Source organism: Pseudomonas sp. PDM24, from assembly GCF_019218905.1.
In the GTDB taxonomy this organism is placed as follows: Bacteria; Pseudomonadota; Gammaproteobacteria; order Pseudomonadales; family Pseudomonadaceae; genus Aquipseudomonas.
Map to the genome: position 1 here is coordinate 1 of NZ_JAHUWR010000012.1, position 57,671 is coordinate 57,671.

Sequence of the window (57,671 nt, forward strand, 5' to 3'; positions counted from 1 at the left end):
CATTGTCGGCAACAACGATAGTGGCGGTCGGCAGCACCGTATCGAGGGTGTAGTTGCCGGAGTTGGTGGTGCCGCTGCCCGTGTTGCCGGCCAGATCGGCCACACCGGTATTGTTCAGGGTGATGACATTGCTCGGGTCATTCACGCCGACGGTTGGCGTGAAGGTGGCGGTCCAGGTGATGCCGCCGTCGCTGCTGCTCACCGCAGTCAAGGTGCCATTGGCAATGGTCAGGTCGGCGTTGGTAAATCCGCTGACCGCCTCGGAGAAGGTGATGGTCACCAGCGAGGTTTCGCCCGCGGTCAGTGTTGAATCGGCCAGCACAATCGTGGCGGTCGGACGCACGGTGTCGATGGCGTAATTGTTGGAGTCGGTGGTGCCGCTGCCGGCGTTGCCCGCCAGATCCGCGATGCCCGTATTGTCCAGGGTGATCAGGTTGGTGGTGTCGTTGATGCTCGCGCTCGGCGTGAAGGTCGCGGTCCAGGTGATGCCGCCATCGCTGCTGCTCACCGCGGTCAAGGTACCGTTGGTAATGGTCAGGTCCGCGTTGGTGAAGCCGCTGACCGCTTCGCTGAAAGTGATGGTCACCAGCGACGTTTCGCCGATTCTCAGCGCGGTGTCCGCAACCACAATGGTGGCCGTCGGGCGTACGGTGTCGACCGCAAAGTTGTTGGAATCGGTAGTGCCGCTGCCGGCGTTGTCCACCAGATCCGCCACGCCAGTGTTGTCCAGGGTGATCAGGTTGGTCGCGTCGTTGGTGCTCGCGGAGGGTGTGAAGGTCGCGGTCCAGGTGATGCCGCCGTCGCTGCTGCTCACCGCGCTCAAGGTGCCGTTGGCGATGGTCAGGTCGGCGTTGGTGAAACCGCTGACTGCTTCATTGAAGGTGATGGTCACCAGTGAGGTTTCGCCGATTCTCAGCGCATTGTCCGTCACCACAATGGTTGCGGTTGGACGAAGCGTATCGATCGCATAATTGTTCGAGTCGGTGGTGCCGCTGCCGGTGTTGCCCGCCAGATCCGCCACGCCGGTATTGTTCAGGGTGATCAGGTTGGTCGTGTCATTGACGCTCGCGTTCGGGGTGAACGTGGCGGTCCAGGTGATGCCACCGTCGCTGCTGCTGACCGCCGTCAAGGTGCCGTTGGCGATGCTCAGGTCGGCGTTGGTGAAACCGCTGACTGCTTCGCTGAAGGTGATGGTCACCAGCGAGGTTTCACCGATTCTCAGCGCATTGTCTGTCACCACGATCGTTGCCGTTGGCCGCACGGTATCGATGGCGTAATTGTTCGAATCGGTGGTACCGCTGCCGGCGTTGCCCACCAGATCGCTGACCCCGGTATTGTCCAGGGTGATCAGATTGCTCGTGTCAGTGATGCTCGCGCTCGGCGTGAAAGTCCCCGTCCAGGTGAGGCCGCCATCGCCGCTGCTCACCGAGGTCAAGGTGCCGTTGGCAATTGTCAGATCGGCATTGGTGAGATCGGTGACCGCCTCGTTGAAGGTGATGGTCACCAGCGAGGTTTCGCCGATTCTCAGCGCCGTGTCGGTAAACACGATGCTGGCGGTCGGGCGTACGGTGTCGACCGTGTAGTTGTTGGAGTTGGTGGTGCCTACGCCGGCGGTGCCCAGAATGTTGATCACCCCGGTGTTGTCCAGGGTGATGACGTTGGTCGTATCGGAAATACTGGCGGATGGGGTAAAGGTTGCCGTCCAGGTAATGCCGCCATCGCCGCTGCTTACCGCGGTCAAGGTGCCGTTGGCGATGGTCAGATCCGCATTGGTGAGACCGGTCACCACCTCGGAGAAGGTAATGGTCACCAGGGACGTTTCGCCGATGCTCAGTGTAGTGTCAGCGACCACAATGGTCGCGGTCGGTGGCGGCGAATACGCGGTGTTGAGTACGCCGCCGTCGTTATAGATTGTCGCGACAGAGGTCGGCGAGGTGCCGGTTGTACCTCCGCCCTGCGCGGTACCGCCGGCACCACTGGCCGCGGCATTACCGGCCAGGGCCGCGAAGTTGGCGGCTGTGATCAGCAGCGTGCCTTTGTTCCAGATCGCACCGACGCCACGGCCACCAATGCCGCCATTGCTGGCATTGCTGCCTTGGCCACCACCACCGCCCCCACCGCCGCCGGCACCAATGTTGTTGCTGATGGTCGAGGTGCCGACGATGGTGATGGTGCCGCTGCTGGCGTTGTAGATCCCGCCCACCGCGTTGCCGCCGGCGCCACCCACCTTGTCCCAACCGGCCCCGCCGCCACCGCCGCCAATGGAAATCGTGCCATTGGTGGCCGTCGCACCGTTACCGCCGTTGCTGTAATAGGAAACGCCTACGCCGCCAGCCCCGCCAGTGGTGGTACCGCCGCGACCGCCCATGTGGGTGGCGTCATAACCGCCGCCGTAACCACCGACACCGCCGCCGCCCGCCTGACCGCCCAACGTGCCGGTGCCCGGCCCTGCCGAACCGCCATGCCCGCCGCCCTGGCCGCCCAAACCACCGCCACCGCCCCCCCCACCGCCGTAAAAAGCGCCGGTGACACCGCCGCCGCCACCGCCACCGGAAGCGCCGTTGGACGTCACGCTGACGTTGTTCAGGGTCAGAATCCCTGCGTTGAAAATCCCCCCGGCCATCGAGCCCGTGGCACCGTAGCCACCGTTGCCACCGTTGCCCGACACCAAGCCACGGGTGATCACCAGGCCATCGAGCGTCACGATGCTGCCAGACGACACTTCAATCACTCGGGTCCTGTACTGACCGTCGAGAATCACGTCAGCCGCACCGTCGTTGTTCAAGTCGCCATCAACGGTGATGTTCTTGTTGATTAGCAGCTCGGACGTCAGCTGCACCGTCATGCTGCCGTTGAAGGTGACAATATCGCCGTTCTGCGCCGAGGCGATGGCGGCACGCAACGAACCGACGCCCGTGTTGGCGTTGTTGGTGGCGGTCCAGGTGGCCAGACCCCACTGATAGTCGGTCATGGCCGTGGTCGAGAGGACATTGGCGCTTTCAATGTTGCCGGTGGCAATTTCCAGATCCCAGTCGCCACCGAGCCCGGTGCGATCGCTGGAGGCGGCTACATCGCGGCCGGTCAATTGAGCCAGCGAGTCGATAAAATTCAAGCCTCGCTCGCCTTCGGCGGTGTAGCAGCCGTAGATCAGGATGTCGCCGCCAACGTTCATGTCCTTGCCGATTTCCGCCAGTACCGCGCTGCGGGCCGCGACGTTGTCGGCCGACAGATAACTGTTGCCCAGCCACAAATCGCCCGCGTTGCCGTGGGCGATAATCTGCACCGAGCTGATGCCCTGATGGCCGTCCAGATAGTCAGCGATTTGTTGCAGGCCATCTTTGCTGGCATCGAGCTGAACCACCTGGGTACCGGGAGCAATACCCTGAAGCAGACTGCCAGCGTCCTTGACCCGCGAATCGACGAACACCACGCTCTGCCCCGGCACCGCGGCGGGTGCTGGCGCCGGTGTGGCATCGGCCTGGCCGTGGGTGTCCTTGCTGGCGACCGGTTGATCGGCCGTCGGTGCCTTGACCACCTCGGCGGTGGCATGGCTGTCGGCCTGGGCAGTGTCGGCGACCGTGTCGGCGACCGTGGCGGCGACCGTGGCGGCCACCGCGCCGTCGAACAGCATGCGCGGCTCCAGGGACATGATCATTGGCGAGGCCAGCGCTCGTGCGCCTTCGGTAACCCGCGACTTGCCTTTGCTCCACCACATGCTGCTCACCCGGACTCGAACTTTTAGACGCATCAATGAAAACGCCGCGATCAACTGATCGCGGCGTCGGCTTTCATACGAATGACATTGGCGGCGCTGGCTGAGCCATCGAGCCAAAAGGACAACTCGGCGTACTGCTTGAACAGGTCCGGCGGCAGGATCGTTCGCCTGGATTGCAATTGGACCTTGGCCTTCACCTTGTGCAGCCCTGAGAGGCCAAGAGCCTGGTCGAATTCCGGGGCGTCGTAGGCCAAATGATCGAAATCATGTTCGAACCAGGGTTCGCCAATGAAATCGTAGACCAGGCGCATCACCCGCTCAGGCGCCTGGCTCAGCAGGTCGTAATCGATGATCAGCAACGAGTCGGCGTGTTCGCCGTAATAGGCTTCCTTGAGGGCGGCCCAGGAAAACCCCACTAGCCGATTGCGCTGGGCCAGGGTTTCGCAGCGGCTATAGACCGTGTTGCGTTCGACCGCATCACCGAACAGCTTGGTGTTTTCGAAGGGGTTGGCGCGGTACAGGCGCTCGATGCTGTCCATGACCCAAGCGACATTGCGCACGCAGGCAATGATTTTGGCTTGAGGGAACAGATCGCTGATCGCCGGCAGGCGCGAACTCCACAGGCGGTTCGTGTCGAACACCACCGGTTTGTCGGCCTTGTCGGCGTAGAAAGAATCGAACAGGCCGCGCAACAGACGGCGACGCAGGTCGGTGTCGATCACCGCGCCGAATTCGCTGCCAGCGCTGCATTGTTCCAGAACGCCGGAAAAGAGCGCACCCACGGGGCTGGTCATACCGGCATGAAAGCGCGGGTTCTGCAAAAGAATGGCAGAAAGCAGGGTCGAGCCTGAGCGCGGCAAGCCGGAAATAAAGTGAAAGTGCTGCATCCATTCACCCGTCATAAGTCCTTTTGTATGACGAGCGTAGACCATGAATGGTGTTGCGACTAGTGGTGCTTTGATATCAAATCGGAGCTAAATCGACTGGAAAACACGCCAGATATAACGACCTGAAAGATGAATCGTTTTAGCTCTGAATGACGGGCTACTTCAGCACATACAAGCGTGCCTTCGCGCCTCCAGCCTGGGTCTCGCTGACGCGTTGCCAACCCTCGGGCAAGGGAGCGAATTCGTCCGGCACATCGACAGTACCGATCAACCACACTCGACCATTGCCTTTGGGCAAGCCGCCGAGGTTATCCAGGTAAATGTCATTGGTCACCAGCGTGCCGAAACCGTAAGCGTTCGGCCGGCCCGACCTGCCATCAGCCAGCGGTGGCGTATAGAGCATCGGTTTGGCGTCAGTCCGGTTGTAATAGACATAACTCAGGTACCAGAGCATGTCGCTGGTGACAATCCGGTCGCCGGGCGTGAAGTGTTGGTTCACGTAGTTGACCATGACGCTGATCTGATCGTCGGTGTCCACCGTGGCATTGTTCTTCAGGCCCACCAGTTCGACGCCGACAAACAACATCAGCACGGCCAGCGCCAATACCTTGAAGCCTGCGTACAAGCGATCGATGGCCAGCGCGACAAACATCGGCAGGCCCAGGGCATAAGCGGTCAGGTAACGCTCGATGAACACCGGCGATATGAACGACGCCACAAACACCAGCAACAACGGGAGAGCGATGTAGATCACCGCCAACGCACTGCCACGGAAAACACTGCGGTCCCGCGCCAGCGCCGCACCCGCCAGGGCCAGCAATGCCAGTGGCAGCGCGATAAAAACCAGCGTAGGCAGGTTCTCGCCGTCATCCTGGATCAGGAACGACCAGATCATCGAAGGTAATGAGCCCAACGTGACAGGAGTCTCCCATCCCACATCACCATTGGCCTTGAGCTGATCCATGTGCTGGAGCAAATCGATCAGGTTGGGCACCCACGGCAAATACAACAGCACAATGGCCACATTGGCCAGCCACCAGCCAGAGCGCTGAATGTGCCGCAATCGGTAGCCTGGCTGCACACGGATCAATCCCAGATACAGCCAGTGACACAGCACGCACAGCGCCGTGAAGTAATGGGTGTAGAACGCAGCACTCATCAGCAGGGTGTACATCACCAGATAGCGCGTGCGTTGCGGCCGCCTGATCCAGTACATCAAGGCGATCGTGGCGCCGATCAGCCACAGGCCCAGCAGCGAATACATCCGCACTTCCTGGCTGTAACGCACCGCCGTGGGCAGCAGCGCCAGCAGGACCCCGGCCAGCAACGCGGCGCGGCGGGTCGCGAGCAGGTCCACCAGCCAGACGCCGAGTCCCACCGTGGTAATCCCCGGCAGCGCACTTAGGCAGCGAATCGAAAAAATGCCGTCGCCGAACAGGCCAATCCAGCCGTGCAGAAGCATGAAATACAGGGGTGGATGCACATCATGAGCCGCATGTTCCCAGATCCCGGCCAGGGAATACTGGCTCAGCAACAGGCTAGACCCTTCGTCGCCCCAGATCGCCGCCGCTGTCAGGTCGTAAAAACGCGCCAGCGCGGCCAATACCAGGATCGGCAACAGCCAGTGCTCCCGCGCCCATTGCAGCAAGCGACGGACAGCCGCCCACAACCCCGGCATCGCATGCGGGTCCTGGGTATCGCCCAGCGGTGTTTCTCTGCGCGCCTCCATTACCTCCCCTTGCAACGGCCATGTGAAAACCGAAGCTTCCCCAGCACTGTAGGACAGGCGCGAGCCCGACGTCGATGCTGGCCCTGCGACGGACGACGTCCGGCAATCATTCCGATCAGCGTCTACGCTTTGGCGTGGCGTGACCCAGCCACGGAGATGAAAGGAGTCGGCTGATCAGCGCGAACTGCCCGGTTAACCGGGCCTGCAACGTGACGTATCAGACACTAACCTGAGGGATGAGGAACCATGGAAGTATTCATCGGCACTATTCAGTCTTTCGCCTTTAACTTCGCGCCCAACGGCTGGGCCCTGTGCAACGGCCAGACGCTGAGCATCGCGCAATACAACACAGTTTTCGCACTGCTGGGAACCTACTACGGAGGCAATGGCACCACCAATTTCATGCTGCCCAACCTGCAAGGTCGCATGCCAGTCGCCATGGGCAACGGCTTGGGCCTGACCCCGCGCGTCATCGGCGAAGCCTCCGGGACCGAAAACGTCACCGCGACCATCACTAACCTGCCCAACCACACCCACGCCTTGTCCGGGCTCACGGCCACCACCACCCTGCAACTGGCCAGCCCGGCGAGCAACCCGGTCACCAACCCGACCGCCACCAACGCCTACATCGGCGCCTCCGGCGGCGGGCCGGGCTCGGCGAGTATTTACTCCGATCAGCAAGGTGCCGCGGCCGTACCGCTCAAGGGCGTGGCCACTACGGTAACGGGGGAAATCTCGTCCGCCGGCAACGGCTTGCCCATGGAGGTGATGAACCCGTTCCTGGTGCTCAACTTCAGCATCGCCCTGAACGGTCTTTTCCCTTCGCGCAACTGAGGGTCTGGCCGGGGGATGCAAATCCCCCGGCCACTTTTGCTGATGGAGTGATGCCATGCTGCAACAGGTTCAAAGCCAACACTTTCAGGCACTGCTGGGCAAGACGGGGACGCTGCGGCTGCCCGATGGCAGTGAACTGCCGATCCATATCGACACCCTTGCAGAAACGCCCCGCTCACAGCTGCCAAACAGCGAGCGCATGCCATTCAGCGTCGGGTTCAATAGCCTGCAACCCACTGACTTTGTCGATGGCTTGTGTGTGATGGAATTGCCGGAACTGGGCCGGGTGAAAGACATTTTCGTGTCGAGGGTCCCCCCGATGGGGCGGGATCCACAGCTGGGCTACTTCTACATCGCGTTCAATTAAAGAGCGACGCAGATCCTACGCGAGATTGTGGTGGGCTCAACCCCAGGGCTTGCCCCTCGCCATAGACCCGCTCTACTCAGTGAGCCTGACCATGCCACGGCACCAGTTTGCGTTGCAGAGCACGCAGGCCCATTTCCATGGCGAAAGCGATCAGCGCGATCACCAGAATCCCCAATACCACCACATCGGTGACTAGGAATTGCGCGGCCGATTGCACCATGAAGCCCAAACCGCTGGTGGCGGCGATCAATTCAGCGGCCACCAAAGTCGACCAACCCACACCCAGACCAATCCGCACGCCGGTCAAAATGTCCGGCAAGGCACTGGGCAGAATCACATGCCGAATCAACTGCGCCGGAGTCGCGCCCAACGACTGGGCGGCGCGCAATTTCGCCGGGGCGACGGTGCGTACGCCAGTGGCGGTGGCTATCGCGATCGGCGCGAAGATCGCCAGGTAGATCAACAAGACTTTCGACAACTCACCGATGCCGCACCAGATCACGATCAGCGGTAGATAAGCCAGCGGCGGAATCGGGCGATAGAACTCGATCAGCGGGTCAAGAATGCCGCGAGCAATGCGGTTATGGCCGATGGCAATGCCGACCGGCACGGCGGTCAGCACGGCGAAGCCCAGGCCCAGGCCAATACGGCGGAGGCTTGCGCCCAAATGCTGCCACAAGGTCGAATCCATGTAGCCAATGGTTACCAGCAGCCAGCCTTTTTGCAGCACGGCGGACGGCGGCGGCAGGAACAGCGGTTCGATCAAACCTGTGGCCGTGACGGCCCACCAAATGGCAACGAGAGCGACCAGTGTCAGCATGCTGATCCAGCGTGTGTTCAAACTGCGACGCAGCGCAATGACCGTCGAGCTCGACTTCACCGTCGCGGCGGGAATTTCATAGGTGCTCATGCGCGCTCCTGCCGCTGGACGGCACTGCGTTGGGAGAACACTTTGGCGAGCACGTGTTCGCGGGTTTCGATAAAGCACGGATCGGACTTGATCGAGCGTGCCGACTCACCGGCGGCATAACGCTGACCGAAGTCCAGGCTCAGACGCTCGACGATTTGCCCGGGGTTGGGCGCCAGCAGAATCAGATCCGTGGCGAGGAACACCGCTTCTTCAATGTCGTGGGTAATCAGGAACACCGGTTTGGCGGTGCGCTGCCAGACTTGCAGCAACAGCTCCTGCATCTGTTCACGGGTGAAGGCGTCGAGGGCACCGAAGGGTTCGTCCATCAGCAAGACCCGAGGGTCTGCTGCGAGGGCGCGAGCGAGGCCGACACGTTGCTTCTGCCCGCCCGAGAGCTGCCAGATTCGGCGATTTTCGAAACCGGAGAGGTCCACCAGCGCGAGCATTTCCCGGGCACGGATTTCGCGTTTATCCCGGGCGACACCAGCCAGTTCCAGACCGAAGCCGACGTTGGCCAGCACGTCCTGCCAAGGCAGCAGGGCGTCGTCCTGGAACACCACGCCGCGCTCGGCGCTCGGGCCTTTGACCGGCACACCGTCAAGGGTGATGCGCCCGGAACTGGGTTCGAAAAAACCGGCAATCAGGTTCAACAGCGAGGTCTTGCCACTGCCGGACGGGCCGAGGGCAACCAGCAACTGCCGGGGCCCCAGGCTCAGGGAAATATCCGCCAGCACAGGTTCCGCTGCGCCGGGATACTGTGCGCAGATGCGCTCCAGCTGTAGCAAAGCCATCGCGGTTAACTCCCGATCAATTGGTGATGTATTTGGCGCTGACGTACGGCGCGTAATCCGGCAGCACGGCCTCGACCTTGCCCTGTTCCTTGAGGAACACGGCGGTGTCGGTGATGGCCTTGGTGGTCGGCGCGCCGAGGGTGAGCACCTGATCAGCCGCGAGCGGGAAGACGTTGCCTTGCAGCAGCAATGGAATGTCGCTGGCCTTGGCACCGGAGAGCTTCACCAGTTTGTCGACATTGCTTTGGTTGGCGAGCCAGGCTTTTGGATCTTTGCGGTAGTCGGCGTAGGCATCGAGGGTCACTTTGGCGAACGCAGTGACGATTTCCGGGTGCTTCTCGGCGAAATCCTTACGCACGATCCAGGCATCGAAAGTCGGTGCGCCGAACTTGGCCAGTTCGCCCGAGGTGATCAGCACTTTGCCGTTTTCCTTGGCCACGCCGAGGGCCGGGTCCCAGACGTAGGTGGCGTCGATATCACCGCGTTTCCATGCAGCGATGATTGCTGGCGGCGCGAGGTTGAGCACGGTGACTTTCGATGGATCGATGTTCCAGTGTTTCAGCGCGGCCAGCAGGCTGTAGTGGCCGGTGGAAACGAACGGTACGGCGATTTTCTTGCCGATCAGGTCTTGCGGGGTCTTGATCCCGGAACCGTCTCGCGCAACCAGCGCTTCGGCGGCGCCGATCTGGGTGGCGATGAGGAAGGTTTCTACCGGAACTTTGCGGGTGATTGCCGCCGTCAGGGGGCTGGAACCGAGGTAACCGATTTGCACATCGCCGGAAGCGATGGCGGCGATGATGTCGGCCCCACTGTCGAATTTTCGCCAATTGATGTCGGCCTTGATGGCCTTTTCGTAAGTGCCGTCGGCCTGGGCAACCTTAGCCGGGTCAACGGTGGTCTGGTAGGCGACAGTCACGTCTGCCGCCTGAGCCAGGAAACTCGCCGCAGCCAGAGACGCGGCTGCCAGGAGGCGAAGAGGGGAAGTCAGTTTCATTGGGAAGCTCCTTGTCAGACGGCCGAGTGTCGGCGTGAAAAGGAGACTAAATGATATAAGAACCGGAAAATAAATAACTTTTTAGAATTAACTTATGAGCGGAAAATTCTAAGGGAGACCGTGGTGTCGCCTTCGCGGGCAAGCCTCGCTCCTACAGGTTTTATATGTGTCGCATGATTTGGCACGACACTGTAGGAGCGAGGCTTGCCCGCGAAAAGGTCCGAAGGACCTTCAGAGATTAGTTGCTGATCGCCAGAATACTCGCCTGATACGACCCGACAAACACATCGAAATCGCCGACTTCGTTCTGTTCCAGCTCTACCTGCTGAGCCAGCGACGAACGTGCCAACTCTTCAAATTTAGCCTGTTCTTCGCCTGAAAGTGGCTCGCTGCGGAAAAACTCTGCATGCACCTGACTCTGACGCAAGGAGAACTGAGCAAAGCTTTCCTTGTGCTCGGCCATCGCCGCCAACACCTGAGCCGATGGCGTCAGGGACGAGTCCTTGACCTTGGCCAGCTGTGCGTCCAGTGCTTTGCTGTGAGCTTCGCCGCCATGGCTTTGGTCCAGCAACGCCGCCAATGGCGCAATCTTTTCCAGCAATTCGCTTGCCCATTCCTTCAGGTCTACCGGGTGCCCGTCGCGTTGCAACTGCAGGCCCGGACGACGACCTTCCTTGACCACGCTGAGGAAGTTCGACGTCGCGTTGCCGCAGCTGGTGCTGGTCAGCAGCGGACTGTCGTTCAGCGCGCAATACAGCAGGAACGCATCGAGGAACCGTGACTCGGTGAGGTCGATGCCCATCGGCAGGAACGGGTTGATGTCCAGGCAACGCACTTCGACGTACTGAATGCCACGGGCCACCAGCGCCTGGATCGGCCGTTCGCCGGTGTAGGTCACGCGTTTCGGACGGATGTTGGAGTAGTACTCGTTTTCGATCTGCAGGATGTTGGTGTTGAGCTGAACCCACTCACCATCCTGGTGTGTTCCGATCTCGACATACGGCGGATACGGCGTGGCCACGGCTTTGCGCAGGCTGTCGGTGTAGCTGGTCAGATCGTTGTAGCACGGCGTCAAACCGGCTTGGGCGTTGCTCTGGTAACCCAGATCGCTCATGCGCAGGCTGGTGGCGTACGGCAGGTACAACGTGTCCGGATCCAGCTGTTCCAGCTGATGCGAGCGACCGCGCAGGAAACCGGCGTCCAGCGCAGGCGAGGCGCCGAACAGGTACATCAGCAGCCAGCTATAGCGACGGAAGTTGCGGATCAGCGCGATGTAGGCCGACGACTGATAGTCGCGATCGGTGCCGACAAAGCCTTCGGCCTCTTTGAGCAGCGGCCAGAGCTTTTCCGGCAGGGAAAAGTTGTAGTGGATCCCGGCGATGCACTGCATGGTCTTGCCGTAACGCAGCGCCAGGCCCTTGCGATAGACGTACTTGAGCTGCCCGATGTTGGAGGTGCCGTAATAAGCGATCGGGATGTCTTCCTCGGCCGGCAACGGGCACGGCATCGATGGACTCCACAGGTATTCGTTGCCGAGCTTGCTGTAGGCAAACCGATGGATCTTATCGAGGCTCGCCAGGGTGTCCGCCGGGTCTGGCAGGGCTGGCGTGATGAATTCCAGCAGCGACTCGGAATAGTCGGTGGTGATTTGTTCATTGGTCAGCGCGGAACCCAGTTCTTCGGGGTGCGGCGTTTGCGCCAGGCGCCCTTCGTCTGTCACGCGCAGGCATTCACGTTCGATGCCGTGAAGGCACTGTTCGAGCAGAGAGAGGTTAGCGCGCTCGCCGAGCAGAGCCAGGCGGCGGTTGAGAAGTTCGCTCAAGTTGGATTCCTTCACGCGTCAGTCGCCCCAATATGGGGGTGGGCAAGACGGTCTACAAGGGTGAAGTTAAAACTGGCGTTTTCGCCTGGTTTTCGGGCCGCACTGGCCTGCTGTCAGCCAGCCAGGGATTGATCGCCGCAATCCCCTGTGGGAGCGGGCTTGCTCGCGAAGAGGGCGTGTCCGTCAACACTGAAGTTGCCTGATACACCGCCTTCGCGAGCAAGCCCGCTCCCACAGAAAACTCCGACGCTGCAGTCACAGCGCCGAAATTAACTCAAATTGATGATTGGGGGCTACAGGACAGCGAACGTGCCTTGTGCTTTTGCGACCAGTTTGTCGCCTTGCATCACATCGGCCTCGACCACCAGCGTGCGGCGGCCCGGATGGATTACCCGTGCCGTGCACATCACTTCACCGTCGGCGACAGCGCGGATGTAGTTGATCTTGCACTCGATGGTTGCGCTCTGCTGGTCAAAGCCGTGGGTGCTGGAGCAGGCCAGCCCCATGGCAATGTCCACCAGACTGAACAAAGCGCCGCCGTGCAGTTTGCCGCCGCGATTGCGCAGTTCTGGCGCAAGCACCAGGGCGACTTGCGCCACCCCGGTTTCCAGGCTGTGCAAGCGACATCCCAGCAGCTTGAAAAACGCGCTTTCGGTCAAGCCGGCCGGGATCTCCATCAGCGTTTTTTCAACTGTTTGGCGTTAGCGAACAGCGAGGCCATGGCGTTGTTGGCCGGGGCTGCTGCCGTGGTTTCCTTGCGCGGTGCAGTGTTCTGGGATGGGCGTGGTGCCGAACCCGGACGCGCGCCACGGGCACCGTCGATTTTCTCGCCCGGTGTGTCGCTCATGCGCATCGACAGGCCAACGCGTTTGCGCGGGATATCGACTTCCATGACCTTCACCTTGACCACATCACCGGCCTTCACCGCTTCGCGCGGATCCTTGATGAACTTCTCCGACAGCGCGGAAATATGCACCAGCCCGTCCTGATGCACGCCGATGTCGACGAAGGCGCCGAAGTTGGTCACGTTGGTGACCACGCCTTCGAGGATCATCCCCAGTTGCAAGTCCTTGAGGTCCTCGACGCCTTCCTGGAACTCGGCGGTCTTGAACTCGGGACGCGGGTCGCGACCGGGTTTTTCCAGCTCTTGCAGGATGTCGGTGACCGTTGGCAGACCGAACGTTTCGTCGGTGTACTTCTTCGGATCGAGACGCTTGAGGAAGCTCGCGTCGCCGATCAGCGAGCGAATGTCGCGGTCGGTTTCAGCGGCAATGCGCTGCACCAGCGGATAGGCTTCCGGGTGAACCGCGGACGAATCCAGCGGGTTGTCGCCATTCATTACACGCAAGAAACCCGCAGCCTGTTCGAAGGTTTTTTCACCCAGGCGCGCAACTTTCTTCAACGCCGCACGGGTTTTGAACGCGCCGTGCTCGTCGCGGTGGCTGACGATGTTCTGCGCCAGGGTCGCGTTGAGGCCGGAGATGCGCGCCAGCAGCGCCACGGAAGCGGTGTTGACGTCGACGCCGACGGCGTTCACACAGTCCTCGACCACCGCGTCCAGGCCGCGCGCCAGTTTCAGCTGCGACACGTCGTGCTGGTACTGGCCGACGCCGATGGATTTCGGATCGATCTTCACCAGCTCGGCCAGCGGATCCTGCAGGCGACGGGCAATCGACACCGCCCCACGGATCGACACGTCGAGGTCCGGGAATTCCTTGGAAGCCAGTTCCGACGCCGAGTAAACCGATGCGCCGGCCTCGGAGACCATGACTTTGGTCATCTTCATGGCTGGGTATTTTTTGATCAGCTCAGCGGCGAGTTTGTCGGTTTCACGGCTGGCGGTGCCGTTGCCAATGGCAATCAGGTCCACCGAATGCTTGGCGCACAGGGCCGCCAGAATTGCGAGGGTCTGGTCCCATTTGTTGTGCGGTACGTGCGGGTAAACCGTGGCGTGATCCAGCAGCTTGCCGGTGGCATCGACCACGGCGACCTTGCAGCCGGTGCGCAGGCCCGGGTCGAGGCCCAGGGTGGCGCGCGGGCCGGCCGGGGCCGACAGCAGCAAGTCGTGCAGGTTGTGTGCGAACACGTTGATTGCTTCGGTTTCTGCGCCATCGCGCAGCTCGCCCAGCAGGTCGGTTTCCAGATGGGTGTACAGCTTGACCTTCCAGGTCCAGCGCACCACTTCGCCCAGCCATTTGTCGGCAGCACGGTTCTGGTTCTGGATGCCGAATTGCTGGCCGATCATGCCTTCGCACGGGTGCATGGTGCCCGGCAGTTCATCGCCGACTTTCAGCGCGGAACTGAGAATGCCTTCGTTGCGGCCACGGAAAATCGCCAGCGCGCGGTGCGATGGCATGCTTTTCAGCGGTTCGTCGTGTTCGAAATAGTCGCGGAACTTGGCACCTTCCTCTTCCTTGCCAGCAATCACGCGGGCACTGAGGGTGGCTTCCTGCTTGAGGTAGTTGCGCAATTTGTCCAGCAGGCCAGCGTCTTCGGCGAAGCGCTCCATGAGGATGTACTTGGCGCCTTCAAGGGCGGCTTTCACATCGGCCACGCCTTTTTCGGTGTCGATGAAACGCGCGGCTTCGGCTTCAGGGTTCAGGGTCGGGTCGTTGAACAGACCGTCGGCCAGCTCGCCGAGGCCGGCTTCCAGGGCGATCTGGCCCTTGGTGCGGCGCTTCTGCTTGTACGGCAGGTACAAGTCTTCGAGACGGGTCTTGGTGTCGGCGAGTTTGATGTCGCGTTCGAGTTGCGGGGTCAGTTTGCCCTGCTCTTGAATGCTGGCAAGGATGCTGATCCGCCGTTCGTCGAGTTCTCGCAGGTAGCGCAGACGCTCTTCCAGATGACGCAACTGGATGTCATCGAGGCTGCCGGTCACTTCTTTCCGGTAGCGGGCGATGAAGGGCACCGTGGAGCCTTCATCGAGTAGCGCGACGGCCGCTTCGACCTGTTGTGGGCGTACACCGAGTTCCTCGGCGATGCGGCTGTTGATGCTGTCCATAAAACCACCTGACAAATTGTGAAAGCAGGCTCGCAGGCGCAGAGATAAAGGCTCGGCGAGTCTGGTTGAGCGGCCTGGCGAGCGCCGCTACCTGAGCCAACAGGCTTCCCGTTGACCCGTGAAATCGAACAATTACTGCCAGTGCCATGAAAAAAAAAGCGGCTGCTTACAGTAACGATCAGACGTTGCCTGACACAAAAGGCCGCGCATTATAACCAGCGTTCTATCCATTCGGGGGCATCGCGGGTTGTAGGCACAATGCCCGGTTTTCTGGCGGTGAAGGAAAAATCTGCTAACAATGCACACGGTGCGTATAACGGCAGCTACGCCATAATGCGCGCCGAGATCAAAGGAGCATCCAATGAGCAGCACTGCAAACATTGCTGAAGGCGAAAAAATTCTTATTGTTGACGACGATCCCGGGCTGAGCAGCCTGCTGGAACGCTTTTTCGTCAGCAAGGGCTACCGTGCCCGCGCCGTCCCGAACACGGAACAAATGGACCGCCTGCTGGCGCGTGAAGTGTTCAACCTGGTGGTCCTCGACCTGATGCTGCCCGGCGAAGACGGCCTGACCGCTTGCCGCCGCTTGCGCACGGCGAACAATCAGATTCCGATCATCATGCTCACCGCCAAGGGCGATGAGCTCAGCCGCATCAAGGGCCTGGAACTGGGCGCCGACGATTACCTGGCCAAGCCGTTCAACCCGGACGAGCTGATGGCTCGGGTCAAAGCGGTTCTGCGTCGTCAGGCGGCACCGGTGCCGGGCGCCCCGGGCAGCGAAGACGAAAGCGTGACCTTCGGTGACTACGAATTGTCCCTGGCCACCCGCGAACTCAAGCGCGGCGACGAAGTGCATATGCTCACCACCGGTGAGTTTGCGGTGCTCAAGGCGCTGGTCATGAACGCGCGTCAACCACTGACCCGCGACAAACTGATGAACCTGGCCCGTGGCCGCGAATGGGATGCCCTTGAGCGTTCCATCGACGTGCAGATTTCCCGTCTGCGCCGGATGATCGAGCCCGATCCATCCAAACCACGCTACATCCAGACTGTCTGGGGCGTGGGTTACGTGTTCGTTCCGGATGGCGCCGCCACGAAGTGATCGGTGATTTGTAGGAGCGGGTCTTGCGGGCAAGGGATCAGATGACCTTTCCCGCAGACCCGTGATCCGCAATATGCGAGCATGCTCGCTCCTGCAAGTGTGTAGCGGTTACTCATGAAAACCCCTGTTTGGTTCCCCCAGAGCTTCTTCTCCCGCACCCTGTGGCTGGTGCTGATCGTCGTCCTGTTCTCCAAGGCGCTGACCCTGGTTTATCTGTTGATGAACGAAGATGTGCTGGTGGATCGCCAATACAGCCATGGCGTCGCCCTGACGCTGCGTGCCTATTGGGCCGCCGATGAAGAAAACCGCACCAAAATCGCCGATGCCGCGACCCTGATCCGGGTGGTGGGTGCCGGTGTGCCAGAAGGCGAACAGCACTGGCCCTACAGCGAGATCTATCAGCGACAAATGCAGGCCGAACTGGGCGCCGACACCGAAGTACGATTACGCATGCACTCACCGCCGGCGCTGTGGGTGCGCGCACCCAGCCTGGGCGATGGCTGGCTGAAAGTGCCGTTGTATCCGCACCCATTGCGCGGCCAGAAAATCTGGAATGTGCTCGGCTGGTTCCTCGCCATTGGCCTGCTGTCCACCGCCTCGGCGTGGATTTTCGTCAGCCAGCTCAATCAACCGCTAAAACGCCTGGTCTATGCCGCGAGGCAACTGGGTCAGGGCCGCAGCGTGCGCCTGCCGATCAGCGATACACCGAGCGAAATGACCGAGGTTTATCGCGCCTTCAACCAAATGGCTGAAGACGTCGAACAGGCCGGCCGCGAGCGAGAACTGATGCTGGCCGGGGTCTCCCATGACCTGCGCACGCCCCTGACCCGTTTGCGGCTGTCCCTGGAACTGATGGGGGCCCACAGTGACCTGACAGACGACATGATCCGCGACATCGAAGACATGGACGCGATTCTGGATCAGTTCCTGGCCTTCATTCGTGACGGACGTGATGAGTCGGTGGAAGAAGTGGACCTGAGCGATCTGGTTCGCGAAGTTGCCGCGCCGTATAACCAGAACGAAGAGAGAGTGCGCTTGCGCCTGGAACCGATCCAGCCGTTCCCGCTACGGCGGGTGTCGATGAAACGGTTGCTGAACAACCTCATCGGCAATGCCTTGCATCACGCCGGCAGCGGCGTTGAAGTGGCGGCTTATGTGTCCGGGGATACCAGTGCGCCGTATGTGGTATTGAGCGTCATGGACCGTGGCGCGGGAATCGACCCGTCGGAGCTGGAGGCGATCTTCAACCCGTTCACCCGTGGCGATCGGGCCCGGGGTGGTAAGGGGACCGGGTTGGGGTTGGCGATCGTGAAACGGATCGCTTCGATGCATGGCGGGAATGTCGAGCTGCGCAACCGCTCCGGTGGTGGGCTGGAAGCGCGGGTGCGGTTGCCGCTTGGGTTGATGTTGCCGAGGGATGCGGTTTAACGGCTTTAAAGATCGCAGCCTCGCTTCGCTCGACAGCTCCTACGGGGGATCGTATTTTCCTGTAGGAGCTGTCGAGCGAAGCGAGGCTGCGATCTTTTCAGACTCAACCCTTCCCTTTGGTCCGAGTCATATTCGGCCCGCCATTCTTCTCCAGATGCTCAATAATGATCCCCGCCACATTCTTCCCGGTGGTGGTTTCAATCCCTTCAAGCCCCGGCGACGAGTTCACTTCCATCACCAGCGGGCCATGGTTGGAGCGCAGGATATCCACCCCCGCCACCGCCAATCCCATGACCTTCGCTGCACGCAACGCGGTCATGCGTTCTTCCGGTGTGATCTTGATCAGGCTCGCACTGCCACCGCGATGCAGGTTGGAGCGAAACTCACCCGGCTTGGCCTGGCGCTTCATCGCCGCGATCACCTTGTCGCCGACCACAAAGCAACGAATGTCCGCGCCGCCCGCTTCCTTGATGTATTCCTGAACCATGATGTTTTGCTTCAGGCCCATGAAGGCCTCGATCACCGATTCCGCCGCCGTGGCCGTTTCACACAGCACCACACCGATGCCCTGAGTGCCTTCCAGCACCTTGATCACCAGCGGCGCCCCGTTGACCATCTCGATCAAGTCGGGAATGTCATCCGGAGAGTGGGCAAAGCCGGTGACCGGCAAACCGATCCCCCGGCGCGACAGCAATTGCAGCGACCGCAGTTTGTCTCGCGAACGGGCAATGGCTACCGATTCGTTGAGCGGAAACACCCCCATCATTTCGAACTGGCGCAGCACCGCGCAGCCGTAAAACGTCACCGATGCACCGATCCGCGGAATCACTGCATCGAAACCCTCCAGCGGTTTGCCACGGTAGTGGATCTGCGGCTTGTGGCTGGCAATGTTCATGTAGGCGCGCAAGGTGTCGATCACCACCATTTCATGGCCACGCTCTATACCGGCTTCGACCAGACGACGGGTGGAATACAGACGCGGGTTCCGCGACAGCACAGCGATCTTCATGCAACACCTGTGGAGAAGGTAGATACCGGGAACACCGGCTTGTCTTGTACATATTTAATGCCCGGATTGACCACCAACTGGCCGTCGATCAGGGCTTTTGAACCGAGTAACAGGCGATAACGCATGGACTTGCGGCAGGCGAGGGTGAACTCGACCCGCCAGACCCGATCACCGAGGGCCAGGGTGGTGCTGACCACATAGCGCATCTGCGCATGGCCATTGGAGCTTTTAATGGTTTTCCTCGTTACCAGCGGGGCTTCGCAGCGCCGGTGCCGCAGTTGCACCACCGTGCCCAGGTGCGCAGTGAAGCGCACCCACTGTTCCCCGTCGCGCTCGAACGGCTCGATGTCGGTGGCATGCAGGCTGGAGGTGCTGGCGCCGGTGTCGATTTTTGCCCGAAGGCCAGCGACTCCCAAATCCGGGAGCGCCACCCACTCGCGCAGACCGATAACGGTCAAATGGTCAAATGTCTTCAAAAGTGCTCAACCGGCAAAAACCGCTCAGACCGCGTGCGGCCGAATTCGCGGTATTCACGCAGAATAATGGGTAAAAGGCGACAGATATCTACTGCCCGAATTTCCATCCCTCAATGTGCGGGGGAATGCCTGCATTCTAATCCACAGCGTGGCGATTCATGGCACGACAGAAACGGTAGTACAGTTCATCGATATTTCAGAATGAGGTCATCCAATGGCACAAAAAAGCGAAGAGGACGACAAGGTCCGTCTCGATAAATGGTTGTGGGCCGCGCGTTTTTATAAAACACGTGCCTTGGCCAAGGCTGCGATTGAGAGTGGCAAGGTGCATTGCCGGGGCGAGCGCTGCAAGCCAGGCAAGGAGCCGAGGGTCGGCGATGAGTTTCAGATTCGCACCGGCTTCGAGGAGCGCACGGTGGTGGTCCAGGCGCTGTCGATTGTGCGCCGTGGCGCGCCAGAGGCTCAGGCGCTCTATGCTGAAACCGAGGCCAGCATTGCCAAACGCGAGGCGGCTGCGGCCATGCGCAAGGCCGGGGCATTGGGCGTGAGCACCGATGGCAAACCGAGCAAGAAGCAGCGCCGGGATCTGTTCAAGTTTCGCGGTAACAGCAACGACGAGTAGTGACCGTCGTTTGGCGCAGACTTGCAATCGCGCACCTGTGCAGCCATATGGGTGTACTCGACAGCGGCAAAACGAAAATACCGTTCGTCGAAAACCGAGGTTTGACCTTGCTTGGAACAACCCCGGATTGTTCATAAAATGCCCTTACGGCTGAACGTTGCCCGCCCAAAAATGCGGAAATGACGCGATTTTTCTTTTCTGTCACCCTTTCAGATACCCAGACCTATGACCCATCTATCGGATAACGACTACACCCAACGCTTCATCTTCGATGACAGCGACACCCGCGGCGAGCTGGTTGGGTTGGAGCGTAGCTATGCCGAAGTCCTCGCCAAACACGCCTATCCGGAGCCGGTCGCACAACTGCTGGGCGAGTTGATGGCCGCGGCAGCGTTGCTGGTTGGCACCTTGAAGTTCGATGGCTTGCTGATTCTGCAGGCCCGTTCCGAAGGCCCGGTGCCGTTGCTGATGATCGAGTGCTCCAGCGAGCGCGAAATTCGTGGCCTGGCTCGTTACGAAGCCGACCAGATTGCCCCGGATGCGACCCTCGCCGACCTGATGCCCAATGGTGTCTTGGCGCTGACAGTCGACCCGACTCAGGGCCAGCGCTATCAGGGCATCGTCGATCTCGACGGTGAAACCCTGGCCGATTGCTTCACCAACTACTTCGTCATGTCCCAACAAACCAATACCCGCTTCTGGCTCTACGCCGATGGCCGTCGTGCCCGTGGTCTGTTGCTGCAGCAATTGCCTGCCGACCGTCTGAAAGACGAAGAAGAACGCGCCGCCAGCTGGCAGCACATCACCGCCCTGGCCAGTACCCTGACGGCCGATGAATTGCTGAGCCTGGACAACGAAACCGTGCTCCATCGTCTCTACCATGAAGAGCAAGTACGCCTGTTCGATGTGCAGAAACTACGTTTCCGTTGCAGCTGCTCTCGGGAACGCTCGGGCAATGCGCTGGTCAGTTTGGGTCTGGAAGATGCTCAGAAACTGGTCGTAGAACATGGCGGCCGTATCGAGATCGATTGTCAGTTTTGCAACGAACGTTACCTGTTCGACGCAGCCGATATCACCCAATTGTTTGCTGGTGCAGGGGTCGATACGCCGTCAGATACCCGTCACTAAAACGTTTCAGCGCAGGTAAATTCACTGCTTAACGCCGGAATAACGCCGTTCTGACGGGAGGACCCTACACTTTTTGGGCTTTTCTGGCATAATCCGGCCCACTTTTTTCGCGGTAGTAGTGCACGACTTTCTACTACAAAACGTTTGGAGCACTCGGCCACTGGCCGACGGGGAACCTCATGACGCAAGCCAATAACGCCGTGTACACCGATCTGAGTGTTGATGATCTGGTTAAAGAAGCCCTGAATCGCGGTGAAGGCGAGCTTGCCGATACCGGCGCGCTGGTTGTTCGCACCGGTCACCGTACCGGCCGTTCGCCAGTCGATCGTTTCATCGTTGAAGAGCCGACCACCCAGGACGCCATCGCCTGGGGTCCGATCAACCGCAAGTTCCCGGCCGACAAGTTCGATGCCCTGTGGGCTCGCGTCGAGGCCTTCAACAACGCGCAAGAGCATTTCGTTTCCCACGTGCACGTAGGTGCTGCCGAAGAGCACTACCTGGCCGTGAAGATGACCACCCAGACTGCCTGGCAGAACCTGTTCGGTCGCTGCCTGTTCATCAACCCGGCCCAGTACAACCCGGCTGGCCGTGAAGAGTGGCAAGTTCTCAACGTTGCCAACTTCGAATGCGTGCCAGAGCGTGACGGCACCAACTCCGATGGTTGCGTGATCATCAACTTCGCCCAGAAGAAAGTGCTGCTGGCGGGCATGCGTTACGCCGGCGAAATGAAGAAAGCCATGTTCTCGGTGCAGAACTTCCTGCTGCCGGCCGCCGATGTGCTGCCGATGCACTGCGCTGCCAACATCGGCGAAGCGGGCGACGTGACCCTGTTCTTCGGTCTGTCGGGCACCGGCAAGACCACCCTGTCCGCCGACGAAAGCCGTTACCTGATCGGTGACGACGAACACGGCTGGGGCGAGGGCGTGGTGTTCAACATCGAAGGCGGTTGCTATGCCAAGTGCATCGACCTGTCCGAGAAGAACGAACCCGTCATCTGGAAAGCCATCAAGCACGGCGCAGTTCTGGAAAACGTGGTGTTGGACGACGCCAAGAAGGCTGACTACGCCGACGGCAGCCTGACCCAGAACAGCCGCGCCGCCTACCCGCTGGAGCACGTCGAGAAGCGTTCCGAGAAGAACCTCGGTGGCGAGCCAAACGCTGTGATCTTCCTGACCTGCGACCTGACCGGCGTCTTGCCGCCAGTGTCGATCCTCAGCGAAGAACAAGCGGCCTACCACTTCCTGTCCGGCTACACCGCTCTGGTGGGCTCGACCGAAATGGGTTCCGGCAGCGGCATCAAATCGACCTTCTCCACCTGCTTCGGCGCACCCTTCTTCCCGCGCCCGGCCGGCGAATACGCAGAACTGCTGATCAAACGCATCCGCGGCTTCGGCTCCAAGGTCTACCTGGTCAACACCGGCTGGACCGGCGGCGGCTACGGCGTCGGCAAACGCTTCAACATCCCGACCACTCGTGGCGTGATCGCAGCGATCCAGAGCGGCGCGTTGATCGGTGCTGAGACTGAGCACCTGGACACCATCAACCTGGACGTGCCACTGGCCGTACCGGGCGTTGAGACTGGCCTGTTGAACCCACGTAACACCTGGGCTGACAAGGCTGCTTACGATGAAGCTGCTAAAGCGTTGGCTGGGTTGTTTGTTGAGAACTTCAAGAAGTTTGATGTAAGCGACGCGATCAAGGCTGCTGGGCCGAAGTTGTAAGTATCGGTAGTGGTTTGAGGTAAGAGAAAGCCGCCCTTTGAGGGCGGCTTTTTTGTGGGCGCGATTCGGACCATCAGAAATACAACTGCCATTATTCCAGCTGAAAAAGCGCTAAACAGCCAGAATAATGCCACTTACGCGTTCGAACAGATGCCTTCCAACTCCTGCGTATCCCACCGTTGGACCTTGATCGCTCGATAGAGCATGCCAATAGTCAACGGCACCTTGTCACCGCGCCCCTTCGCCCGACGCTTGAGAAACACATCAAACCCTTCCGGCTGAAAGTAGCGATAGGCATCGTAATCCACGAAGTCGATCCCGAACTGCTCCTCCAGCGCTTCCATCAAATGCCGCGCATCCGCACCGTCACAACCCAGGTCGAAGTTGATCGAGGTGCTGAGGCTGAGCATTTTGCGTTCAGGCAGGCCGAGTTCTTCGTGCAGCAGCTGCATGAGCAGGTGCATGGTGTGGTCGTCGGGGAAGTTGGGGGCGAGGTTCATGGTGCTGTCCGTGGAGTGCATGCGATGGGGGATGATTGCATGGACTTGAGCATGACGGCATTCGAATGGCTCAGTCGTTTCAGAAGCTGTTACAGCTTTGGGAAATCTCCCACACCACGTCCTACATCTTCGTTTTTTCGCATTTGTTAGCGTGAGAGCCTTTGCGTCAGCTAGTGCGCGTGGGTGCATAGGTGTCGTGCTGTTACAAAAATGCCTTGACTATAAAAGTTTACGCATGCGACAAGTGTCCACGTTTTATGGAATGTGGACACTTGGAGTGATTGGGTTCATGAAGAGTCAAGATATTTTTCTTCTGTTCAAAATGGTCAGTCTCCACGCGCAGGAAGAAGGCTTCCAAATGGGGGGGCCAGTTTCGACGCTCGCTATCGGCAGTGCACCGATCCCTAACGTAGGTTTCGCCCTGAATGTGTCTGGAGCAGGGCATGGTGCCTTCGCTGATTCAAAATCCGAGGCTGCTTCTGCCGGCCCTACAGAGCAGGACCAGCACCCGGATTGGGGGGTATTCGGTTCGAACACGGCCGAATGGGGTATGCAGTCGCTAGCAGATTGGGAGGGGTGGGATGAACCTGCGCTGGAAACGCCGATTACCAGTTGGGCCGAGTGCTATTCACTCAGAGCCCTTTCATCCTCACTAGGACTTAGCAAGAGTGAGGTATCAAATTCGATTGCTCGTTGCCGCGAAGCAGGACTTCTGACCAATGATTTTGAAACCTCTCTGCCGAAGGTCAATCGTCGAGCGTTGCTGGGTATTGCAGAGCATGCGCTCAAATATTTTTTCCCTGTGAGGCTGGGTGCAATTGTCCGTGGCATCCCGACGGGCTTTGCCGCGCCGGCGCTGTCCAGGCACCTTAAAAGCGCAGGTGATCTGATTCCCGTCTGGCCCGATCCGATCGGTAGTGAGAGAGGTCAAGCCATTGAGCCTCTGTACAAGACTGTGCCTGATGCCGTGAAGAAGGACCGGACGCTTTATCACTATCTGGCGCTTGTTGATGCGGTAAGGGTTGGAGGACCAAGGGAGAGCAAAGTAGCCATTAATTTGCTGAAGGCAGGTATGGGTTTATGAGTGCGAATGCTGACCACAACTACCAGATGATTGAGTTCGTCGCGCAGGGATTGGGGGATGAGTTTTTATCGGAAGTGGCCTTTGTTGGCGGGTGCACAACCGCAATGCTGGTCACAGATGAAGCTGTGCTCGACGATATTCGCTTCACCGATGACGTTGACTTGGTGATTGAACTTGCGGGTATTCCAGCCTGGGAGAAGTTAACGCAGCGCTTGGCCGCTAAGGGCTTCAAGATCACAGGAGAGGATGAGGTCAATTGCCGATTCCGGTTCAACGACATCATTGTCGATGTGATGCCGTCAGATGCAGCGGTGCTTGGCTATGCCAACCGCTGGTTCGTAGAGGGGCTCGCTCACGCGGTGACGTTCGTGTTACCAGGCGGGACAGCTATTAAGATTTTCAAGCCACCCTATTTCCTGGCCACCAAGCTTGAAGCCTTCAGCGGTCGTGGCGAAGGAGATCCGTATCACAAGGATGTGGAGGATATCGTCATTTTAATCGACGGTCGGCCGGAGCTATTGGAAGAGATTTTGAGCGCTGATGCTGAGCTAGTGCAGTTCATTGCCAGCGGTGTCGGGGACCTGGCCAAACTCAATGGCATTGACTATGCGATTCAAAGCTCAAGCTCCGTGAGAACCAACCCGGAACGCGGCAAGCTCATTTTTCAACGTATGAAAGAGTTGAGCCGACTAGGATGATCTACGCGACCAGATCCGTAAAAGGGCAGGCCAGGGAAGAAAATCGCGATTACGCTGATGCAGTGTTCGATGGGGTCAGAGGCCTATTCGTTATTGTGGACGGCACATCGAAGGCCGGTAGCGGTCAACTTGCCCAAGGGTTGGTTCAGAGACTGATGGACACCTATCAGTCGAGAGTCGAGCAGGGAAGCGGCGACGATACTCATGAGTTGGCTACACAGTTGATTCGGTCAGTGCTCACTGATCTACATGCCCCACTATTTTCTGAGCTCTGCGGATCAACCAGCTACTTGGTGGCAGTTGTCGCAAACGGCTTGCTGACGATTGCTTACGAGGGTGACTGCGGCTGCGGGATAGTTGATGCGGGGATGGGCATTGGGTGGATAACGACGCCTCATTGCCTGGCCAATTGGAAGCGCGACCGATCACACCGCGAGCTGGCGTGCGATCCAGCGCGTAACCGGATTACTCGAAGCTACAAAATAGGCAAAGCGCCTGATCCGGAGATCGTGATTCGAAATGCTCTGGCAGGTGAGCGGCTAGTTTTTGCTACGGACGGTTTCTGGGCCGATATGAGCGAGGCTTTCCAGGCTGAGGTTTTGAGGACTCCTGAAATTGCTATCACTGACATGGACGATGACGTTACCTGGATTGACGTTCGTTTATAGATGTCTGGCGATTTGTGTTCAGAATTGAAATTACGCGTGTATTCATCGCAGGCAAGCCAGCTCTCACAAGGGCGTGGCTTGCCTGTTAGTGCTTAACGTCAGGCAGGCGCTTTCCAGCCCATCATGCGTTGCTGGGCGACCTGTAGCAGATCGCAGCCATCCTGGGTCAGCAAGAAGAGCGCGTGGGTGATGTGGGGGATGTCTTCTACGTCGCCGTGTTTGAAGCAAACGCAGTGCAAGGTTTTGAGGAGATCGCTGGACGCTCGGATGCGCTGGAGGGCGGCTTCGAGGATGTCCTGGGGGTTGGCCTCTGTGTCGATGATCAGGGGCGGGGAATCGGTGAGGTTGGTTTGGAGTGGGCGGTAACGATCGGTGAGCGGTTTCCATGAATTCATTGTGTTTATCCTCAAATGCATCAAATGAAGCCACCACCATCGTGACCAAGCGATGGGAGGTGGACTGTGTTCAGGTTGGTCAACCGGTGAGGATCACACGCATACCCGGCACGCCCGAAGGCGTCCCAAACACAGCCACCATAAAGCGTGCAGACACTTGAGGTGCCGGCAGCATACAGCGAACGCGTAAGTATGATCCATTCGGGTGACCAAGCCCGAGCCGCTGATTTGGCAGCGACAGTCACGACTATAGGTGTGAGTTGCGGGCAGCGATAGGCGACAAGGTGTCTTCGGTTGTAGGAACGGGATGAAGCTTTGATAGGCCGTTGCTGACGGACTTATCCCTTCCGCATTTTCTCTCGTTTAATTGCCATTACGCGTTTGATTTCTTGATTGGGAATGCAGGGACGAGGGTCGTCGAGGCTGGCTTGTACTTGTGCTCTGAACCATGTGCCGCAGGCCGCTTTATCGAGTTGTCGTTGAGCATCGGATGTTTCGTTTTTCATCAGGCATACCGCGTTATCGTTCATCGCGGGCAAGCCCGGCTCCCACAGGGATCTTCATGTGGTTCTGGATTTGCTCTGGCATCAATTGGTGGTGATTCTCGGCAGTCGCTGCCGGGCAACTTCAAGCAATTCGTGACCATCCTGGGTCAGCAGGTACAGCGCACTGACGATGTTTGGAATGTCTTTCACGTCAGCCTGTTTGAAGCACAGGCAATAGAGCGTTTCGAGCAAATCGCTGGCGGCGCGGATGCGTTGCTGGGCGGCGTCGAGAATCTCGTGAGGATTGGCTTGGGTGTCGATGACCAGCACGGGGGTTTCGCTGTAGCTGGTTTTGAGCGGGCGATAGCGGTTGGTTAACGGTTGGAACGTGTTCATCGAGGTCAGTCCTGTGGGAAATCGGGCAGGCTCGCCGGCGGGCCGACACAGTGTTTTCAGCCGAGTCGGAAACTATAGAGGGCGGCAGCGAGGCGTCGCAATAAGACGTAAATGGACGGGTTTTGTAGGGGGTTTACCGGCGCTATCGACCTTTTCCTACGCACGTTCCGACTATTTTTTAAGCTTTTCCCCCGAGAGGTCGATATTCCTACGGGATTGTCAGGCGTGGCGCACTGAACCTCCGTAGGGTGCGCGCCAGATTTTGTAGGACGTTTCGAAACGTCTGAGTCGACTCTTAAAGGGAATTAGGTATGCAATGGCTACGTATGGCCTCGATTTTGTTGTTATGGGCCGGTGTTTGGCGAATGGCGGGCGCTACCGATGCGGGTCATTCGCTGGCTCTCGAACACACCGGTTGGCCCGATGCCCTGACCACCCAGGCAGATGTCGACACGGCATCCCGCGCCGAGGTGTTGATGGTGGGCAAGGCGCTGCTGGCCAGCGAAGCGCTGGATGAACAGGGTCTGAAACAGCGACTGGGTGTGCAGGCTGTGAAGCTCAAATCGGTCAGACAAGTGCGTGAGGGGTTGTGGGATCGGTTGCTGGTCACCTACCGCAATGCCAGTCAGGATTGCGACGGCGAACTCTTCTGCCCACGTGTGCGCAACGTCGCTGATTTACGTCAGTTGGCGGCGGCGTTCACGGGCGAAATCAGCCCGGCTTATGCAGTTTGGGCGAGCAAGAGCCGAGTGTTTCATGAGCAGGCGCTGGATGAGCAGTTGCGGGTGGCGGTGTTGGTGCCCTGATTTTTTATTAATGTTTTATTGATGTTTTTTGGGTGATATTGCTGGCCTCTTCGCGAGCAAGCCCGCTCCCACAGTTGACCGCGTTCTTACGTAGGAACTCGGTCTAATGTGGGAGCGGGCTTGCTCGCGCAAACGATCTGCCAGCCGCCCCATTCCCTGCGCCGTGCAGTCTCCCCGACCTATCCGCTGTATCATCCAGTATCGTTTTTACCCCGACCTTTTCTCGACTCGTTGCGTTCGCCGGCTAGGCTTTGGGCTTCGCAGCGGTCAACGGAGTGACAGCTTATGCACAACACCCTGGAACAGGTTTTCGGTTACCCACAGTTTCGACCCGGCCAGGAGGCGGCGGTCAGTGCTGTGTTGGCCGGGCGCTCGGCGGCGGCGATTTTCCCGACCGGTTCGGGCAAGTCCCTTTGCTATCAACTGCCGGCCTTGTTGCTGCCGCACCTGACGTTGGTGGTCTCGCCTTTGCTGGCGTTGATGCAGGATCAGTTAGCGTTCTTGCAGCGCCACGGCATTGCGGCGGGCAGTATCGATTCGGCCCAGAGCCGCGATGACGCCAGCGATGTGATGGCCCGGGCAAAGTCCGGCGAGCTGAAGATTTTGATGATTTCCGTGGAGCGCCTGAAGAACGAGCGCTTCCGCCATTTTTTGCAGCAGGTGCCGATCTCGCTGCTGGTGGTGGACGAGGCCCACTGCATCTCTGAATGGGGCCATAACTTTCGCCCCGATTACCTCAAGCTGCCGGACTATCAGCGCCAGTTCAATATCCCTCAGGCGCTGCTGCTGACCGCCACCGCGACACCCAAGGTGATCGCCGACATGCAGGCTAAATTCGCCATCGCCCCTGAGGATGTGGTGACGACCGGTTTCTACCGGCCCAACCTCAATCTGTTGGTGGAACCGGTACGCGGCCAGGACAAGCGACGACGCCTTGTCGAGTGGATGAGCCAGCGTCCCGGCCAGCCGAGTATTGTCTACGTCACCCTGCAGAAAACCGCCGAGCACATCGCCGAACATCTGGGGCGCAATGGCATTCAGGCCGAGGCCTATCACGCCGGTTTGCCGCACGAACAGCGCGAAGCAATCCAGCGGCGGTTCATGGGTGGGCAATCCAATTGCATCGTCGCCACCATTGCCTTTGGCATGGGCATCGATAAAAGCGATATCCGCAACGTGGTGCATTTCGACCTGCCTAAATCCATCGAAAACTACAGCCAGGAAATCGGTCGCGCCGGGCGTGACGGGCAGCCATCCGATTGCCTGGTGCTAGCCAACCGCGACAGCCTCAACGTGCTGGAAAACTTCGTCTATGGCGACACGCCGGAACGGGACGGCATTCGTTGCGTGCTCGACGAGTTGCAAGCCACTGCGCCCGAGGGGCAATGGGAGTTTCTGCTGGGACCTTTGGCCGATCAGAGCAACATTCGCCAGTTACCGCTCAAGACTTTGCTGGTGCAGCTGGAACTGCGCGCAATGATCGCCCCGCGTTATGCCTATTACGCCGAATACCGCTTCAAGTATTTGCAGGAACCCGAAGCATTGCTTGCCCGATTTGAAGGTGAACGAAAGGACTTCGTCTCGGCAATCATCCAGACCTCCAGCCGCGCACGGACCTGGGCCACGGTGAATTTCGATGCGCTGTATGAGCAGTATTCCGCCGAGCGCAGTCGGGTGGTCAAGGCGCTGGATTATTTTCAGGAAAAGGGCTGGGTCGAGGTCGAAAGCAAGCAGATGACCGAGGTCTACAGCCTGCTGCAAGCGGACTTTGATTCCCAAACCCTGAGCGCTGAATTGCACGCCTACTTCACCCAACACGAGCGCACCGAGATCGCGCGAATTCACGCCATGCTGGATCTGTTCGCTACCGACCACTGCCTGGGTTACCGCCTGGCCGAGTACTTCGGCGACGATCACGCACCCCGGCAGTGTGGGCATTGTTCCGTGTGTCACGGTCACGTGGCGCGATTGCCAGCGCCACCGGAATTGCCAGCGCTTGTGGATAAAAATTTCGAGGCGCTGTGTGGTGATTTTATCCACAGGCACGAGCAGCACACGGGCAACCTCCCTTCGGCTGAGCGCGTAACAAGATTTCTATGTGGGATCAGCGTGCCGCTGTTTACCAAGCTCAAGGCGCGCTCGATTCCGGGGTTTGCGGCGTTGGAGGATTATCCGTATGGCGACGTGCGCGACTGGGCTCAAGCGCACCTGCCAAGTTGAAACACCGTCAATGTGTGCGGGCTTGCTCGCGAAGGGGCCATCAGAATCAACATTGATGTTGCCTGACACACCGCTTTCGCGAGCAAACCCGCCCCACAGGGATATCGGTGTTTTTGAAAGCTTATCCATCCCCTGAATGTCGCTCATCACAGGAATAAACTTCAAAAAAGCCCGGCGCCTGACTATGGTGAGGACTGTCTTTGGATCGCTAACAAGAGAACAATCATGAGCCAGACACCGTTCGATATTCAGCGCGCCGCCGTGATCGGCGCCGGCACCATGGGCCGTGGCATTGTCATGTGCCTGGCCAACGCCGGGGTGCCGGTGCAATGGGTCGATAACAATCCGCAGATGCTTGAGCAGGCACTGACCAGCGTGGCTGAGACTTACGCCCACAACGTGCGTCAGGGGCGGATCGATCAGGCCGAGGCGGATGCGCGCATTGCACGGGTAACGGCGGCTGCTGATTACGCAGCGATCCGCGATGTCGATCTGGTCATCGAAGCGGTCTACGAAAACCTCGAGTTGAAACAGAAAATCTTCCGCGAACTCGACGGCGTGATGAAACCTGAAGCGATTCTGGCCAGCAATACCTCGGCACTGGACATCGACGCGATGGCTGCTGTCACTCGCCGTCCGCAACAGGTCCTGGGCCTGCATTTCTTCAGCCCGGCGCACATCATGAAATTGCTGGAGATCGTGCGCGGTGCCCAGACGGAGCCGGCGGTACTCGATGCGGCCTTGGCCCTGGGCCAACGCATGGGCAAGGTCAGCGTGGTGTCGGGCAACTGTCATGGCTTCATTGGCAACCGCATGCTGCATCCGTACGTGCTCGAAGCGCGCAAGATGCTGCTGGAGGGCGCCTTGCCTTATCAGGTGGATGCGGCGCTGCAAGATTTTGGTTTCGCCATGGGGCCGTTCCGCATGTACGACGTGGTTGGCATCGACCTGGAGTGGCGCGCTCGGGAGTTGGCTGGCAAAGGCCAGGATGCGCCGGAGGTTCAAGTGGACAACCGCTTGTGCGAGCTGGGGCGTTTCGGTCAGAAGAGTGGCGATGGGTATTACCACTACGAACCGGGCAGTCGTCAGGCTGAGCACGATCTGGAAGTCGATGCGCTGGTACTGGAAGTCAGCGAAGGGTTGGGGTTCCAGCGTCGCGAGATCGGCCCTGAAGAGGTTCTAGAGCGTTGTTTGCTGGCGCTGGTCAACGAAGGGGCGAAGATTCTTCAGGAAGGCATCGCGGCATCGGCGCATGACATCGACCTGGTCTATCTCAACGGTTATGGCTTCCCGGCGGACAAGGGCGGGCCGATGGCCTGGGCGGATCAGCAAGGGTTGGAAGCTATTCATCTGCGGTTGTTGCAGCTTGAGACCAAGCAGGGCGATCACTGGGCGCCGGCGCGGTTGATTGGTGAACTGGCGGCAGAGGGGCGAGGGTTCGCTGACATGTGATTTTATGTGGCGTTTGTGAAGGCCCCTTCGCGAGCAAGCCCGCTCCCACACTGGATCTCAGACGTACACAAAACCTGTGTCCAATAAAGATTGAATGTGGGAGCGGGCTTGCTCGCGAAGAACGATAACGCGGTTTACACCTTAGACTCGCTGTTCAACCCCAGGAACTGACGCTGATGTCCAACCCGATGCCCCAACGCACCGACTACCCGCACTTCCAGCCCATCACCACTCGCTGGCACGACAATGACGCCTACGGTCACGTCAACAATGTCACCTACTACAGTTTTTTCGATACGGCGGTAAACACCTACCTGATCGAAGTCGGTGGCCTGGATATCCATAACGGCGAGGTGGTGGGGTTTGTGGTGAGTTCGGCCTGCGACTACTTTGCCTCTATCGCTTTCCCGGACCGGATCGAGATCGGCCTGCGGGTCGGCAAGTTGGGCAACAGCTCGGTGCAATACGAATTGGCGGTGTTCAAGGCAGGAGAAGACGAAGCCTGTGCGGCGGGGCGCTTCGTGCATGTGTTTGTGGATCGGACCACCAATCAACCGGTGGCAATTCCTGCCGGATTGCGCGGGGCCTTGGAGCGGCTAGCGGTTTGAGGAGCAAAAAAAATCGCAGCCCGAGGGCTGCGATTTTTTGATCTACCGGTAAACGAGGCGATTCAAGCCTCAGTCGCGATAGTGATGTTTATGCTTGCGATGGCCATAGGCATGACCACGACCTGGATGGCCGCGACGGTAGTAACCACGATCGTCATCATCATAACCACGACGATAGGAACGACGATCATCGTCGTCATCGCTCTTGTTGCCCATGTAGTTACCCAGCGCGCCACCGGCGCCGCCACCTGCTGCGGAGCCGATCAGGCTGCCGGTGGTGCCGCCCACGCTGCGGCCGACCACGTTACCGCCTGCTGCGCCCAACGCACCGCCAATGGCTGCTTCGCCACGGCTGCGTTTGTCTGCGCCGACTGCGCTACCACCCGCGCCGCCCAGGGCCGCGCCAATGGTTGAACCTGTATTGCCGCCTAGCGATTGACCGACGACCGAGCCAAGAACCCCGCCCAATGCGCCGCCCACACCTGCTTCGGTGGTGCCGCCTGCAGAAGCGAAGCCACTGACCAGGCCAAGGGACAACAAGAGAATCGAGGAGAACTTCATAGAGGAACCTCAAGGGGATGACGGCGCGATCCTGAGGCTGTGTCATGGTTGTGACAATAGAAATCCGACGAGTAACACGACTTGAGCACAATTCTATAAGTTACTGTTTTTTGGGCGGAACTTAAGTGTTTTTCGCCGGTCTTTAACTACTTCGCAAAGGCCGTTCTTATACAGAAACGGCCTTTTTTGTGGGCGATTGGAAAGTGCGGATCGAAAAAATTCGTTGAATGTTCTACCGCCATCGCTAGCAGGCTCGCCCCCACAGTGGAGTTTCGGTCGAACACAAATGCTGTGTCCACTTGAAGACCGCGATGGGGCCAGATCAGACACCGCAGAACCTACCGCTGCATCCCCCACCGCTTCACCGTCACCCGCTCCAACGTATCAAACACCAGGTTTTCCACCAGCAACCCAATCAGAATCACCACCGCTAACCCGGCAAACACCTTGTCGGTATACAGCTCATTACGATTCTGGAAGATGTACCACCCCAAACCACCCTTGCCACTGGTAGCGCCAAACACCAATTCAGCAGCAATCAGCGTACGCCAGGCGAAGGCCCAGCCGATTTTCAGCCCGGCAAGAATCGACGGCAACGCGGCCGGGATCAGGATGAACAACACGAAACGGATGCCCTTGAGGCCGTAATTGCGCCCGGCCATGCGCAAGGTTTCCGAGACACCGAGAAACCCGGCATAGGTGTTCAAGGCCAACGCCCAGAGCACCGAATGCACCAGTACAAAAATCAGGCTGTTCTGCCCCAGGCCAAACCACAGCAGCGCCAGCGGCAACAGGGCAATCGCGGGCAACGGGTTGAACATCGAGGTCAGCGTGCTCAGCAAATCGCGACCGAACCGGGTCGACACCGCCAGCGTCGTCAGGACAAACGCCAGAACGATGCCGATCAGGTAACCCTTGAGCAAAACAACCAGCGAAATCCACACCTTGCTCAGCAGTTCGCCGCTGAGCAGGCCATCCCGCAGCGCGCTGGCGGTTTGCAAAAAACTCGGCAGCAGCAGGTCGTTGTTCTGATAACGGGCAACGGCTTCCCAAAGCACCGCGAGCAAAATCAGGATCAGGCTTTTGCGTAGCCAGCCTTGCTGCCAGAGGCGCTGGCCGAGCGGTAATTCACGCTCCAGCGGTACGCTGGTCAGCGGCTGCAAAACCGTTTCGTACTCTTTACGCGCAGATGATGAATGGCTCATCGGGCAATCCTCCAATGGCTCAATAAGCGATGCGAATGTCGGAGAAATCCAGCTCACGCTCGGTTTCCGGGGACTGACCTTCATCGAACAACAGCCGATGAATCCGCCGCGCCGATTCCTGGAACGCCACGCCACCCAAGCTGTGCAAGTCGTATTGATGGCTGTGGACTTCCGCCCGCACCCGCCCCGGATGAGGCGACAGCAGCAAAATCCGGTTGCCCACCACCAACGCCTCTTCGATGGAGTGAGTGACAAACAGCAGCGTGAAACGCACCTCCTCCCAGAGCAGCAACAACTCTTCCTGCATCTTGCGCCGGGTCAGCGCGTCGAGGGCGGCGAAGGGTTCGTCCATCAACAGGATCTTCGGCTGCATCGCCAAGGCGCGAGCAATGGCCACGCGAGCTTTCATGCCGCCAGACAAGGTATGCGGGTAGGCATCGGCAAACGCCGCCAGACCGACTTTGTCCAGATAATGCAGCGCCCGCTCTTCAGCCTCTTTGCGCTTGAGGGTTTTGGAAGCGAGCAGCGCAAACATCACGTTCTGTTTGACGGTTTTCCACGGTGGCAGTTGATCGAACTCCTGGAACACCACGATCCGGTCTGGCCCTGGCGCATCGACCCGCTGGCCTTGCAGGCGAATCTCACCCTCACAGGGCGGGATGAACCCGGCAACGGCTTTGAGCAACGTCGACTTGCCGCAGCCCGAAGGACCGAGCAGCACAAAGCGGTCCGCCGGATCGATCTCGAAACTGACCTGATGGGTCGCTCGAACCACCCGCGCTGGCGTGCGGTATTCCAGGCTGACCTGGTCGACCGACAGCAGCGCTTGAGCTGCCGCGATCGGCTTGCTGGCCGTGTGGCCTTGCAAAGGGGCGTTCATTTCGGTCAGCTCCCTTGCAGCGGTGTGGTGTCTTGGAAGAAGTAATCCTTCCACGAATCCGGTTTGTTTTTGATCGCACCGACGCGGTAGAGGAACTCGGCCAGCGGGTAGGTGTTTTTCGGCGTGATGCTGAATTCGAACTGCGGGTTGTCGATGATTTTCAGCAACGCTGCGCGGTCGATTTTGGCCTTGGTGACACGGATGTAAGTGTCGGCCGCCGCGCCTTTATCGTTCTGCGCAAACTCGGCCGCTTCAGTCAGCGCGGCGATGAAGGCTTTGTAGGTTTTCGGGTTCTCGTCGCGGAATTTCTCGGTGGCGAACAGCACCGTCGGCGAGTTCGGACCAAGCAAGTCATAGGTGTTCAGCACCACATGCACGTTGGGGTTTTGCAGCGCCTGATCCTGGAACGGCGGGTTGGAGAAGTGCCCACTCAACTCGGTACCACCGGCGATCAGTGCCGCGGTGGCATCCGGGTGCGGAACGGCGATGGTGTACTTGTCGAGGCGATTGAATTCCTTGTCGCCCCATTGCTTGGCCGCCGCGTATTGCAGGAAGCGCGACTGCACCGACACCCCAACCGCCGGCACCGCGATGCGGTCCTTCTCGGTGAAATCGGCGATGGTTTTGACCTTGGGATTATTGCTCACCAGGTAGTAAGGGAAGTTGCCTAGGGAGGCCACGGCTTTGACGTTTTGCTTGCCGTGAGTGCGGTCCCAAATGGTCAGCAGCGGGCCGACGCCGGCTCCGGCAATGTCGATGGAACCGGAAAGCAACGCATCATTGACCGCTGAGCCGCCAGAGAGCTGGGTCCAGTCGACCTTGATGTCGATGCCTTCCTGCTTGCCGTACTTCTCGATCAGGTTCTGATCGCGCACAACGTTGAGCAGCAGATAAACGACGCCGAACTGTTCGGCGATACGGATTTCACCTTCGGCGTGAGCCACGGTCGGCGCCACCAGGCTGCCGGCGAGCAGGCTGAAACCCAGGCCAATGGCCGCAGCCAAGGGTGCAAATGGAAGACGTTTGGACATGGGAATTCTCCGAAATCAGAAAGGCGCATCGCCCTGGATGGTGGTGCGATACAACTTGCGGCGCAGATGGCTGGGGCATCCGGCGGCGAGGTGAATCAGCGAGCGGTTGTCCCAGAACACCAGGTCGTGGGCCTGCCATTGATGGCGGTAAATGTTTTGCGCCAGCACGCTGTGGGCGTAGAGCTCGTCGAGCAATTGTTTGCTCTCGTCTTCCGGCAAACCGACGATGCGGGTGGTGAAGCCCTCGCTGACGAACAACGCCTTGCGTCCGTTTTCCGGGTGGGTGCGGACGATGGGGTGAACCACTTCGGCGACCTGAGCGAGTTGCTCCGGCGTCAGGGTCGGGCGCCAATTGCCTTCGAATTTGCTCTCGCTGTAACGCGCGGTATAGGAATGCGCGGCCGAGCGTCCTTTGACGGCTTTGCGCAGTGCTTCGGGCAGGCTGTCCCAGGCTTTGTGCATGTCGGCGAACAGCGTGTCGCCACCTTCGGACGGCAGCTCCTGGGCATGCAGCATCGAGCCCAGGCTCGGCAGTTCTTTATAGGACAGGTCCGAATGCCAGAACTTGCCGGCATCACCAAGACCGATGGATTGGCCGTTTTCGATGATGTTGGAAACGATGAGAATTTCCGGATGCCCGGCCAGCAGGAACTGCTTGAGCACGTGAATCTGCAACACACCGAAACGGCGGCTGAAGGCGATCTGCTGTTCGGGAGTAATGCGCTGGTCGCGGAACACCACCACGTGATGATCCAGGTGCGCACGATGGACGCGGGCAAAATCCCGGTTGTTGATCGGGCGGGACAGGTCCAGGCCGATGATTTCGGCACCGACGGCGCCGCTGAACGGGCGGATTTCGAAGGATTGCGACGCGATAGCGGCGACGCTGGTTGAGGCAGGCTTTGGAGAAAAAGAGACAGCTGACATAAAAATCACTCCCACGCACGGCGCGCTCAAGGGCGCGCATCGATCAGAAACTCACGGAGGTCCCGTGTTGGTTCGTGTCGTGCGGCGCGCCGATTGGTCGGCAGGTACGCAGGGGAATGACTTTATAGGTATAAGAATTGAAATTTAAATACCGTTAACGAATAACGATATGGCTTTTGAGATGTGGTGTCTTTGAGGCCTCTTCGCGGGCAAGCCTCGCTCCTACAGGGAATTTGTGAACGCACCATTCCCTGTAGGAGCGAGGCTTGCCCGCGAAGAGGCCATCAGCCCCAACCGAAAACTACCGCTCGTGCAACGCCTCGGCGCGCGCCCGAATAATCGGCTTGAGCAAATAACTGAGCACGGTCTTCTTACCGGTAATGATATCCACCGACGCCACCATCCCCGGGATGATCAACAACGGCTTCTCATCCGTCCCAAGGTGGCTGCGCTCTGTGCGCAGTTTGATGATGTAGTACGTGGTCTTCTTGTCTTCGTCGGTGATGGTGTCGGCACCGATCTGCTCCAGCTTGGCTTTCAGGCCGCCGTAGATGGTGTAGTCGTAGGCCGTGAACTTCACAGTGGCGTCCTGCCCCGGATGCAGGAACGCGATGTCTTGCGGACGAATTTTGGCTTCTACCAGCAAGGTGTCATCCAGTGGCACGATCTCCACCAGATCGCTGCCCGGCTGGATCACGCCGCCGATGGTGTTCACCAGCAACTTGTTGACGATGCCGCGCACCGGCGATGTCACCAGCGTCCGGCTAACCCGGTCTTCCAGAGCCTTGCCAGTGGCTTGGGCCTTGTTCAGATCGGTGCGTGCTTCGTTGAGTTGGGTCAGGGCTTCACTGCGGAATTTGCCGCGAGTCTCGTCGATCTTGCGCTGCACTTCCTTGATCGCCGATTCGGCCCGAGGAATCGCCAGCGTAGTGGCGTCCAGCTGGCCGCGGGTTTCGACCTCGGCACGCTTGAGTCGCAAAACCTCCACCGGCGATACTGCGCCCTGAGCCACCAACGGCTCGGACATGTTGATTTCCTGACGTTGCAGCGACAACGCGTTGCGGTACTGAGACTGTTTGGAGGTGAACTCACGCAGCTCTTGCTGACGCTGGATCAACTGCTCTTTCAAGCCACCGATTTCATCGTACAGTTGCTGACGACGGCTGATGTACAGCGACTCTTCACTGGCAGCCTGAGTAGGAACAGCCTTGAGCACGTCGGCGGGGAAGTTCAGCGGACGGTCATCGACCTCGGCGCTCAAGCGCTCCACACGCAGCAGCATCGACAGCCGATCGGCTTCGGTTTCACCGACATTGGAGGCAAACCGTGTGTCGTCAAGACGAATCAGCGGCGCGCCGGCCTCGACGATCTGCCCTTCAGTCACGAACAACTCGGAGACGATGCCGCCCTCAAGGTTCTGGATTTTCTGGATCTTCGACGACGGAATCGCCTTGCCGTCGCCCTTGGTGACTTCATCGATTACCGCGAAGTTGGCCCAGAGCATCAGGAACACGAAGAAGCCGATGATCGCCCAGATCGTCAACCGCACCACGCGCGGGGCGTCTTCGATCAGCGCTTTGTTGACCTCGGGAAGGGGCTGGCCTTGCAGCGATGCGGAGCCTTTGAAGTAACGGCGGATGGAATCCTTGACCCCGGACTTAAGCAACACTGATCTGCCCCTTCTTCAACGCTTCCATCACGGCGGCTTTCGGGCCATCGGCGAGTATCTGCCCACGGTCGATCACCAACAGGCGATCCACCAGCGACAACAGCGAAGCCCGGTGCGTTACCAGCACCACGGTCTTGTTCTCAACCACCGCAGCGAGGCGTTGCTTGAGGCGTTCTTCGCCGGTGTTGTCCATGGCGCTGGTCGGTTCGTCCAGCAACAGGATCGGCGGGTTGAGCAGCAGCGCTCGGGCCAGGGCGACGTTCTGACGCTGACCACCGGACAGGTTCTGCCCACGCTCACCGACTTGCAGCTCATAACCTTGCGGATGCAGACGGGCGAATTCGTGGACGCCAGCCAGTTCCGCGGCTTGCAGCACCAATTCGTCTTCGACATAGCGCGCGCCCGATACCAAATTGTCGCGCAGGGTACCGGCGAGCAATTGGATGTCCTGGGGCACGTAGCCGATGTTGTGGCGCAATTCGCTGACGTCGATCTGACGGATATCCACACCATCCACCAGCAATGCGCCGTCGTCCGGTTGATAGAGGCCCACCAGCAATTTGGCCAGGGAGCTTTTGCCCGAGCCGCTGCGACCGATGATGCCGATCTTCTCGCCGGGCTTGATGATCAGGTTGATGTTCTTCAGCGCGGGGTTCTGCTGATCCGGGTAAGTGAAGCTCAGCTGACGGCATTCAATGGCGCCTTGCAGCACCTTGCGGCTCAGTGGGCGCTCGTCGAAATTGCGCTCCTGGGGCAGCTCCATCATCTGATCGACCGAGGTCATGGTCACGCGGGCCTGCTGGTAGCGGGTCAGCAGGCCGGACAGTGAGGCCAATGGGCTGAGGGCACGACCGCTGAGCATGTAGCACGCGATCAAGCCGCCCATGCTCAGGTGGCCGTCGATGATCTGGTATACGCCGAAGACGATCATGATCACCCCGGCCAGTTGCTGGATCAGCAAGGTGATGTTCATCGCCAGACCGGACAGCATTTTCACCCGCAGCTCGAGGCGGCTGAGGGTGCCGATGGTCTGCTCCCACTGATACTGGCGTTCGCTTTCGGCGTTGTTGACCTTCACCGCATCGAGGCCGGCGAGGGTTTCGATCAGGCTCGACTGACGCTCGGCGCCCAGGGCCATGGTTCGTTCCATGGTCGCCACCAGCGGCTTCTGCAAGGCATAGCCGATCAGCAAGGCAATCGGGAACGCCAGCACCGGAATCCACACCAGATGCCCACCGAGGATCGCGATGACCATGAAGATCAGCAGCGTAAACGGCAGGTCGATCAGGCTGGTGAGGGTCAGCGACGCGAGGAAGTCCCGCAGGCTCTGAAACTCATGGATGTTCTGCGCGAAGCTGCCAACACGGGCCGGGCGGTATTTCATGGCCATGCCGACGATGCGCTCGAACAGCGTCGCGGAGATGATCAGGTCGGTTTTCTTGCCGGCCAGGTCCAGGCACAGGCTGCGCAGGCTCTTGAGGATCAGGTCGAACAGATAAGCGCCCGTGATGCCGATGGCCAGGACCCACAGGGTCGACTCGGCCTGGTTTGGCACCACGCGATCGTAGACATTCATCACGAACAGCGGCGCGGCCATGGCAATGATGTTGATCAGAAAACTGGCGGCGATGGCGTCGGCGTACAGCCAGCGCGAACGCTTGAGGGTGTCGCGAAACCACGAACGCGCGCGCGGGATCAGCGTGCCGTGGTTAACGTCGAATTTATGTTGGGGTTGGGCGAAGAAGACTTTGCCGCTGTAATCGTCGGCCAGCAGTTCACGGCTGACACAGACCTCACCACCATCGCTTTCGCTCAGCAGCAGGCGGGCCTGGTCTTCACCGTGCCAGCCGAGCAGCACCGCGCTGCGACCGTCCTTGAGCAGCAACAGCGCCGGCATGGCAATCGCCGGAATCTGCTCCAGCTTGCGTTGCAACACCCGCCCTTGCAGCCCGGCGCGAGCGGCCGCGCGGGGCAGCAGTTCGACGCTCAGGCGTTGTTTGGGTAACGGCAGGCCGGTGGTCAGCATCGCGGCGCTGGCCGGTTTCTGGTGCAAAGTGCAAAGGGCTAGCAGGCCGTCCAGTAACGGATCGTCATGCAGCGCGCGCGGATCATGAATGAGTTGAACTCGACTGACTTCTGATTCCACGCTCGACACTCTTGGCTAACGATTAAAATGAGGCAGGACTCAATTCATCCCGGGCAACTGAACCTTGGGCTTCACGTCGTTTTGCACAACGGATGCCAACGGTGCGACTACGCCCTGACTTTTGAGCAATTCGCCCATGGTCGCCTTGATTCGGTACTGAGTAAATAACTGAATGTTCTTGATCTCGGCCAGCCGACGGGAAGCGCTGAACAGCTCGTTTTCACTGTCGAGCAGGTCGAGCAAAGTGCGTTCGCCGAGGCTGAACTGCTTCTGGTACGCGCTACGCACGCTGGTGCTGCGATCGACATATTGCTGGGCGATCGGCACTTGGGCGTTAGCGTTGTTCAAGGCATTCCAGGCCAGACCCAGTTCTTCGTTCAACACACGCAGGGCATTGTTGCGAATATCCAGCGCCTGGTTCGACAGGTAGGACTTGGATTCCAGATCAGCCTTGTTGCTGCCACCGGCGAACAAATTGAAGCGCATTCGCAGCATGGCCTGCCATTCGTTGCTGTGACCGTTCTGACCGTCAATATCGTTGTCGGCGCTGCGACCCAATTCGGCATCGAAGCGCGGATAGAAGCTCGACTTGGCGGCTTCGTACTGTTTCTCGGCGGCAGCGATATCGGATTCGGCGGAGCGCAGGATCGGGCTATTTTCCAGCATCTGCGCCCGGGCTTCATTCAGGTTGGCCGGCAACAGCGCCATGAAATCGGCGGGCCGCTCCAGTTGATCGGGCATCTGGCCGACGGCGCTGAGGAAGTTGGTTTCGGCATCGGCCAGGTTGGTCTGTTCAGTGATCAGGTTGTTGCGGGCCTGGGCCATGCGCGCGTCAGCCTGATCAAGGTCGGCGCCGCTGCCCACGCCGCGCTGGGTGCGCAACTTGATCTGGTCGAGAATCCGTTCGTGGTTCTTCAGATTGTCTTCAGCCAGGCGCACGAATTCGCGGCGAGTCAATACATCGAGATAGACCTGAGCGACGGTCAGCCCGGTACGTTCCGACGTGCCCAGCAAGGAATAAGCGCGGGAATTAACGGTGGCTTGTTGACGCCCCACTTCGCTGGACGTCGCAAAACCGTCAAATACCATCTGTGACAGACGTAAACTTGACTCGCTACGGTTCAACGTTTCCCAGTGGTTATTGTTGCCAGCGGCGCGAGTGGTGACGCTGTCAGTGCCTTCGCGACCGTAACCACCGAGCAGATCGACCCGTGGCAGGTATCCACCTTTGGCGGCCTTTAACTGATAATCCGCGGCCAATCGGCTGTTAACCCCTGCCTGAATTTCCGGATGAACATCCAGCGCCTGTTGCATGGCCTGCGGGAGGCTTTGCGCCTGAACAAAGCTGGCGGCAAGGGCGAAGGGTAGAACCTTGAACAGGTGCAAACGCATAGTTGGAATTTCCCGGGACTTCTTGTCTTGAATCACTGCAGAACGTGGCGCTGCATCGGATGATGGCAACCGGAATGACCGTATGTCGGAAAGTTCAAAATCGGAACTGGATCACACGCTGCAGGACAGGTCGCCGCTTAAATATCAATGTGACATTACTAGGACGATTGTTTAGGATGGCTCCCCTAAGGTCAATAGTTTGGCATAAAGTTAATTTCGAAAAAATATAGCCAAATTATTGACTATTGCCGCGTCAAAGTTATGCATCAAACATCTTAGAAAGTACGTCCAGCCCCGATCGGCGAACATGCCGAGCGGTTCATGGAGGTCAACTGAACGTGACACCCGGAGAGTCTTCAATGAGCAGTGTTGTTGCCATCGTCAAAAGCATTGTTGGTCAGGTTTTCGCGGTGTCGCCAGAAGGCGTCCGCCGCGTACTCGTTGAAGGCGACCGGTTGTTGGTCGGCGATCAGGTAGACACCGGTGCCGCTGGCGCCATTACCCTCGAACTGGCTGATGGCCGCACCCTGGACCTGGGCCGCGACACTCAGTGGAGCGGCAGCGATCCGGATTCCAGCACCGACCTTGCGCAAGCCACTGCACAAGCCGCGCCATCGGTTGACGAATTGCAACAAGCCATCGCCGCCGGCGTCGACCCGACCACTGCTCTTGAAGCCACCGCGGCCGGCCCTGCGGCTGCGAGCGCAGGCGGCGCTGCCGGTGGCGGCCACAGCTTCGTGGCCCTGGAGGCAACCGCTGCCCGGGTCGACCCGACTATCGGCTTCCCGACTGAGGGTCTCGCCACTGCCGCGTTGGCAACACAAGACACCACCGGCGGCCAGACTGCCGACACCAGCGCCAATGCCCTGCGCGAATCGACCCTGAGCCTGAGCGCCACGCCGACCATCACCGAGGCCGGTGGCGTGCTGGTTTACACCGCGACCCTGACCGAAGCGCCGCTGACCGACCTGACCATCACCCTGTCCAATGGCTCGGTGATCGTGATTGCAGCCGGCCAAACCACCGGCACCGTCAACGTTCCGTTGGCACCGAACGACACGGTTTATAACGACTCGACCCAGATCAACGTGACCGTCACCGGCACCACGGGCGGCAGCGGTATCGTGGTCACCCCGCCGACCGTTCCGGCCGTGACTCAGGTCACCGACACCGTCGACACCAGCACCGTCACACTGTCAGCGGGCTCGACCGTCACTGAAGGTGGCCAGATCACCTACACCGCGACATTGACCAACCCGGCGCAAACGCCGGTCACCGTCACCCTGTCCAACGGTTCGACCATCACCATCGCCGCTGGCAACACCACCGGCAGCGTCAACGTTCCGACGCCGGCCAACGACGTCTACAACAATGGCAGTACCGTCAGCACCACGATTACCGGCGCGACTGGCGGCAACTTCGAAAATCTGGTGCCCAATCCAACCCCGGCCGTCATCACCATTACCGATTCCGCCGACACCACCACCGTCACGCTGACGGCGGGTTCGACTGTCACCGAAGGCGGTCAGATCACCTACACCGCGACCCTGACCAACCCGGCGCAGACGCCAGTCACCGTCACCCTGTCCAACGGTTCGACCATCACCATCGAAGCCGGCCAGACCACCGGCAGCGTGAACGTTCCGACGCCGGCCAATGACGTCTACAACAATGGCAGCACCCTCAGCACCACGATCACCGGGACTACCGGTGGCAACTTCGAGAATCTGGTGCCGAACCCGACTCCGGCGGTCACCACCATTACCGATTCGGTCGACGACACTGGCCTGACCCTGTCCGCCACCGGCAGCGTCACTGAAGGCGGCCAGATCACCTACACCGCCACGTTGACCAACCCGGCGCAGACGCCGGTCACGGTGACCCTGTCCAACGGTTCGACCATCACCATCGAAGCCGGTAAAACCACGGGCTCCGTGAACGTCGACACCCCGGCCAATGACGTCTACAACAACGGCAGCACCGTCAGCACCACGATCACGGGCACCAGCGGCGGCAACTTCGAGAACCTGGTACCGAGCACCACGCCGGCAGTCACCACCATCACCGACTCGATCGACAATACCGGCCTGAGCCTCAGTGCCACCGGCACCGTCGTCGAAGGCGGCCAGATCACCTACACCGCGACCCTGACCAACCCGGCCGGCACGCCGATGACCGTGACCTTGAGCAACGGCTCGGTCATTACCATCGAAGCGGGCAAGACCACCGGCAGCGTGACCGTCGATACGCCGGCCAACGACGTCTACACCAACGGCAACACCGTCAGCACTACGATCACCGGCACCACCGGCGGCAATTTCGAGCAACTGACCCCGAGCACGGAGCCGGCGCTCACCACCATTACCGACTCGAAAGACGACACCGGCCTGAGCCTGTCAGCGTCCACCGAAGTGGCCGAAGGTGGTCAGATTCTGTACACCGCGACGTTGACCAACGCCGCCGGGACTCCGGTCACCGTCACATTGAGCAACGGCGCCGTGATCACCATCGCCGCTGGCGCGACCACCGGCAGCGTGAGCGTCGATGCGCCTGCCGATGATGTTTATAAAGATGCCGGCAAGGTCGAAGTGACCATCGCGGACGCCGCCGGTGGCAACTTTGAGAACCTGGTGACGGACCCGGTGGCAGCGGTCACCGAGGTGACTGACACCCTCGACACTTCGACGGTTAATCTGACGGCGACGTCTACTGTCGCTGAAGGCGGGACCGTGGTTTACACCGCGTCCGTCAACGCACCGGTCACCGGTTCGCCAGTGGTTGTCACTCTGTCCAATGGCCAGACCATTACTATTCCGGTTGGATCGAGCAGCGGTTCTGTCAACTTCGTTGCGCCAAACGATGCGCTGGCTGGTGGAAGCTCGCTGAGCGTCAAGATCGACGATGCGAAAGGTGGTAACTACGAGAAGCTGGAGGTTGACGGCAAGTCGGCGGACACCTCGGTGACTGACACTGCGGACACCACCAATCTGTCGCTGACCGCCAGCGGTTCGGTGGATGAAGGCGGCCAGATCACCTACACGGCAACCCTGACCAATGCGGCCGGTACACCCGTGACCGTGACCTTGTCGAACGGCGCCGTGATCACCATTGAAGCGGGAAAAACCACTGGTTCCGTGACTGTCGATGCGCCGAAGGACGACGTCTACAAAGACACCGGCACCGTCGAAGCAACCATCAAAGATGCGACCGGCGGCAATTTCGAGAATTTGGTTGCCAGCAATACACCGGCGGTGACCACCGTCAACGACACCATCGACACCAGCACTGTTTCGCTGAGTGCCACTTCGAGCGTCGCCGAAGGCGGCACCGTGGTTTATACCGCGTCCGTGTCGGCACCGGTCACCGGCTCGCCAGTCGTCGTAACGCTGTCCAACGGCCAGATCATTACCATCCCGGTCGGCTCGAGCAGCGGTTCTGTCGACTTCGTTACGCCAAACGATGCGTTGGCAGGCGGCGGCTCCTTGAGCGTCAAAATCGACGATGCCAAAGGTGGTAACTACGAGAAGCTGGAAGTCGACGGCAAGTCGGCGGACACCTCGATCACTGATACTTCAGACACCACCACCCTCAGCCTGTCGGCGACCGACTCCGTGGCTGAAGGCGGGTCGATTGTTTACACCGCGACCCTGACCAACGCGGCCGGGACTCCGGTCACCGTCACGCTGAGCAACGGCGCGATCATCACCATCGCGGCCGGTGCAACTACCGGTTCCGTGACCGTCGACGCACCAAAGGACGACGTCTACAAGGACGCCGGCCAAGTCGAAGTGACCATCAAGGACGCTGCGGGCGGCAACTTCGAAAGCCTGGCGACCAACCCGGCGGCTGCGGTCACCGAGGTGACCGATACCCTTGATACTTCGACCGTCAACCTCACTGCGACCAGCACTGTGGCTGAAGGCGGCACCGTGGTTTATACCGCGTCTGTCAGCGCACCGGTCACCGGCTCGCCAGTGGTCGTGACCCTGTCCAACGGCCAGATCATCACCATTCCGGTTGGATCGAGCAGCGCCAGCGTGAACTTCACTGCGCCGAACGATGCCCTGGCTGGTGGCGGTTCTCTGAGCGTCAAGATCGACGATGCCAAGGGCGGCAACTACGAGAAACTGGACATCGATGGCAAGTCGGCGGACACCTCGGTCACTGACACTGCGGATACCACCAACCTATCGCTGACCGCGACCGGCACCGTGGATGAAGGCGGCCAGATCACCTACACCGCGACCCTGACCAATGCGGCTGGCACACCAGTAACCGTCACGCTCAGCAACGGTGCCGTAATTACCATCGAAGCGGGTAAAACTACCGGTTCCGTGACTGTCGATGCGCCAAAAGACGACGTCTACAAAGACACCGGCACCGTCGAAGCGACCATCAAAGGCGCGACTGGTGGCAACTTCGAGAACCTGGTCGCCAGCGATACACCGGCGGTGACCACCGTCAACGACACTATCGACACCAGCACCGTTTCGCTGAGTGCCACTTCGACCGTCGCTGAAGGCGGCACCGTGGTTTACACGGCGTCCGTAACCTCACCGGTCACCGGCTCACCAGTGGTCGTCACTCTGTCCAACGGCCAGACCATTACCATTCCGGTTGGATTGAGCAGCGGTTCTGTCGACTTCGTTGCGCCAAATGATGCGCTGGCCGGTGGCGGCTCCTTGAGCGTCAAGATTGACGGCGCAACGGGCGGCAACTACGAGAAGCTGGACGTCGACGGCAAGTCGGCGGATACCTCGGTGACCGACACCGCTGACACCACCAACCTGTCGCTGACCGCGACCGGCACCGTGGATGAAGGTGGCCAGATCACCTACACGGCAACCCTGACCAATGCGGCTGGCACACCAGTAACCGTCACGCTCAGCAACGGCGCGATCATCACCATCGCGGCCGGTGCAACTACCGGTTCCGTGACCATCGATGCACCGAAGGACGACGTCTACAAGGACACCGGCACCGTTGAAGCGACCATCAAAGGCGCGACCGGCGGCAACTTTGAGAACCTGGTCACCAGCGATACGCCTGCGGCGACCACCGTCAATGACACCATCGACACCAGCACCGTTTCGCTGAGTGCCACTTCGAGCGTCGCCGAAGGCGGCACCGTGGTTTATACCGCGTCCGTGTCGGCGCCGGTCACCGGCTCGCCAGTCGTTGTCACCCTGTCCAACGGCCAGACCATCACCATCCCGGTCGGCTCGAGCAGCGGTTCTGTCAACTTCATTGCGCCAAATGATGCGCTGGCTGGCGGCACCTCCCTGAGCGTCAAGATCGACGATGCCAAGGGCGGCAACTACGAGAAACTGGAAGTCGACGGCAAATCAGCCGATACCTCAGTGACCGATACTGCGGACACCACCAACCTGTCGCTGACCGCGACCGGCACCGTGGATGAAGGTGGCCAGATCACCTACACGGCAACCCTGACCAATGCGGCTGGCACACCAGTAACCGTCACGCTCAGCAACGGCGCGATCATCACCATCGCGGCCGGTGCAACTACCGGTTCCGTGACTGTCGATGCGCCGAAGGACGACGTCTACAAGGACACCGGCACCGTCGAAGCAACCATCAAAGATGCGACCGGCGGCAATTTCGAAAACCTGGTCGCCAGCGATACACCGGCGGTGACCACCGTCAATGACACCATCGACACCAGCACCGTTTCGCTGAGTGCCACTTCGAGCGTCGCCGAAGGCGGCACCGTGGTTTATACCGCGTCCGTGTCGGCGCCGGTCACCGGCTCGCCAGTCGTTGTCACCCTGTCCAACGGTCAGATCATCACCATCCCAGTCGGCTCGAGCAGCGGTTCTGTCAACTTCGTTGCACCAAACGATGCGCTGGCCGGCGGCAGCTCCCTGAGCGTCAAGATCGACGATGCCACCGGCGGTAACTACGAGAAGCTGGAAGTCGACGGCAAGTCGGCGGATACCTCGGTGACCGATACTACGGACGCCACCACCCTCAGCTTGAGCGCCACGGATTCGGTCACTGAAGGCGGGTCGATTGTTTACACCGCCACCCTGACCAACACCGCCGGCACGCCGGTCACCGTGACCTTGTCGAACGGAGCGGTGATCACCATTGCCGCTGGCGCGACTACGGGCAGCGTGACTGTCGACGCACCGAAGGACGACGTCTACAAGGACACCGGCACCGTCGAAGCAACCATCAAAGATGCGACCGGCGGCAACTTCGAAAATCTGGCCACCAATCCGGCGCCAGCGGTCACCGATGTGACCGATACCCTCGACACCTCGACTGTGAACCTCACCGCGACCAGCACCGTGGCTGAAGGCGGCACCGTGGTTTACACCGCGTCCGTCAACGCACCGGTCACCGGTTCGCCAGTCGTTGTGACCCTGTCGAACGGCCAGACCATCACCATCCCGGTTGGCTCAAGCAGCGGTTCTATCAACTTCGTTGCGCCAAATGATGCGCTGGCCGGTGGCGGCTCCCTGAGCGTCAAGATCGACGATGCCACCGGCGGTAACTACGAGAAGCTGGAAGTCGACGGCAAGTCGGCGGATACCTCGGTGACCGATACTACGGACGCCACCACCCTCAGCTTGAGCGCCACGGATTCGGTCACTGAAGGCGGGTCGATTGTTTACACCGCCACCCTGACCAACACCGCCGGCACGCCGGTCACCGTGACCTTGTCGAACGGAGCGGTGATCACCATTGCCGCTGGCGCGACTACGGGCAGCGTGACTGTCGATGCACCGAAGGACGATGTCTACAAAGACACCGGCACCGTCGAAGCGACGATCAAAGACGCGACTGGTGGCAACTTCGAGAACCTGGTCGCCAGCGACACCCCGGCGGTGACCACCGTCAATGACACCCTCGACACCAGCACCGTTTCGCTGAGTGCCACTTCGAGCGTCGCCGAAGGCGGCACCGTGGTCTACACCGCGACGGTCAGCGCGCCCGTCACCGGTGCGCCAGTGGTCGTCACCCTGTCCAACGGTCAGATCATCACCATCCCGGTCGGCGAAACCACCGGCAGCGTGAACTTTGTCGCGCCAAACAGCCCCCTTGCGGGTGGCAGCTCCCTGAGCGTCAAGATCGACGACGCCAAGGGTGGCAACTACGAAAAACTGGAAATCGACGGCAAATCGGCGGACACCTCGGTGACCGACACCGCCGACACCACCAACCTGTCGCTGACCGCGACCGGTGCCGTGGATGAAGGTGGCCAGATCACCTACACGGCAACCCTGACCAATGCAGCCGGTACACCGGTGACCGTGACCCTGTCGAACGGTGCAGTGATCACCATCGAAGCGGGCAAAACCACCGGCTCTGTGACTGTCGATGCGCCGAAGGACGATGTCTACAAAGACACCGGCACCGTCGAAGCGACGATCAAAGACGCGACTGGTGGCAACTTCGAGAACCTGGTCGCCAGCGACACCCCGGCGGTGACCACCGTCAATGACACCCTCGACACCAGCACCGTTTCGCTGAGTGCCACTTCGAGCGTCGCCGAAGGCGGCACCGTGGTTTATACCGCGTCCGTGTCGGCTCCAGTGACCGGTTCGCCGGTGGTTGTGACCTTGTCCAACGGCCAGACCATTACCATCCCGGTCGGCTCAAGCAGCGGCTCTGTCAACTTCGTTGCGCCAAATGATACGCTGGCTGGCGGCACCTCCCTGAGCGTCAAGATCGACGACGCCAAGGGCGGCAACTACGAAAAACTGGAAATCGACGGCAAATCGGCGGACACCTCGGTGACCGATACTCCAGAAACCACCACCCTCAGTTTGAGCGCAACCGACTCGGTCGCTGAAGGCGGTTCCATCGTTTACACCGCCACCCTGAACAACGCCGCCGGCACACCAGTGACCGTCACGCTGAGCAACGGCGCGATCATCACCATTGCTGCCGGTGCCACCACCGGTTCTGTAACCGTCGACGCACCGAAGGACGACGTTTACAAAGACGCCGGCCAAGTTGAAGTAACCATCAAGGATGCCGCAGGCGGCAATTTTGAGAACCTGGCGACCAACCCGGCGGCTGCGGTTACCGACGTCACCGATACCCTCGACACTACGACGGTCAACCTGACCGCGACGTCTACCGTTGCCGAAGGCGGTACCGTGGTTTACACCGCTTCGGTCTCTGCTCCGGTGACCGGTTCGCCAGTGGTTGTCACCCTGTCCAACGGCCAGACCATCACCATCCCGGTCGGGTCGAGCAGCGCCAGCGTCAACTTCACCGCACCAAACGATGCCCTGGCTGGCGGCGGCTCCCTGAGCGTCAAGATCGACGATGCCAAGGGCGGCAATTACGAAAAACTGGAAGTCGACGGCAAGTCGGCCGACACCTGGATCACCGATACCTCGGACACCACCAACCTGTCGCTGACCGCGACCGGCACCGTGGATGAAGGCGGCCAGATCACCTACACGGCTACCCTGACCAATGCAGCCGGTACTCCGGTAACCGTGACGCTGAGCAACGGCGCCGTCATCACCATCGAGGCAGGTAAAACCACCGGCTCCGCGACCGTCGACGCACCAAAAGACGATGTCTACAAAGACGCCGGCACTGTCGAAGCGACGATCACAGGTACGACCGGCGGTAATTTTGAGAAGCTGGTCGCCAGCGATACGCCTGCGGTGACCACCGTCAATGACACCATCGATGCCAGCACCGTTTCGCTGAGTGCCACTACGAGTGTCGCTGAAGGCGGCACCGTGGTTTACACCGCGTCCGTCAGCGCACCGGTCACCGGCTCGCCAGTGGTCGTCACTCTGTCCAACGGCCAGACCATCACCATCCCGGTCGGCTCAAGCAGCGGTTCTGTCAACTTCGTTGCGCCAAATGATGCGTTGGCTGGCGGCACCTCCCTGAACGTCAAGATCGACGACGCCAAGGGCGGCAACTACGAAAAACTGGAAATCGACGGCAAATCGGCGGACACCTCGGTTACCGATACTGCGGACACTACAATCCTCAGCCTGAGCGCTACGGATTCGGTCGCTGAAGGCGGTTCCATCGTTTACACCGCCACCCTGACCAACGCCGCCGGTGCACCAGTGACCGTCACGCTGAGCAACGGTGCGATCATCACCATCGCAGCCGGTGCGACTACCGGCTCCGTGACTGTCGACGCACCGAAAGACGACGTCTACAAAGATGCCGGCCAAGTCGAAGTGACCATCAAAGATGCCGCAGGCGGCAACTTTGAAAATCTGATCACCAGCCCCGCGGCTGCAGTCACCGACGTGACCGATACTATCGACACCTCAACCGTGAACCTGACCGCGACGTCTAGCGTCGCCGAAGGCGGCACCGTGGTTTACACCGCATCCGTCTCCGCACCGGTCACCGGCTCGCCAGTGGTCGTCACCCTGTCCAACGGCCAGACCATCACCATTCCGGTCGGCTCAAGCAGCGCCAGCATCAATTTCACCGCACCAAACGACGCCCTGACCGGCGGCACCTCCCTGAGCGTCAAGATCGACGATGCCAAAGGCGGCAACTACGAGAAACTGGAAATCGACGGCAAATCAGCCGACACCTCGGTGACCGACACCGCCGACACCACCAACCTGTCGCTGACCGCGACCGGCACAGTGGATGAAGGCGGCCAGATCACCTACACCGCGACCCTGACCAACGCCGCCGGCACACCCGTGACCGTCACGCTGAGCAATGGCGCCGTCATCACCATCGAAGCGGGTAAAACTACCGGTTCCGTGACCGTCGACGCACCAAAAGACGACGTCTACAAAGACGCCGGCACCGTCGAAGCAACCATCTCCACTGCCACCGGTGGCAACTTCGAAAACCTGGTGCCAAGCACTGCCCCGGCAGTCACCAGCATCACCGACACCCTCGACACCTCGACCGTTACCCTGAATGCCACCGCTTCGGCAACTGAAGGCGGCACCGTCACTTACACCGCGACTGTCGGTGCGCCCGTGACGGGCAGCCCGGTCACCGTGTCCTTGGCCAACGGTCAGACGATCACCATCGAAGTCGGTAAAACCACCGGTACCGTGACCACCGCCGCACCGAACGACGCATTGGCCGGTCATGCTCCGCTGACCAACTCGATCACCAGCGTCAGCGGCGGCAACTACGAGAACCTGGTAGCGGATAAAACGCCGGTCAGCACCACCGTGACCGACACCGTCGACACCACCACCCTCAGCCTGAGCGCGACCAACTCGGTCGCCGAAGGTAGCCAGATCACCTACACCGCGACCCTGACCAACGCCGCCGGCACTCCGGTGACCGTGACGTTGAGCAATGGCGCCGTGATTACCATCGACGCTGGCAAAACCACTGGCACCGTGACTGTCGATGCGCCGAAGGACGACGTCTACAAAGACGCCGGCACCGTCGAAGCAACCATCTCCACTGCCACCGGTGGCAACTTCGAAAACCTGGTGCCAAGCACTGCCCCGGCAGTCACCAGCATCACCGACACCCTCGACACCTCGACCGTTACCCTGAATGCCACCGCTTCGGCAACTGAAGGCGGCACCGTCACTTACACCGCGACTGTCGGTGCGCCCGTGACGGGCAGCCCGGTCACCGTGTCCTTGGCCAACGGTCAGACGATCACCATCGAAGTCGGTAAAACCACCGGTACCGTGACCACCGCCGCACCGAACGACGCATTGGCCGGTCATGCTCCGCTGACCAACTCGATCACCAGCGTCAGCGGCGGCAACTACGAGAACCTGGTAGCGGATAAAACGCCGGTCAGCACCACCGTGACCGACACCGTCGACACCACCACCCTCAGCCTGAGCGCGACCAACTCGGTCGCCGAAGGTAGCCAGATCACCTACACCGCGACCCTGACCAACGCCGCCGGCACTCCGGTGACCGTGACGTTGAGCAATGGCGCCGTGATTACCATCGACGCTGGCAAAACCACTGGCACCGTGACTGTCGATGCGCCGAAGGACGACGTCTACAAAGACGCCGGCACCGTCGAAGCAACCATCACTGGCGCCACCGGCGGCGACTTCGAAAACCTGGTCACCAGCAATACCGCTGCGGCCACGACTGTCACCGACACGATCGACAAAACCGAAGTCAGCATCAGCGGCAGCACCTCGGTCACCGAAGGCCAGACCGCCAGCTACACCGTCAGCCTGACCCACCCGGCACAGACCGAAGTGACCCTGAAAATCGTCTACAGCGGCACCGCCGCCGACGGTTCGGACTTCACCGGCGTGTACACCGTGAAAATCCCGGCGGGCGCCAGCAGCGCAAGCTTCAACGTCGCGACGCTGGACGACAAGCTCACCGAAGGCACCGAGAACTTCGTGGTCAAGATCGACTCGGCCACTGGCGGTAACTTCGAAAACCTCGCGGTCAGTGCTTCCAACGGCAGCGTCAGCACCTCGATCATCGACAACGACGCCGCGCCGGTCCTCGACCTGGACGCCAACAACTCCAGCGGCGCCAATGGGGCCAACTACAACGTGACCTTCACCGAAGGCACTACCGGCCAAGGCGTCTCGATTGGCGACACCGACCTGAAAATCACCGACCCGGACAGCACGATGCTGACCGGCGCGACCATCGTGCTGACCAACCGTCAGCCGGGCGATGCGCTGAACCTGGGCAACAGCGTCAATGGCATCACCATCAACGCCAACAGCCAGGACGGCACGGTCACCCTGACCCTGTCGGGCAACGCGACGCTGGCCGATTACATGCAGCAGATCAAAAACATCAGCTTCACCAACAGCAGTGAAGATCCGAGCACCGTGCCGCGGATCATCACCGTGACGGTGACCGATGGCAGCAACTACTCCAACACCGCGACCACCACCGTCAACGTGGTGGCCGTGAACGACGCGCCGACCGCCGCACCGGTTAACGTCACCGGCACCGAAGACACCCCGCTGATTCTCGGCTGGTCGACCTTCGGCATCAGCGATGTCGACAGCGCAACCGCCAACCTGGGGGTGAAAATCACTCAGCTACCGGGCGAGGGCAAGTTGCAGTACCTGGACGGTGCGACCTGGAAAGACGTTGCGACCAACCAGACCGTCAGCAAGGCCGATATCGACGCCGGCAAGTTGCGCTTCACGCCAGATGCCAACGAATCGGGCATCGATGGTTACGGTGGCAGCGGCGTAGGCAACAACCAGGCGGACTACGCGCAGATCAAGTTCCAGCCAACCGACGGTCAACTGCTGGGCAGCACCGGCACGGTGAAAATCGACATCACACCGGTTGCCGACGCGCCATCCCTGAGCGTCGCGGACAACAGCGTCAAGTCGACCGGCCTGATCAAGGAAGTCTGGACCGGTCTGTCGGGCCTTGGCACCGATGGCAGCGGCGCATCTTCCAGTACGCTGAAATCGGTCATCGACGGCGCGGGTACACCGAACTCCAGTGGCACCGTGACCAATGTGCAGTCCAACGGCAGTGTCACGGCCGGCACCGCCTCGAAAACCTCTGGCCTGATTTACCTTGAAGCCGGCAAGACGTACACCTTCAGCGGTACCGGTGACGACAGTCTGTTGGTGACCATCGGCGGTAAAAACGTGGCCGCAATCACTTGGGGCGCGGGCGGTAACCTGAACGGTTCGTTCATCCCGACCACCAGCGGTTATTACACCCTGGACATCTACCACCACAACCAGAGCGGCCCGGGCAGCTATGACGTCAACCTGTCGGTCAACGGCGGTGCGGCGGTCGACTTGAGCAGTGCCGGCGTGCCGCTGTACACCGGCGTGGCGGATCTGGCCGCTTCTGGCGTGTCGGTGTCCGACCTGCACGGCAGCAATGGCGAAGGCTACTACGACGGCTACAAACTCAACGAAGGCGCCGAAGGCACCAGCGTTCACCTGTCCGCGATCAAAACGGCACTGACCGACACCGACGGCTCTGAAAGCCTGAGCGTGAAGATCAGCGGCATCCCGGCAGGCTCGGTGCTCACCGACGGTGCGGGCCATACCTTCACCGCCAGCGCCACCTCCGGTGAAGCCAACGTCACTGGCTGGAACCTCGGCACGCTGACCGTCACCCCGCCGCCGTACTACAACGGCCAGTTCACCCTGACCGTGACATCGACATCCACCGAAGCCCATGGCGGTTCGGCACCGAGTACCGCGCAGATCCCGGTCACGGTGTACCCGGCGGTATACAACGCCGTCACCGCCACTGCCGCCGATGACACCATCACCGGTACCGACGGCAACGACATCATGGTCGCCGACATCGGCGGGCTGACCGTGGTGCCGGGCACCAACTACAACATCGCCTTCATGGTCGACAGCTCGGGCAGCATGAGCGCTTCTTCGATCAGCGCCGCCAAGGACTCGCTGACCGCGGTATTCAACACCCTCAAGCAAAGCATGGGCGGTAACTCCGGGACGGTGAACATCTTCCTGGCGGACTTCGACAACCAGGTCAACAAGTCGGTGTCGGTGAACCTGAATGACCCGAATGCCCTGACCTTGCTCAAATCCGTGCTGGACTCGATGTCGTCCGGCGGCGGCACCAACTACGAGGACGTGTTCAAGACCACGGCCAACTGGTTCCAGAGTGCCGATGCGATGGCCAACACCGGCGCGAAGAACCTCACGTACTTCATTACCGATGGCAAGCCGACCTACTACCAGGGTGGCGAGCAAACCAACCCGACCCTATTCGGCAACGTGAAGCTCGATGACGTCATCACCACCACCAATTACAAATTGGGGCAGACATATTCCAGCTACCTGGACAACACTCACTACCTGACCATCGACAGTGCCGGCAACGTCACGCTGCAGACTCTGAAGAACTCGGGGCGCTGGAGCAGTTCTGAACTGGGCACTCTCCATGCCGAGGGTAACGGCACGTACGAACTGTCCTATCGCGATGGCACCGGCTACAGCACCGATTCCACTGCCATCGACAACTCCACCAGCAGCTTCACATTGCTGAGCAGCGTGTCGACGGTGGAAGCCATCGGCCTGAACAAGGACGTCACCCTCGGCGACCTCAAGCCGTACGACTCGGATCAAACGCCACAAACCAACATCGACCCGAAAGACCTGGCCAACTCGATCATCGGCCATACCGAAGCGACGATGCCGGGCGCCGATACGGTCAATGGCGGTGACGGCAACGACCTTCTGTTCGGCGATCTGGTGAGCTTCAACGGCGTTGCCGGTGAGGGTTATCAGGCCATGCAGGCGTTCGTGGCCCAACAAACCGGCGTCGATGTCAGCAAAGTCACCACCAGCAACGTGCACCAGTACATCACCGAGCACTACACCGAGTTCGACGTCTCTGGCGCTCACGATGGTAACGACACGCTGCTGGGTGGCGCGGGCAACGACATTCTCTTCGGCCAGGGTGGCAACGACCTACTCGACGGCGGCAAGGGCAATGACATCCTGCTCGGCGGCAGCGGCAATGACTCGTTGATCGGTGGTCAAGGCAACGACATGCTGATTGGCGGTTCGGGTGCCGACACCTTCATCTGGAAGGCTGGCGACACCGGCAGCGACGTGATCAAGGACTTCAAAGCCAGCGAAGGCGACCGCATCGACCTGCGTGATCTGTTGCAGGGCGAAACCGGCAGCACCATTGATAACTTCTTGAAGATCACCACGGTGGAGGGTGTGTCGTCCCTGCAAGTCAGTTCTGGCGGCAAGTTCAACGGCGCCGACGCAGCAGCGGCCGCCCCGGACGTGACGATCAAACTGGAAGGCAACAATTGGTCCAGCGCCAGCATCAACTCGTTGATCGCCGGCAGTGATCCGACCATCAAGGTCGATCACAACAACAGCTGATCAGCAGGCTGACGGCCGCCCAAACCGGGCGGCCGTCACGTTTGCGCCCACCTCACGGGTGACGATTTCGTCGTCGCACCGCATACTCGACTGCGTTGGCCTATGCTGCTGACAGCACGACGCTGGTCCATTTCCGAGGGATGCTCAATGTTTTACGTGCAACGCGATGCGCAAGGTCAGTTAGTGCGCGTGGAAGCCACGGCCTACGCCGAGGCCACGGAAACGCTGCCGGCCGACCACCATGAAATCCAGGCCTGGTTTGCCCACGAAGTGGTTGAGACCAGCCTCAAGCAGCTCAAGCAGAGCGACCTGGAAATGATCCGGGTACTCGACGACTTGATTCAGGTATTGACCCAAAAAGGCGTAATCCGCGTCACCGACCTGCCGCCGGCTGCGCAAGCCAAGCTGATGGACCGGACCCAGGCCCGTGAAGCGTTGGGCGGGTTGAGTCAATTGATCGATGATGATGAGACGGGGTTGATCTAACGCCCCGCCTTCATTGTTGTTTGTGCTGACGCCTTCGCGGGCAAGCCTCGCTCCTACAGAGTCGTGTTTGTCCACGCGATGGTGCGTTGTCATCCGTCCTGTAGGAGCGAGGCTTGCCCGCGAAGGCGATCTTCAACTCACCACCGTTCCAACCTGCTAAACCTCGGCCCGAGCCTGCATCTGCGGCGATTCAAGGTGATCCAGCGCCCGTTCCACCAATAACTGCACACCATCGGCCAAACGGCTAAGCGCCAGGGCGACTGAACGCCGTGAACCTTCCACATCGTCCGCCAGGTCGGCGGCGATGGCGCTGATGGACAGCAAGTCTTCGGAGGCGTTGGCCAGAAGGGCTTCGGTGTCGATGTCGGGGGAGACGGTGAAGAGGCGGCCTTTGCGGGGCTCAGGCGGATTGGGAGTTACTTTGAACATAAGAAATACCCTAAACAGTAAGTTGGAGCCGTCACCGTTCGCTTGCACGCGAATAGGGTGGCGGCCGTGCGCAGGTGTGCAAGACCGGGACTGTTTAGGACACCCAGCAGATCCGAGGATCTCCTGCGCGCAGCCGCCATAAAGCAGTGAACATCGAAATGCTCATTGAGAGGAATGGCAGCACGCTACCTAAACAGTTTGGTCGGACTTGCACGTCCGTGTCACCGATTATTCAGTGACAAAGCCAGACTAGCCTTGGACTTTGGCCAAAACAAGTTCACCAACACCGCTACAACTTGAAG

General features: G+C 60.0%; 40 protein-coding genes. 16 read left to right on the plus strand and 24 right to left on the minus strand.

The window, feature by feature from the left end:
• The 3 genes from KW837_RS27925 to KW837_RS27935 all read right to left on the minus strand — a co-directional run.
• Positions 1-3,715, minus strand: a 3,715-nt coding sequence (locus KW837_RS27925; protein ID WP_218399299.1) for an Ig-like domain-containing protein, incomplete at its 3' end; no start/stop codon positions are given.
• Between the two features lie 50 nt (positions 3,716-3,765).
• Entirely contained in the window at positions 3,766-4,602 is an 837-nt protein-coding gene (locus tag KW837_RS27930) for a sulfotransferase (RefSeq protein ID WP_038978410.1), read from the minus strand.
• A gap of 157 nt (positions 4,603-4,759) precedes the next feature.
• Positions 4,760-6,331 carry a glycosyltransferase family 39 protein gene (locus KW837_RS27935; protein WP_218399300.1) on the minus strand — a complete coding sequence of 524 codons (1,572 nt, stop codon included), beginning with the start codon at positions 6,329-6,331 and terminating at the stop codon, positions 4,760-4,762.
• A gap of 246 nt (positions 6,332-6,577) precedes the next feature.
• Here KW837_RS27935 and KW837_RS27940 point away from each other — a divergent pair, with 246 nt between their 5' ends.
• Both KW837_RS27940 and KW837_RS27945 read left to right on the plus strand, forming a co-directional pair.
• The gene (locus KW837_RS27940) at positions 6,578-7,165 is read left to right on the plus strand and encodes a phage tail protein (RefSeq protein ID WP_218399301.1); all 588 of its coding nucleotides are present in this window, start codon (positions 6,578-6,580) and stop codon (positions 7,163-7,165) included.
• A 55-nt stretch (positions 7,166-7,220) separates the two neighbouring features.
• A complete protein-coding gene (locus tag KW837_RS27945; protein WP_218399302.1) occupies positions 7,221-7,532 on the plus strand; it encodes a hypothetical protein in 312 nt (103 codons plus the stop codon).
• Between the two features lie 76 nt (positions 7,533-7,608).
• On the opposite strand, the gene tauC is transcribed toward KW837_RS27945, so the two are convergent.
• From tauC to KW837_RS27975, 6 genes are all read right to left on the minus strand, one after another.
• The gene (gene tauC / locus KW837_RS27950; RefSeq protein ID WP_218399303.1) at positions 7,609-8,442 is read right to left on the minus strand and encodes a taurine ABC transporter permease TauC; all 834 of its coding nucleotides are present in this window, start codon (positions 8,440-8,442) and stop codon (positions 7,609-7,611) included.
• On the minus strand, positions 8,439-9,233 hold the full coding sequence (tauB, locus tag KW837_RS27955; protein WP_218399304.1) for a taurine ABC transporter ATP-binding subunit: 795 nt from the start codon (positions 9,231-9,233) through the stop codon (positions 8,439-8,441). Before tauB ends, tauC begins: the two co-directional genes overlap by 4 nt.
• Positions 9,234-9,249: 16 nt before the next feature.
• Positions 9,250-10,227, minus strand: a complete 978-nt coding sequence (tauA, locus tag KW837_RS27960; RefSeq protein WP_192346438.1) for a taurine ABC transporter substrate-binding protein — start codon at positions 10,225-10,227, stop codon at positions 9,250-9,252.
• 238 nt (positions 10,228-10,465) lie between these two features.
• Positions 10,466-12,049 (minus strand): glutamate--cysteine ligase, encoded by a 1,584-nt coding sequence (gene gshA / locus KW837_RS27965; protein ID WP_218399305.1) that lies wholly within the window; start codon positions 12,047-12,049, stop codon positions 10,466-10,468.
• 293 nt (positions 12,050-12,342) lie between these two features.
• The gene (locus KW837_RS27970; RefSeq protein ID WP_218399306.1) at positions 12,343-12,726 is read right to left on the minus strand and encodes a PaaI family thioesterase; all 384 of its coding nucleotides are present in this window, start codon (positions 12,724-12,726) and stop codon (positions 12,343-12,345) included.
• The gene (locus KW837_RS27975; RefSeq protein WP_218399307.1) at positions 12,726-15,050 is read right to left on the minus strand and encodes a Tex family protein; all 2,325 of its coding nucleotides are present in this window, start codon (positions 15,048-15,050) and stop codon (positions 12,726-12,728) included. Before KW837_RS27975 ends, KW837_RS27970 begins: the two co-directional genes overlap by 1 nt.
• 361 nt (positions 15,051-15,411) lie before the next feature.
• On the opposite strand from KW837_RS27975, the gene ompR reads away from it, so the two are divergent.
• Both ompR and KW837_RS27985 read left to right on the plus strand, forming a co-directional pair.
• Positions 15,412-16,152 (plus strand): two-component system response regulator OmpR, encoded by a 741-nt coding sequence (gene ompR / locus KW837_RS27980; protein WP_007903084.1) that lies wholly within the window; start codon positions 15,412-15,414, stop codon positions 16,150-16,152.
• Positions 16,153-16,266: 114 nt separating this feature from the next.
• The gene (locus tag KW837_RS27985) at positions 16,267-17,580 is read left to right on the plus strand and encodes an ATP-binding protein (RefSeq protein WP_123498188.1); all 1,314 of its coding nucleotides are present in this window, start codon (positions 16,267-16,269) and stop codon (positions 17,578-17,580) included.
• Between the two features lie 103 nt (positions 17,581-17,683).
• Here the strand turns inward: KW837_RS27985 and rimK are convergent, their stop codons facing one another.
• Positions 17,684-18,589, minus strand: coding sequence for a 30S ribosomal protein S6--L-glutamate ligase (rimK, locus tag KW837_RS27990; protein ID WP_007903081.1), 906 nt, complete (start codon positions 18,587-18,589; stop codon positions 17,684-17,686).
• On the minus strand, positions 18,586-19,047 hold the full coding sequence (locus KW837_RS27995; protein ID WP_173667533.1) for an ATP-dependent zinc protease: 462 nt from the start codon (positions 19,045-19,047) through the stop codon (positions 18,586-18,588). The genes rimK and KW837_RS27995 overlap by 4 nt, the downstream gene beginning before the upstream one ends.
• Before the next feature lie 232 nt (positions 19,048-19,279).
• Between KW837_RS27995 and KW837_RS28000 the strand changes: the two genes are divergently transcribed.
• The 3 genes from KW837_RS28000 to KW837_RS28010 all read left to right on the plus strand — a co-directional run bounded on the left by KW837_RS28000 (position 19,280) and on the right by KW837_RS28010 (position 22,536).
• The gene (locus tag KW837_RS28000) at positions 19,280-19,687 is read left to right on the plus strand and encodes an RNA-binding S4 domain-containing protein (RefSeq protein WP_007903079.1); all 408 of its coding nucleotides are present in this window, start codon (positions 19,280-19,282) and stop codon (positions 19,685-19,687) included.
• Positions 19,688-19,912: 225 nt separating this feature from the next.
• Complete coding sequence (gene hslO, locus KW837_RS28005; RefSeq protein WP_218399308.1) at positions 19,913-20,815, plus strand: Hsp33 family molecular chaperone HslO; 903 nt, start codon at positions 19,913-19,915, stop codon at positions 20,813-20,815.
• A 179-nt stretch (positions 20,816-20,994) separates the two neighbouring features.
• Positions 20,995-22,536 (plus strand): phosphoenolpyruvate carboxykinase, encoded by a 1,542-nt coding sequence (locus KW837_RS28010; protein ID WP_192346428.1) that lies wholly within the window; start codon positions 20,995-20,997, stop codon positions 22,534-22,536.
• Between the two features lie 134 nt (positions 22,537-22,670).
• Here KW837_RS28010 and KW837_RS28015 read toward each other — a convergent pair whose 3' ends face one another.
• Positions 22,671-23,036, minus strand: coding sequence for a DUF1493 family protein (locus tag KW837_RS28015; RefSeq protein WP_218399309.1), 366 nt, complete (start codon positions 23,034-23,036; stop codon positions 22,671-22,673).
• Between the two features lie 235 nt (positions 23,037-23,271).
• Between KW837_RS28015 and KW837_RS28020 the strand changes: the two genes are divergently transcribed.
• From KW837_RS28020 to KW837_RS28030, 3 genes are read left to right on the plus strand one after another with little or no spacing between them, the layout of a single operon-like run.
• Entirely contained in the window at positions 23,272-24,120 is an 849-nt protein-coding gene (locus tag KW837_RS28020) for a MarR family transcriptional regulator (RefSeq protein ID WP_371317179.1), read from the plus strand.
• Positions 24,117-24,818: a hypothetical protein gene (locus tag KW837_RS28025; protein WP_218399310.1), complete on the plus strand. Its 702-nt coding sequence runs from the start codon at positions 24,117-24,119 to the stop codon at positions 24,816-24,818. The genes KW837_RS28020 and KW837_RS28025 overlap by 4 nt, the downstream gene beginning before the upstream one ends.
• Positions 24,815-25,486 (plus strand): PP2C family serine/threonine-protein phosphatase, encoded by a 672-nt coding sequence (locus KW837_RS28030; RefSeq protein ID WP_192346422.1) that lies wholly within the window; start codon positions 24,815-24,817, stop codon positions 25,484-25,486. Before KW837_RS28025 ends, KW837_RS28030 begins: the two co-directional genes overlap by 4 nt.
• A 98-nt stretch (positions 25,487-25,584) precedes the next feature.
• Here KW837_RS28030 and KW837_RS28035 read toward each other — a convergent pair whose 3' ends face one another.
• From KW837_RS28035 to KW837_RS28040, 3 genes are all read right to left on the minus strand, one after another.
• Complete coding sequence (locus tag KW837_RS28035) at positions 25,585-25,881, minus strand: hypothetical protein (protein ID WP_192346420.1); 297 nt, start codon at positions 25,879-25,881, stop codon at positions 25,585-25,587.
• Positions 25,882-26,219: 338 nt separating this feature from the next.
• Complete coding sequence (locus KW837_RS29200; RefSeq protein ID WP_371317180.1) at positions 26,220-26,411, minus strand: hypothetical protein; 192 nt, start codon at positions 26,409-26,411, stop codon at positions 26,220-26,222.
• A 57-nt stretch (positions 26,412-26,468) separates the two neighbouring features.
• Positions 26,469-26,762 carry a hypothetical protein gene (locus KW837_RS28040; RefSeq protein ID WP_008076544.1) on the minus strand — a complete coding sequence of 98 codons (294 nt, stop codon included), beginning with the start codon at positions 26,760-26,762 and terminating at the stop codon, positions 26,469-26,471.
• Between the two features lie 311 nt (positions 26,763-27,073).
• On the opposite strand from KW837_RS28040, the gene KW837_RS28045 reads away from it, so the two are divergent.
• From KW837_RS28045 to KW837_RS28060, 4 genes are all read left to right on the plus strand, one after another.
• Positions 27,074-27,568, plus strand: a complete 495-nt coding sequence (locus tag KW837_RS28045; RefSeq protein ID WP_123498167.1) for a polysaccharide deacetylase — start codon at positions 27,074-27,076, stop codon at positions 27,566-27,568.
• 285 nt (positions 27,569-27,853) lie between these two features.
• On the plus strand, positions 27,854-29,788 hold the full coding sequence (locus KW837_RS28050; RefSeq protein ID WP_123498165.1) for an ATP-dependent DNA helicase RecQ: 1,935 nt from the start codon (positions 27,854-27,856) through the stop codon (positions 29,786-29,788).
• 225 nt (positions 29,789-30,013) lie between these two features.
• Entirely contained in the window at positions 30,014-31,240 is a 1,227-nt protein-coding gene (locus KW837_RS28055) for a 3-hydroxyacyl-CoA dehydrogenase (RefSeq protein WP_218399311.1), read from the plus strand.
• A 176-nt stretch (positions 31,241-31,416) separates the two neighbouring features.
• Positions 31,417-31,848 (plus strand): thioesterase family protein, encoded by a 432-nt coding sequence (locus tag KW837_RS28060; protein ID WP_218399312.1) that lies wholly within the window; start codon positions 31,417-31,419, stop codon positions 31,846-31,848.
• 69 nt (positions 31,849-31,917) lie between these two features.
• Here KW837_RS28060 and KW837_RS28065 read toward each other — a convergent pair whose 3' ends face one another.
• The 8 genes from KW837_RS28065 to KW837_RS28100 all read right to left on the minus strand — a co-directional run bounded on the left by KW837_RS28065 (position 31,918) and on the right by KW837_RS28100 (position 41,659).
• Complete coding sequence (locus KW837_RS28065; RefSeq protein ID WP_218399313.1) at positions 31,918-32,409, minus strand: glycine zipper domain-containing protein; 492 nt, start codon at positions 32,407-32,409, stop codon at positions 31,918-31,920.
• Between the two features lie 338 nt (positions 32,410-32,747).
• Positions 32,748-33,614, minus strand: a complete 867-nt coding sequence (locus KW837_RS28070) for an ABC transporter permease (RefSeq protein WP_218399314.1) — start codon at positions 33,612-33,614, stop codon at positions 32,748-32,750.
• 19 nt (positions 33,615-33,633) lie between these two features.
• The gene (locus KW837_RS28075; protein ID WP_218399315.1) at positions 33,634-34,494 is read right to left on the minus strand and encodes an ABC transporter ATP-binding protein; all 861 of its coding nucleotides are present in this window, start codon (positions 34,492-34,494) and stop codon (positions 33,634-33,636) included.
• Positions 34,495-34,499: 5 nt separating this feature from the next.
• Positions 34,500-35,525, minus strand: a complete 1,026-nt coding sequence (locus KW837_RS28080; RefSeq protein ID WP_218399316.1) for an ABC transporter substrate-binding protein — start codon at positions 35,523-35,525, stop codon at positions 34,500-34,502.
• Positions 35,526-35,540: 15 nt separating this feature from the next.
• On the minus strand, positions 35,541-36,452 hold the full coding sequence (locus KW837_RS28085; RefSeq protein WP_218399317.1) for a TauD/TfdA family dioxygenase: 912 nt from the start codon (positions 36,450-36,452) through the stop codon (positions 35,541-35,543).
• A gap of 301 nt (positions 36,453-36,753) precedes the next feature.
• Complete coding sequence (locus tag KW837_RS28090) at positions 36,754-38,121, minus strand: HlyD family type I secretion periplasmic adaptor subunit (RefSeq protein ID WP_063341962.1); 1,368 nt, start codon at positions 38,119-38,121, stop codon at positions 36,754-36,756.
• Positions 38,111-40,267 (minus strand): type I secretion system permease/ATPase, encoded by a 2,157-nt coding sequence (locus KW837_RS28095; RefSeq protein WP_217854996.1) that lies wholly within the window; start codon positions 40,265-40,267, stop codon positions 38,111-38,113. The genes KW837_RS28090 and KW837_RS28095 overlap by 11 nt, the downstream gene beginning before the upstream one ends.
• Positions 40,268-40,306: 39 nt before the next feature.
• Positions 40,307-41,659 carry a TolC family outer membrane protein gene (locus KW837_RS28100; protein ID WP_008074875.1) on the minus strand — a complete coding sequence of 451 codons (1,353 nt, stop codon included), beginning with the start codon at positions 41,657-41,659 and terminating at the stop codon, positions 40,307-40,309.
• A 359-nt stretch (positions 41,660-42,018) separates the two neighbouring features.
• On the opposite strand from KW837_RS28100, the gene KW837_RS28105 reads away from it, so the two are divergent.
• Positions 42,019-56,454: a retention module-containing protein gene (locus tag KW837_RS28105; protein WP_218399318.1), complete on the plus strand. Its 14,436-nt coding sequence runs from the start codon at positions 42,019-42,021 to the stop codon at positions 56,452-56,454.
• A gap of 147 nt (positions 56,455-56,601) precedes the next feature.
• Entirely contained in the window at positions 56,602-56,940 is a 339-nt protein-coding gene (locus KW837_RS28110; RefSeq protein WP_018930300.1) for a hypothetical protein, read from the plus strand.
• Between the two features lie 156 nt (positions 56,941-57,096).
• Here KW837_RS28110 and KW837_RS28115 read toward each other — a convergent pair whose 3' ends face one another.
• Positions 57,097-57,369, minus strand: coding sequence for a DUF6124 family protein (locus tag KW837_RS28115; RefSeq protein ID WP_218399319.1), 273 nt, complete (start codon positions 57,367-57,369; stop codon positions 57,097-57,099).
• Positions 57,370-57,671 lie beyond the last annotated feature (302 nt).

Coding starts and splice junctions, on each gene's coding strand:
- KW837_RS27930 (WP_038978410.1), bottom strand. CDS start 4,602: ATGCAGCACTTTCACTTTATTTCCGGCTTGCCGCGCTCAGGCTCGACC.
- KW837_RS27935 (WP_218399300.1), bottom strand. CDS start 6,331: ATGGAGGCGCGCAGAGAAACACCGCTGGGCGATACCCAGGACCCGCAT.
- KW837_RS27940 (WP_218399301.1), top strand. CDS start 6,578: ATGGAAGTATTCATCGGCACTATTCAGTCTTTCGCCTTTAACTTCGCG.
- KW837_RS27945 (WP_218399302.1), top strand. CDS start 7,221: ATGCTGCAACAGGTTCAAAGCCAACACTTTCAGGCACTGCTGGGCAAG.
- tauC (WP_218399303.1), bottom strand. CDS start 8,442: ATGAGCACCTATGAAATTCCCGCCGCGACGGTGAAGTCGAGCTCGACG.
- tauB (WP_218399304.1), bottom strand. CDS start 9,233: ATGGCTTTGCTACAGCTGGAGCGCATCTGCGCACAGTATCCCGGCGCA.
- tauA (WP_192346438.1), bottom strand. CDS start 10,227: ATGAAACTGACTTCCCCTCTTCGCCTCCTGGCAGCCGCGTCTCTGGCT.
- KW837_RS27970 (WP_218399306.1), bottom strand. CDS start 12,726: ATGGAGATCCCGGCCGGCTTGACCGAAAGCGCGTTTTTCAAGCTGCTG.
- KW837_RS27975 (WP_218399307.1), bottom strand. CDS start 15,050: ATGGACAGCATCAACAGCCGCATCGCCGAGGAACTCGGTGTACGCCCA.
- ompR (WP_007903084.1), top strand. CDS start 15,412: ATGAGCAGCACTGCAAACATTGCTGAAGGCGAAAAAATTCTTATTGTT.
- KW837_RS27985 (WP_123498188.1), top strand. CDS start 16,267: ATGAAAACCCCTGTTTGGTTCCCCCAGAGCTTCTTCTCCCGCACCCTG.
- rimK (WP_007903081.1), bottom strand. CDS start 18,589: ATGAAGATCGCTGTGCTGTCGCGGAACCCGCGTCTGTATTCCACCCGT.
- KW837_RS28000 (WP_007903079.1), top strand. CDS start 19,280: ATGGCACAAAAAAGCGAAGAGGACGACAAGGTCCGTCTCGATAAATGG.
- hslO (WP_218399308.1), top strand. CDS start 19,913: ATGACCCATCTATCGGATAACGACTACACCCAACGCTTCATCTTCGAT.
- KW837_RS28010 (WP_192346428.1), top strand. CDS start 20,995: ATGACGCAAGCCAATAACGCCGTGTACACCGATCTGAGTGTTGATGAT.
- KW837_RS28015 (WP_218399309.1), bottom strand. CDS start 23,036: ATGAACCTCGCCCCCAACTTCCCCGACGACCACACCATGCACCTGCTC.
- KW837_RS28020 (WP_371317179.1), top strand. CDS start 23,272: ATGCGACAAGTGTCCACGTTTTATGGAATGTGGACACTTGGAGTGATT.
- KW837_RS28025 (WP_218399310.1), top strand. CDS start 24,117: ATGAGTGCGAATGCTGACCACAACTACCAGATGATTGAGTTCGTCGCG.
- KW837_RS28030 (WP_192346422.1), top strand. CDS start 24,815: ATGATCTACGCGACCAGATCCGTAAAAGGGCAGGCCAGGGAAGAAAAT.
- KW837_RS28035 (WP_192346420.1), bottom strand. CDS start 25,881: ATGAATTCATGGAAACCGCTCACCGATCGTTACCGCCCACTCCAAACC.
- KW837_RS29200 (WP_371317180.1), bottom strand. CDS start 26,411: ATGAACGATAACGCGGTATGCCTGATGAAAAACGAAACATCCGATGCT.
- KW837_RS28040 (WP_008076544.1), bottom strand. CDS start 26,762: ATGAACACGTTCCAACCGTTAACCAACCGCTATCGCCCGCTCAAAACC.
- KW837_RS28045 (WP_123498167.1), top strand. CDS start 27,074: ATGCAATGGCTACGTATGGCCTCGATTTTGTTGTTATGGGCCGGTGTT.
- KW837_RS28050 (WP_123498165.1), top strand. CDS start 27,854: ATGCACAACACCCTGGAACAGGTTTTCGGTTACCCACAGTTTCGACCC.
- KW837_RS28055 (WP_218399311.1), top strand. CDS start 30,014: ATGAGCCAGACACCGTTCGATATTCAGCGCGCCGCCGTGATCGGCGCC.
- KW837_RS28060 (WP_218399312.1), top strand. CDS start 31,417: ATGTCCAACCCGATGCCCCAACGCACCGACTACCCGCACTTCCAGCCC.
- KW837_RS28065 (WP_218399313.1), bottom strand. CDS start 32,409: ATGAAGTTCTCCTCGATTCTCTTGTTGTCCCTTGGCCTGGTCAGTGGC.
- KW837_RS28070 (WP_218399314.1), bottom strand. CDS start 33,614: ATGAGCCATTCATCATCTGCGCGTAAAGAGTACGAAACGGTTTTGCAG.
- KW837_RS28075 (WP_218399315.1), bottom strand. CDS start 34,494: ATGAACGCCCCTTTGCAAGGCCACACGGCCAGCAAGCCGATCGCGGCA.
- KW837_RS28080 (WP_218399316.1), bottom strand. CDS start 35,525: ATGTCCAAACGTCTTCCATTTGCACCCTTGGCTGCGGCCATTGGCCTG.
- KW837_RS28085 (WP_218399317.1), bottom strand. CDS start 36,452: ATGTCAGCTGTCTCTTTTTCTCCAAAGCCTGCCTCAACCAGCGTCGCC.
- KW837_RS28100 (WP_008074875.1), bottom strand. CDS start 41,659: ATGCGTTTGCACCTGTTCAAGGTTCTACCCTTCGCCCTTGCCGCCAGC.
- KW837_RS28105 (WP_218399318.1), top strand. CDS start 42,019: ATGAGCAGTGTTGTTGCCATCGTCAAAAGCATTGTTGGTCAGGTTTTC.
- KW837_RS28110 (WP_018930300.1), top strand. CDS start 56,602: ATGTTTTACGTGCAACGCGATGCGCAAGGTCAGTTAGTGCGCGTGGAA.
- KW837_RS28115 (WP_218399319.1), bottom strand. CDS start 57,369: ATGTTCAAAGTAACTCCCAATCCGCCTGAGCCCCGCAAAGGCCGCCTC.